General features: G+C 61.1%; 43 protein-coding genes, 2 tRNA genes and 1 riboswitch. Of the genes, 7 read left to right on the forward strand and 38 right to left on the reverse strand.

Annotation, left to right across the window (positions count from 1 at the left end):
* Positions 1 to 874: ACT domain-containing protein (locus tag Q0K07_RS04925; protein ID WP_294557230.1), on the forward strand; the 874-nt coding region annotated here is incomplete at its 5' end.
* A 64-nt stretch (positions 875 to 938) separates the two neighbouring features.
* Here the strand turns inward: Q0K07_RS04925 and Q0K07_RS04930 are convergent.
* From Q0K07_RS04930 to nifJ, 10 genes are all read right to left on the reverse strand, one after another.
* Positions 939 to 1,175: a hypothetical protein gene (locus tag Q0K07_RS04930; protein ID WP_294557233.1), complete on the reverse strand. Its 237-nt coding sequence runs from the start codon at positions 1,173 to 1,175 to the stop codon at positions 939 to 941.
* Between the two features lie 397 nt (positions 1,176 to 1,572).
* Complete coding sequence (locus Q0K07_RS04935; protein ID WP_294557235.1) at positions 1,573 to 2,829, reverse strand: DNA-processing protein DprA; 1,257 nt, start codon at positions 2,827 to 2,829, stop codon at positions 1,573 to 1,575.
* Positions 2,829 to 4,916, reverse strand: a complete 2,088-nt coding sequence (locus Q0K07_RS04940) for a RecQ family ATP-dependent DNA helicase (RefSeq protein ID WP_294557237.1) — start codon at positions 4,914 to 4,916, stop codon at positions 2,829 to 2,831. The genes Q0K07_RS04935 and Q0K07_RS04940 overlap by 1 nt, the downstream gene beginning before the upstream one ends.
* A gap of 773 nt (positions 4,917 to 5,689) precedes the next feature.
* Positions 5,690 to 6,817 (reverse strand): metallophosphoesterase, encoded by a 1,128-nt coding sequence (locus Q0K07_RS04945; protein WP_294557239.1) that lies wholly within the window; start codon positions 6,815 to 6,817, stop codon positions 5,690 to 5,692.
* A gap of 297 nt (positions 6,818 to 7,114) precedes the next feature.
* Positions 7,115 to 7,648, reverse strand: coding sequence for a flavodoxin family protein (locus Q0K07_RS04950; RefSeq protein ID WP_294557242.1), 534 nt, complete (start codon positions 7,646 to 7,648; stop codon positions 7,115 to 7,117).
* A gap of 370 nt (positions 7,649 to 8,018) precedes the next feature.
* Positions 8,019 to 9,215 (reverse strand): hypothetical protein, encoded by a 1,197-nt coding sequence (locus Q0K07_RS04955; RefSeq protein ID WP_294557244.1) that lies wholly within the window; start codon positions 9,213 to 9,215, stop codon positions 8,019 to 8,021.
* Between the two features lie 186 nt (positions 9,216 to 9,401).
* On the reverse strand, positions 9,402 to 10,157 hold the full coding sequence (locus Q0K07_RS04960; protein ID WP_294557246.1) for an alpha/beta hydrolase-fold protein: 756 nt from the start codon (positions 10,155 to 10,157) through the stop codon (positions 9,402 to 9,404).
* Between the two features lie 22 nt (positions 10,158 to 10,179).
* The gene (locus Q0K07_RS04965) at positions 10,180 to 10,950 is read right to left on the reverse strand and encodes an alpha/beta hydrolase-fold protein (protein ID WP_294557249.1); all 771 of its coding nucleotides are present in this window, start codon (positions 10,948 to 10,950) and stop codon (positions 10,180 to 10,182) included.
* Between the two features lie 194 nt (positions 10,951 to 11,144).
* Positions 11,145 to 11,231: transfer RNA gene (locus Q0K07_RS04970), tRNA-Leu, on the reverse strand.
* 68 nt (positions 11,232 to 11,299) lie between these two features.
* Entirely contained in the window at positions 11,300 to 14,815 is a 3,516-nt protein-coding gene (nifJ, locus tag Q0K07_RS04975) for a pyruvate:ferredoxin (flavodoxin) oxidoreductase (protein WP_294557252.1), read from the reverse strand.
* Positions 14,816 to 15,322: 507 nt separating this feature from the next.
* On the opposite strand from nifJ, the gene Q0K07_RS04980 reads away from it, so the two are divergent.
* Positions 15,323 to 16,444 (forward strand): metal-dependent phosphohydrolase, encoded by a 1,122-nt coding sequence (locus Q0K07_RS04980; RefSeq protein WP_294557254.1) that lies wholly within the window; start codon positions 15,323 to 15,325, stop codon positions 16,442 to 16,444.
* 41 nt (positions 16,445 to 16,485) lie between these two features.
* On the opposite strand, the gene gpt is transcribed toward Q0K07_RS04980, so the two are convergent.
* From gpt to Q0K07_RS05010, 6 genes are all read right to left on the reverse strand, one after another.
* Entirely contained in the window at positions 16,486 to 16,983 is a 498-nt protein-coding gene (gene gpt / locus Q0K07_RS04985) for a xanthine phosphoribosyltransferase (RefSeq protein WP_294557257.1), read from the reverse strand.
* A gap of 106 nt (positions 16,984 to 17,089) precedes the next feature.
* Positions 17,090 to 17,953, reverse strand: a complete 864-nt coding sequence (locus Q0K07_RS04990; protein ID WP_294557258.1) for a VacJ family lipoprotein — start codon at positions 17,951 to 17,953, stop codon at positions 17,090 to 17,092.
* The gene (locus tag Q0K07_RS04995) at positions 17,953 to 18,579 is read right to left on the reverse strand and encodes a phospholipid-binding protein MlaC (protein ID WP_294557260.1); all 627 of its coding nucleotides are present in this window, start codon (positions 18,577 to 18,579) and stop codon (positions 17,953 to 17,955) included. The genes Q0K07_RS04990 and Q0K07_RS04995 overlap by 1 nt, the downstream gene beginning before the upstream one ends.
* Before the next feature lie 3 nt (positions 18,580 to 18,582).
* Positions 18,583 to 19,026: an outer membrane lipid asymmetry maintenance protein MlaD gene (gene mlaD / locus Q0K07_RS05000; protein ID WP_294557262.1), complete on the reverse strand. Its 444-nt coding sequence runs from the start codon at positions 19,024 to 19,026 to the stop codon at positions 18,583 to 18,585.
* 10 nt (positions 19,027 to 19,036) lie between these two features.
* The gene (locus Q0K07_RS05005; protein ID WP_294557265.1) at positions 19,037 to 19,858 is read right to left on the reverse strand and encodes an ABC transporter ATP-binding protein; all 822 of its coding nucleotides are present in this window, start codon (positions 19,856 to 19,858) and stop codon (positions 19,037 to 19,039) included.
* A gap of 8 nt (positions 19,859 to 19,866) precedes the next feature.
* Positions 19,867 to 20,640 carry an ABC transporter permease gene (locus Q0K07_RS05010; RefSeq protein ID WP_294557268.1) on the reverse strand — a complete coding sequence of 258 codons (774 nt, stop codon included), beginning with the start codon at positions 20,638 to 20,640 and terminating at the stop codon, positions 19,867 to 19,869.
* Between the two features lie 166 nt (positions 20,641 to 20,806).
* Between Q0K07_RS05010 and Q0K07_RS05015 the strand changes: the two genes are divergently transcribed.
* Positions 20,807 to 21,067 carry a HypC/HybG/HupF family hydrogenase formation chaperone gene (locus tag Q0K07_RS05015; RefSeq protein WP_294557271.1) on the forward strand — a complete coding sequence of 87 codons (261 nt, stop codon included), beginning with the start codon at positions 20,807 to 20,809 and terminating at the stop codon, positions 21,065 to 21,067.
* Between the two features lie 202 nt (positions 21,068 to 21,269).
* Here Q0K07_RS05015 and Q0K07_RS05020 read toward each other — a convergent pair whose 3' ends face one another.
* Positions 21,270 to 24,548, reverse strand: a complete 3,279-nt coding sequence (locus Q0K07_RS05020; protein ID WP_294557274.1) for an AsmA-like C-terminal region-containing protein — start codon at positions 24,546 to 24,548, stop codon at positions 21,270 to 21,272.
* 144 nt (positions 24,549 to 24,692) lie between these two features.
* Here Q0K07_RS05020 and Q0K07_RS05025 point away from each other — a divergent pair, with 144 nt between their 5' ends.
* Positions 24,693 to 25,604 carry a hypothetical protein gene (locus Q0K07_RS05025; protein ID WP_294557277.1) on the forward strand — a complete coding sequence of 304 codons (912 nt, stop codon included), beginning with the start codon at positions 24,693 to 24,695 and terminating at the stop codon, positions 25,602 to 25,604.
* Positions 25,605 to 25,698: 94 nt separating this feature from the next.
* Here the strand turns inward: Q0K07_RS05025 and Q0K07_RS05030 are convergent, their stop codons facing one another.
* The 11 genes from Q0K07_RS05030 to Q0K07_RS05080 all read right to left on the reverse strand — a co-directional run bounded on the left by Q0K07_RS05030 (position 25,699) and on the right by Q0K07_RS05080 (position 40,063).
* Positions 25,699 to 26,955, reverse strand: coding sequence for a DVU_1551 family NTP transferase (locus Q0K07_RS05030; RefSeq protein WP_294557280.1), 1,257 nt, complete (start codon positions 26,953 to 26,955; stop codon positions 25,699 to 25,701).
* Positions 26,956 to 27,048: 93 nt separating this feature from the next.
* A complete protein-coding gene (locus Q0K07_RS05035; RefSeq protein ID WP_294557282.1) occupies positions 27,049 to 28,092 on the reverse strand; it encodes an XdhC family protein in 1,044 nt (347 codons plus the stop codon).
* Positions 28,061 to 29,167: a DVU_1553 family AMP-dependent CoA ligase gene (locus Q0K07_RS05040; protein ID WP_294557285.1), complete on the reverse strand. Its 1,107-nt coding sequence runs from the start codon at positions 29,165 to 29,167 to the stop codon at positions 28,061 to 28,063. Before Q0K07_RS05040 ends, Q0K07_RS05035 begins: the two co-directional genes overlap by 32 nt.
* Complete coding sequence (trsS, locus tag Q0K07_RS05045) at positions 29,164 to 30,537, reverse strand: radical SAM (seleno)protein TrsS (protein ID WP_294557288.1); 1,374 nt, start codon at positions 30,535 to 30,537, stop codon at positions 29,164 to 29,166. Before trsS ends, Q0K07_RS05040 begins: the two co-directional genes overlap by 4 nt.
* Positions 30,538 to 31,002, reverse strand: a complete 465-nt coding sequence (locus tag Q0K07_RS05050) for a DVU_1555 family C-GCAxxG-C-C protein (RefSeq protein ID WP_294557291.1) — start codon at positions 31,000 to 31,002, stop codon at positions 30,538 to 30,540. It abuts the gene before it with no gap.
* A gap of 107 nt (positions 31,003 to 31,109) precedes the next feature.
* Positions 31,110 to 31,835 carry a DVU_1556 family methyltransferase gene (gene trsM / locus Q0K07_RS05055; RefSeq protein WP_294557293.1) on the reverse strand — a complete coding sequence of 242 codons (726 nt, stop codon included), beginning with the start codon at positions 31,833 to 31,835 and terminating at the stop codon, positions 31,110 to 31,112.
* 1 nt (position 31,836) lies between these two features.
* Positions 31,837 to 32,052, reverse strand: a complete 216-nt coding sequence (locus tag Q0K07_RS05060; RefSeq protein ID WP_294557295.1) for a DVU_1557 family redox protein — start codon at positions 32,050 to 32,052, stop codon at positions 31,837 to 31,839.
* Positions 32,053 to 32,081: 29 nt separating this feature from the next.
* Positions 32,082 to 34,415, reverse strand: a complete 2,334-nt coding sequence (locus Q0K07_RS05065; RefSeq protein ID WP_294557297.1) for a pyridine nucleotide-disulfide oxidoreductase/dicluster-binding protein — start codon at positions 34,413 to 34,415, stop codon at positions 32,082 to 32,084.
* Positions 34,416 to 34,514: 99 nt separating this feature from the next.
* Positions 34,515 to 37,253, reverse strand: a complete 2,739-nt coding sequence (locus tag Q0K07_RS05070) for a molybdopterin-dependent aldehyde oxidoreductase (RefSeq protein WP_294557299.1) — start codon at positions 37,251 to 37,253, stop codon at positions 34,515 to 34,517.
* 80 nt (positions 37,254 to 37,333) lie between these two features.
* Entirely contained in the window at positions 37,334 to 38,350 is a 1,017-nt protein-coding gene (locus Q0K07_RS05075; RefSeq protein ID WP_367178867.1) for a molybdopterin-binding protein, read from the reverse strand.
* A gap of 100 nt (positions 38,351 to 38,450) precedes the next feature.
* Positions 38,451 to 38,595: riboswitch (molybdenum cofactor riboswitch) on the reverse strand.
* A gap of 880 nt (positions 38,596 to 39,475) precedes the next feature.
* Positions 39,476 to 40,063, reverse strand: a complete 588-nt coding sequence (locus Q0K07_RS05080; protein WP_294557303.1) for a histidine phosphatase family protein — start codon at positions 40,061 to 40,063, stop codon at positions 39,476 to 39,478.
* 420 nt (positions 40,064 to 40,483) lie between these two features.
* Between Q0K07_RS05080 and modA the strand changes: the two genes are divergently transcribed.
* Positions 40,484 to 41,230: a molybdate ABC transporter substrate-binding protein gene (modA, locus tag Q0K07_RS05085; protein WP_294557306.1), complete on the forward strand. Its 747-nt coding sequence runs from the start codon at positions 40,484 to 40,486 to the stop codon at positions 41,228 to 41,230.
* Positions 41,231 to 41,565: 335 nt separating this feature from the next.
* Here the strand turns inward: modA and Q0K07_RS05090 are convergent, their stop codons facing one another.
* From Q0K07_RS05090 to pth, 6 genes are all read right to left on the reverse strand, one after another.
* Complete coding sequence (locus Q0K07_RS05090) at positions 41,566 to 42,381, reverse strand: sulfate/molybdate ABC transporter ATP-binding protein (protein ID WP_294557308.1); 816 nt, start codon at positions 42,379 to 42,381, stop codon at positions 41,566 to 41,568.
* Positions 42,378 to 43,058, reverse strand: a complete 681-nt coding sequence (modB, locus tag Q0K07_RS05095) for a molybdate ABC transporter permease subunit (RefSeq protein ID WP_294557310.1) — start codon at positions 43,056 to 43,058, stop codon at positions 42,378 to 42,380. Before modB ends, Q0K07_RS05090 begins: the two co-directional genes overlap by 4 nt.
* Before the next feature lie 1,005 nt (positions 43,059 to 44,063).
* Positions 44,064 to 44,708: a hypothetical protein gene (locus Q0K07_RS05100; protein WP_294557312.1), complete on the reverse strand. Its 645-nt coding sequence runs from the start codon at positions 44,706 to 44,708 to the stop codon at positions 44,064 to 44,066.
* A 78-nt stretch (positions 44,709 to 44,786) separates the two neighbouring features.
* Positions 44,787 to 44,863: transfer RNA gene (locus Q0K07_RS05105), tRNA-Arg, on the reverse strand.
* Positions 44,864 to 44,937: 74 nt separating this feature from the next.
* Positions 44,938 to 46,263: a transcription termination factor Rho gene (rho, locus tag Q0K07_RS05110; protein WP_294557314.1), complete on the reverse strand. Its 1,326-nt coding sequence runs from the start codon at positions 46,261 to 46,263 to the stop codon at positions 44,938 to 44,940.
* Between the two features lie 156 nt (positions 46,264 to 46,419).
* On the reverse strand, positions 46,420 to 47,022 hold the full coding sequence (gene pth, locus Q0K07_RS05115; protein ID WP_294557316.1) for an aminoacyl-tRNA hydrolase: 603 nt from the start codon (positions 47,020 to 47,022) through the stop codon (positions 46,420 to 46,422).
* 185 nt (positions 47,023 to 47,207) lie between these two features.
* Between pth and Q0K07_RS05120 the strand changes: the two genes are divergently transcribed.
* Positions 47,208 to 48,110 carry a 50S ribosomal protein L11 methyltransferase gene (locus tag Q0K07_RS05120; RefSeq protein ID WP_294557318.1) on the forward strand — a complete coding sequence of 301 codons (903 nt, stop codon included), beginning with the start codon at positions 47,208 to 47,210 and terminating at the stop codon, positions 48,108 to 48,110.
* 318 nt (positions 48,111 to 48,428) lie between these two features.
* A complete protein-coding gene (locus tag Q0K07_RS05125) occupies positions 48,429 to 48,662 on the forward strand; it encodes a hypothetical protein (RefSeq protein ID WP_294557320.1) in 234 nt (77 codons plus the stop codon).
* Positions 48,663 to 49,009: 347 nt separating this feature from the next.
* On the opposite strand, the gene radA is transcribed toward Q0K07_RS05125, so the two are convergent.
* The 4 genes from radA to Q0K07_RS05145 form a co-directional block, all read right to left on the reverse strand.
* Positions 49,010 to 50,371: a DNA repair protein RadA gene (gene radA, locus Q0K07_RS05130; protein WP_294557322.1), complete on the reverse strand. Its 1,362-nt coding sequence runs from the start codon at positions 50,369 to 50,371 to the stop codon at positions 49,010 to 49,012.
* 6 nt (positions 50,372 to 50,377) lie between these two features.
* A complete protein-coding gene (gene rpiB, locus Q0K07_RS05135) occupies positions 50,378 to 50,809 on the reverse strand; it encodes a ribose 5-phosphate isomerase B (protein ID WP_294557324.1) in 432 nt (143 codons plus the stop codon).
* Positions 50,810 to 50,830: 21 nt separating this feature from the next.
* Positions 50,831 to 51,685, reverse strand: coding sequence for a hypothetical protein (locus Q0K07_RS05140; protein WP_294557326.1), 855 nt, complete (start codon positions 51,683 to 51,685; stop codon positions 50,831 to 50,833).
* The coding region (locus Q0K07_RS05145) for a tetratricopeptide repeat protein (RefSeq protein WP_294557328.1) at positions 51,685 to 53,101 on the reverse strand (1,417 nt) is incomplete at its 5' end. The genes Q0K07_RS05140 and Q0K07_RS05145, both read right to left, overlap by 1 nt.

The following is a 53,101-nucleotide window of genomic DNA, read 5'->3' on the forward strand; positions in this document are numbered from 1 at the left end:
ACCCTTCGCCACGCCGCTTAAAAACGGCGACATGGTGGAGATCATCACCGACAAGAACCGCCATCCTCACCGCGACTGGCTGAAAATCGTCAAGACGGCCAAGGCCAGAAGCCGCATTCAGCATTATCTGCGCACGGAAGAGCGCATGGCCGCCGTGGCCCTCGGCAAGGAACTTCTGGAAAAAGAGGGCCGCAAGATGGACTTCAACGTCACCAAGGCGGCCAAGGACGGCAGACTGCAGATTGTGGTGCCGGAATTTTCCCTGAATGCCCTGGACGATCTGTTCGCCTCCGTGGGCACGGGGCGGCTTACGCCGCGGAAGGTGCTCCAGAAGCTCATTTCCATCCTGAACCCCCGGCAGGAGACGGCGCTGGAGGAACCCGCGCCCGCACCCAAGCCCGACGGCACGCCCAAGAAGCCCGTGGACGGCATCACCATCAAGGGCATAGAGGACACGCTCATTCACTTTGCCAAGTGCTGCAAGCCCGTGCCCGGCGATCAGGTGGTGGGCTTCATCAGCCGCGGCCGCGGCGTCATCGTGCATACGGCAAACTGCCCCCATGTGCAGAACCTGGAATCGGAACGCCTCATTTCCGTGAACTGGAACAACGAGGAGAGCAAGCCCTTCCCGGCCGAAATTTCCATCATGGGCCTCAACGAAAAGGGCCTGCTGGCCAAGATCAGCCTTGTGTTCGTGCAGCAGGATGTGAACATCAACGCCCTTCAGATCAAGTCCACCGTGGACGGCCGTTCCCAGATGGATTTCACCGTGGAAGTGCGCGATGCCGTGCATCTTTATCAGACCATAGACAAGCTGCGCACCATAGAGCATGTGCTTGAGGTGCGGCGCGGTACGGCCGTGATGGAAATGTAACCCGGACACGCTCCGTTCCCGCACAAAAGCCCGTCCGCATTCTCTGCGCGGCGGGCTTTTGTGGTTAAAAGAAAAACAGCCTTGCTGATTCAGAAAATCCAGGGTCTTGAGTAAGAGAGAAAAAGTTTTTTGATGTGCTGAGAATGGGGTGCGGTCCGGCAACTGAGCCTTCAAGCATCGCAAAAGTCCATGGCAGGAGAAAAGGGGATGCCGTTTGCTGAAGGATGACAGGGGAGGATTTCGGCGGGGAAAAACGATAGTTAAGGGCAGGCGTTCCGGCTTCGTGGGATAAGGCAAACATGACCGGATATCTCATTCGGCAGGGAAGTTGCCGTATGTCCGCCGGTAAGAGCAATGCCGGGGGCAGAAGCGGAGGTCGGCGCGGTGGGTGAGAGGGCTTTGCAGACGCACAGAGTCCCATGACGCCTGAGACCGCGGAGAAGTACGGGGAGCGGACAGCGGGCTTTTTCCGTGTTGCGGATCCTCGGTGCTGACGGCGGTGCAAGGGAACCGCGGATATTGCAGGGAACTCTCACGGGAGGATTTTCCCTGAGCTGCAGGGCAGTTCTGGAAAGCGGAATCATGCGGTCGGAGCACATCGGTGTTTCCCGGCCTGCCCCTGAAACAGGAAGGTGTTCACAGGATATCGGCGGGAGCGGAACCGGGACAGCCGGTGAGGCATACCTCTGTGCCATGGGTTATTCCTGCCGGTTCTGCTCCGCCATGAGGGGGGAGGCAGCGGTATATCTGACCGGTCTGCAATGTTTGACCACGGCTTTTTCTTTTACAGCACGGTTCAACCAGGTTTCGAGCTGTTTCGGCAGGAGACCGAGTTCTTCTGCAAGGTGCGTCAACTCCTCTTTCGAGAAGGAAGCCCGGCCCATTTTTTTTAGGATAAGGGGCAGGCACAGGTCATAGGCCGTCTGTTCACAGGGGGCGGCCTCTGCAGGAGAATGTTCCGCAGGTCCCTTTTGAAGAGCATCTCCCATGTCGAGCAGGGAACCCTGCCTTATCTGCGGTATATGCTTTTCTCCTCCGGAAGCAACGGCTTCCGGCAGTTTTTCCGTGAGGCGCTCCGTTTCCTCCAGCGCAGGCCAGGGGATTGCGCCTTTATTGATGAGGTCTTTGTTTCCTTCGGGAACAGTGTTGTCCATACGAACAAAAACGGTACCTTTTCTTTTCAGTTCTTCCGTTGCCCCCGCCCAGGTGCCGCTTTTTTCCCCTATGCCGGAACTGACGACAAGCGCATAATCGGCAAGGGCATAGATGAGCTTGTTGCGCTGCATGGCCTGCCATGCCCTCCATGGGGTATCGGGAGCATAGGGGGACAGCAGCAGCAGATTGCCGTCGGCAAGAGCATCCCGGTAATCTTTTTTCAGACTTGCCTTGTGAAGCTGGTCGGCAAGCACCCCGATGACGTGGCCGTGAGCTTTTAATGCTGCGTTCATGGAAATGCTGTCGGTACCTTTTGCCCCCCCGGATATGACGGTGATGTGCTCCCGGGCACATCGGAGAGCAACGGATTCGGCAAAAAAGGCTCCTGTCTGGTCGATATTGCGGGAGCCGACCACGGCAAGGCCTCCATGATTCAGAAAGACCTTGTTTCCCGTGCCGAAGAGTATGGCCGGAGCATCTTTTGCCAGCAGCTTATACCGACGCGGATATTCGTTGTCGCTTCTGCAAAGAAACCAGATTCCCTGCCCGGCCCAGCGCTCCATGGCAAGCCCCAGTTGAACACCCCTGCCGAGCAGATAGGAAAAGCGCTCCGGCTCCATATATGCTGCAACAGCCTCCGGCTCCATAGAGAAAAGATCGCGGGGAGAGCGGCCGTTCCGGTGAAGCCAGACGGCAAGATGGTGATATTGCGTATCGGTCAGGGGCCTGTATGGCGTCTCTCTTTCCAGAGGAGCGCATAAGAGCAGGATGGCTTTTGCATCGTCGGAGAGGGTATTCATCAGTCGATCCTTAACGTATTGAGTGCCAGAGCGGCGGGAAAAACGTGGGAACATCCGTGCCTCCGCAGCAGGGCAGAGACGGCGGTCAGCGTCCAGCCGGAGTTGACAATATCATCCAGCAGCAGGCATGCGCCGGAGCATGGTGCAGAAATTTTATATATTTCCCTCAGATTATTAATCTGCTGTATTTCGTTTTCCATACTTTTCTGCGGTTTGTTTTCACATGTCTGGAGGATACAGGGCTTGAAGGGGAGATTCAATTTAAAAGCAACGCGCCGCGCAAAATCAGGCACAAGAACCGGGTGTCGCAACGAGGGGATGCAGGTCACCCATTCCGGCATGGGAGAGGGGGACCATTCCCGTATCATTTTTGCAAAGGCATGAACGACGGGTTCGGAAAAGAATCCCCTTTCGTATTTGTCGCGGGCAATGACGTCTCCCCATCCGCCGTCTCTCCACGCGCAAAGAGCCCGGCCTTCTTCAGAACGATACTGCTCGGGAATGGCTTTTTTTTGTTCATGGATGATCCAGAACAGTTTAGGCGGGATTTTCTGATAGTTATGAAACAGAAAGTTTCTGGCAGCCTTTTCCAGTCCCCGGTCATACGTTGCAGGCAGAGCGAGAGATGGATTGCAGTTCCGGCATTTTCCGCAGGGACGTACTATAGTGTCATTGAGAGCGTCCTGCAGGAAATTCATCAGACATTGGGGATAGGCGATGTAGTCGTTCATCTGGCGCTGTTCAGCCTTCCTGAGCTCTGTAATGGCCTCGACGGTTTCCCACCGGACCTTATAGCCCGAGGTATACTGATTGGCATAGTATTTCTTATTTTCCTGCGAAAGGGGAGACGGATATTCTATCGTAAGAAATTTGATGGTTTTTTCTAACTGGGATTTTGTTATATTGATTCGTGCAAGTATTTGATTTTTGGTCAGTCCGTCCTCTTCGTCGTTCAGAAGGTTCAGCAGCAGTTCGATATGCTTTTGAGCCGGAAAGGCGCTTTGTATGAAATAGTCGGTGATTTTTTCGTCTTCTTCTCCGCAGAGAAGAACGCCGTGGGCGTTGGGAATGGCACGCCCTGCGCGTCCTACCTGCTGGTAATAGTGTACCACGGAGGCGGGGCGCTGGAAGTGGATGACGAAGCCGAGATCCGGTTTATCGAAACCCATTCCGAGGGCAACCGTGGCGACAAGCACTTTAATTTCGTTTTTTATAAGCTGTTTTTCCAGCGTTTCCCTGACGGCATTGTCTTCGTCACTTTTGAGGGAACTGTAGTAGGCTTTGGCGTTGATGCCGTTTTGCTGAAGCCATTGAGATACCTTGACGGCATCTCTTACGGTCAGAGTATAGACAATGCCGCTTCCCTCCAGTCTGGGAATGGTTTGTGCCAGCCACGCCAGTCGGGCGGAAACGCCGGACAGAAAGATGTTCTGAAGGCGGAGGCTGCTGCGTACCAGCGAACCGCGCAGGATGACAAGTTCCTGCCCCAACTGGGAGCGGATATCGGTCATTACTCTGTTGTTAGCTGTTGCGGTTGTCGCAAGAACGGGAATATTGGGAGGAAGCATCTGCAATATTCTGATAATACGACGGTAGTCAGGGCGAAAGTCATGCCCCCAGTCGGAAATGCAATGAGCCTCGTCAATGACAAGAAGACCGATGTTATGGGTAAGCTTGGGAAGTATGCGCTTTCTGAAATCTTCGTTTGCCAGTCGTTCGGGTGAGATAAGTAAAACGTCAATGGAATTTTCCTCCAGTTCTCTTTCAATATCAGAAAATTCCCGAGGAGCATTGGTACTGTTGATGCTGCGAGCACACAGATGCAGCCTGCCTGCGGCGTCCATCTGGTTTCGCATTAAAGAAAGCAGGGGAGAAATCAGCAGAGTGGGCCCTTTGCCGTTATCACGCATAAGCCTGGTGGCAAGGAAATACACCATGCTTTTTCCCCAGCCTGTGCGTTCCACAACAAGAAGCTTTCTGTTGTTCAGAAGGTGTTCAATGCTTTCCCACTGCTGTTCGTGAAAAGAAGCCCGCGGAGAGTTCAGAGCCTTTTGAAGATACTGGAGAGCCCGTTCCTGCATAGTCATGGAAGTGTCCTGCGGTTGGCGAGATATAGTGTATTTCAGTATAGCTTGTTATATTTTTGAATGAAAGAGGCGCACGAGGAATATTAATTTTTCTGAAGTGCGACAGGCAGAGCCGCATGCCGGGTATCCCGGAGATGGGGAGAACCCGGGAGGGCACGGCGGGCAACGGAGACTGGCTGAACGTGTTCTTTCCGGAAAAGGCTGGGGCAGTATCGGAGGCGCGGAACTTTTTTCATCCTGTGGAGGGCATGACCGGCAGGATAGGGGACGCGGGAGGAGGGAAGAGCGCGGGCAGAGGCAGAAAAAGGGCGAAAGTCTGATCAGCGGCCGGGCCGCCGGGAAGACTTCGGCGTCCGCCAGGAGGAGAAAACGCGGGATTTCAGAGGGCAGTCGGGGAACTACTCCCCCTGGCCCTTGCGGCGGAAAGGAGAGGGCCTGCCGACGTTACGACCGTGCGGGAAGACGCCCGTTGCGGTAACACGCTGAAGGCAGACGTCTTGGGGATGGGAAATGGTGTTTTCCGGCAGTGACGTTGCTGCAAAGATGGTTCGCAGGAGAAGCGCAGGTTCTGAACGGGGGAGCCGCCTTTCGCGCCTGCGGGAGCTGGGGCGGCCTGTCAAGAAGTGCGGGACGCCTTTTCCTCTCCCTGCCTGAAAGGGCCGGGCGCTTCGCGGAGCGTATGTTTGTGCCGTGGGTATTCGACGGCATTCTGCGGTACAGGGGGGATGTCCGCAAAGGCTTTTGCCGCGGCCGGTGCCTGTGGAGTCGGGCGCTTACCCCTTTGGGGCCCGGAACACGAAGCGCGTGATTTCCGAAGGCACGCCCAGGCGGCAGGAGAATCCGTTCCACAGGCCCGTGCCCGGACTGACGTAGAGCAGATGTCCCTGCGGGGTGGTGTAAAGCCCGCGGACATAGCCGCCGTTGTAGTGGCCGATGAGCGGAGCGAGGAAGAAGAGAAGGCCGCCGTGGGTATGGCCGGAAAGCTGAAGATCCACGTCCGGAGCGGGAATGCCCTTGTCGTTGGGCTTGTGGGCAAGAAGCACGCGCGGCCCTTCCGGCGCTCCGGCAAAGGCGGCCTTCACATCCGTGCCCCGGCCGCCGAAGCGGGCGGCGGTATTGTCGGGCACGCCGCCGAGCACAAGTCCGCCGCCGAGCACACGGTGCTCGTTGTTCAGCATGTCCACACCGAGGGCGGTCAGTTCCCGTATCCAGCCGCGCGCGTCGTAGTAGTATTCGTGGTTGCCCGTGACGCCGAACACTCCGTATTTCGCCCGAAGATCGGCCAGAGGGGCCAGATCTTTTTTCAGGGCGCGGGGCAGGCCGTCTATCATGTCTCCGGTGATGACCACGGCGTCGGGGAAAAGGGCGTTCACCTTCCGCACCACTTCCGAGAGCCACGCCGCCTTCTGCACCGGGCCTATGTGCAGATCGCTGAGCTGGACAAGGGTGAAACCTTCAAGTTCTGCTGGAAGTTTCGGCAGGGCCACTTCCACCGTGCGCACGTCGGGCACGCGCACGGCCTGCCAGGTGCCCCAGATGCCGCTTCCCAGCGCCAGCACCATCAGCAGGGCGCAGCGCAGGCCCGGAGTGAAGGGCAGGTGCCACGGCGCCCCGAAGAGCCGGGCCGCACGCAGTCCGAGACCGGCCGCATCCTTGATCAGCGCAAGGAAGAAGAGCACCAGCAGGGAGGCATACAGGGCTTCGGCCGCAAGCATGACGGGAACGGGCAGAACCGGCCGGAAAAAGCCGCCGCCCACCACCTGATAGAACACATATTTGAGCCCGGCGGCCATGAGGGCGAGGCCCAGGAGAGCCTTGGGAACAAAGCCCGCCCTCAGCGGGAGGACAAGGCTGAAAAAGCAGTACAGTGCCACGATGACGGAGGGCAGAAGAAGTCGCATAGGCTGTGGGCACGCAGGTTGAGGGTTTGCAGGCGGCACGGGAAAAACGTGCCTCGGGCCGGGGTACCGGATGCAGGGCGCGTTCCGTGCCGTCACCGGGGGCCCGGAAACAGGCAGAACAGGGAGAACCGGAAGCCTGCCCGGTTTTGCCGGGAAAAGGACGGGCAGGGGGGGGCTGCTGCCTTCAGGCGGAGAAAGCGGCCTTTCTTATCACGAAAAAGCGTTTAACAGAGGCGGCAGGTTCCGGCACGGCGGCACGAAAGAGCGCCCGTCGGTCATGCCGCCGGGCGCTTATTTTCAGGCATTGCGGCCCATGGCAAAGGCCTGCTCCATGGCGGAGCCGCCCGCCACGTCGCCCTTTTTCCATACGCCGGAGGCAAGAAGCACACCCTTTTCCTGCGGCTTCTCCAGGCAGTCGGTAAAGCCGCGGAAGCCTTCGACGGTGCGTTCCAGCGCGGCGCGGTTGCTGTCGGCCGCCGTCACGATGAAGTAGAATTCCTTGCCGGAAATGCCGGTATAGCGCGGAAGCGTTCTGTCGATGAAGGTCTTCATCTGCGCGTTCATGGAGTAGAAATACACGGGCGTGGCCATGACCACCACATCGGCGGCCACAAGCTTGTCCAGAAGGGGCGCCATGTCGTCTTTCTGCACGCAGGCATGGGTGGTCTGGCAGGCCTCGCAGCCGTGGCAGGGATGAAGGTCGTATTCGCGCAGACGCACGATTTCGCCCTTGTGACCGGCTTCGAGAGCGCCTTTCAGAAACGCTTCGCACAGAAGTTCGGAATTGCCGCCCTGGCGCGGGCTTGCGGAAATGATGAGAATATTTTTCATGTTTCCCCTCCCTGAAGGGTTGCGCAGAAGCTTACCGGGGAGCCTGCGCCGTCCATGCCGGGCCGGAGGGGCGTTCTGCCCCGGCGCCTGCCCGGAAGAAAAAAGGCGCGGCGCGCCGTTCCCGGAAGAGGCGTGCCTTCTCCCCCCTCTGCGGAGGGGAGATGCCCCATATTTTTGGATATCCGCCCTTTTGTCCAGAGCGGATACTCTCTTGTTCTTGCCTGAAACTCTCACCCTGCGGAAAAACGCCGCTTTTCTGAGGAAAGGGGCGTTCTCTGCCTGCTTCCGCCCTGGAAGACGTATGCGGAATGCCCTGCATACGCGTGCCGCACAGGGGAGCGCCTGTACGACACGGCATGGTGCGGAAAGGTTATTCTGCGGGGGCGAGCACGTCGGCGTAGAAGCGCTTCATATCCTCCATGGTGGAGAAGTTGGCCATGTACATCTGATCGGCCATGGCCTCGGCCAGGGCCGAGGGAATGCGGCCCACCATCTTCATCTGCGAGGCGTAGCGCGCCATGATCTCTTCATGGGAGAGCTTGAACTTCTTGCCGTCGCGCCGTCCGGCAAAGGCGCAGTAGAAGTGTTCGCCCTCGGGCTGGGTGGAGCGGTCGAAGGCGATCATGTCGGCCCAGATCTTGTACACGTCGGTGCTGCAGGCAAAGTTCATCATGTCCGGGCTGTAGCCGCCGCAGGGGCGCATGTTCACCTCAAGGGCCACGATTTCGCCCTTTTTGCCCATCCCTTCCTGATCCTGCGTGAGGCGGAAGAACTCGAAGTGCACAAAACGGCTTTTCACACCGAAGCTCTTTGCCGTGGCGCGGCCTGCGGCGCGGGTGTCTTCCGGCAGTTCCTTGAGCAGGTAGTAGACGGCGTTGTCCGCGTCGTTCACCACGTCCATGAGCGAGAAGGGCGTCACGTTGCCCGTTTCAAAGATGGGTTCGCCCTTGGAATTGTAGATGGCGTCGTAGGAGTTGATCTCCGCATGGATGAATTCTTCCATGATGTACTGCACGCCGGGAGTCCTGTGAAAGAGAAAGTCATCGAGGTCCTTCTCGCTGGCGAGCTTGCGCGTGTCCGACGCGCCCACGCCGTTGTCGGGCTTGACCACCACGGGCCAGCCCACTTTGGCGATGAACTCCAGGCATTCTTCCCTGTTCTTCACCAGGCAGTAGGGCGCCGTGGCAATGCCCGCCTGCTGGTAGTACTTCTTCATGCCCGACTTGTAGCGGATGCGCGGCATGTCTTCCGTCTGAAAACCGCTCGTGATGTGGAAGTCGGTGCGGAGGGCGGCGTCGCGCTCCAGCCAGTATTCATTGTTGGATTCCAGCCAGTCGATGCGGCCGTACTTGTGTATGAAATAGCCCATGGCCCGGTAGACTTCATCGTAGTTTTCCAGGCTGCTCACCTTGTAGTATTCCTGAAGGCTGCTGCGAAGCTCCGGCAGAAGCTGGGCATAGGGCTGATCGCCTATGCCGAGCACGTTGATGCCGTCGGCCTTGAGGTGATGGCAGAATTTCCAGTAATTGACGGGGAAATTCGGCGAGATGAACACGAAGTTTTTCATGGGGCTTCTCCTCCTTATGGGCAATACCGCCTTGTCTTTTTTGGCATGTTGATTTATTGAGGCTGTTTTTATTTATTTTTTATCAATAATATCAACACTGTTTCCGGCGGTTCGCTCTTTTGCGACAGGCCCTTTTCGGGGAGGGGAAGGGCGGCCCCCGCGAAGCCTTCTTTCAAAGGCTTTCCGTTATTCCCCGAGCAGCCAGGGCATGAAGTATTCCACCTGGCGGTACCACCACGGCCAGTCGTGGTTCACGTCGTGGCCCCAGATGTCCACCCAGAGGTGTATGCCCTTGCGTTCAAACACTTCCTTCAGGTAGCGGGTGGTTTCCGGCATTTCCCATGCTCCCTGGCCCACGCAGATGGCCGCGCGCTGGCTGTTGTACAGGGAAACATAGGGGTGATCGGCGGGCATGTTGGTCATGTAGTCCACCGGAGAATTGCGGTACACGACCTCGTCCATGTAGTCGTCGAAACCGTAGCTTGCCGAATAGATGCCCGACAGCGCCAGAAGGCCGTTGAACAGATCGGGCCGGCGCAGGTACAGGTTCGCCGCATGCAGGGCGCCCAGGCTGCAGCCGAAGGCGATGATGCCGGGATTGCCCTCCCAGCCGTTGGCCGTGCGGGCCATGTGCTGGGTGAAGGGCGTGACCTCGTTGAAGATGTAGTTCATCCACGCTTCGTGCCTGCGGATGCGCCACCAGGAGTCGCCGCCCTTGTTGGACCAGGTTTCCTGATCAATGGTGTCGATGGCCACGACCATGAGCCTGCCGCTTTCGATCCACGGGGCCATGGTGTCGGACATGTGGAAGTCTTCAAAGGAGAAGAAGCGCCCGTCCTGACAGGGAACGAACAGAAGCGGTCTTCCGGCATGGCCGTAGACCTTGCATTCCATGTCACGACCGAGAGAAGGGCTGTACTGCTTGAAATACTGCGTCTGCATATCGTGTTCCTCCGTATTCGGTTCAGCCTTCCAGGCCGTACATCAAGGTGTCCAGGAAAAAGGGAATCTGCTTTTCCCAGCTCGCTTCGCTGTGTTCCCCCCACGGCACCACGCGTGCGGTGAGGTGCACGCCCTTGTCGAGCAGAATATCCGTCAGGCGGCGCAGGTCGCGCTTCATCTGCTGCTGTTCGCCGAATTCCTCCGAACCCCAGTCCATGTAGATGACGGTGTCGGGCGTGAGGGGCGTGGTGCGGATGAGCTGGAGCACGCGGTCTTTGTCGGCCCAGATGTGGGGCGAAAGCGCGGCCGCGCGGGAGAAGAGTTCGTTGTACTTCGTCACGGCATACAGGCTCATGAGTCCGCCCATGGAACTGCCTGCGACAAAGGTATATTCCCTCCACGGAATGGTGCGGTAGCGCCTGTCGATGAGCGGCTTGAAGGTATGGGTGAGCCATTTCATGGTGATTTCGCCGCGCCCGGTGACGGAGCCGAATTCGGGATCGGTGAAATCGAAGGGAGAGTATTCGGAAAGGCGGCCGTTGTCGGGATGATGATTGCATTCCACGGCGGCGACGATGAGAGGCACATCGAAGAAATCAAGGTATTCCCCGAGCCCCCAGCTCTTGCCGTGGGTGGCGTGGGAATCAAAAAAGACGTTGTGCCCGTCGAACATGTACAGAACAGGAAAACGACGGCGCGGCTGTGCCTTGTACATGGTAGGCAGGTAGACATAGGCACGGCGTCTTTCCCTGCCGGTAAGTTCAGGAATGGAAAGTTTCCATGTTTTTACCATAAGACGAAAATGCTTCCTTTCCTCCGCATTGTGGCAACCTGAGAGAGCGGAGCGTTGTTACCCGTCAAGCTTAACATAGCGTCGTGCGAAATTCAATTGCACGCGGCCCGGGGGAAAGAGGGAAACCATTCCGTTATGTGCCGGAAAAAGGAAAAGCCCGGAAGATACATATCTTCCGGGCTTTACTTCTTTACTGGTGCCGAAGAAGAGACTCGAACTCTTACTCCCGAACGGGAACTAGACCCTGAACCTAGCGTGTCTACCAATTTCACCACTTCGGCGCAGGAATGTTCTTAGTAGATTTGCCCTCCCTTGGCAAGCACTTTTTTTGGGTTTTCGGAATTTTTTTTTATTTTTCCTTTTCCGCACCCATCTGCGCCAGGGCGGCATAGAGGCGGAAGCGCTCCTGAGCCTTTTCCCGGGCAGCCCGCGCAAGGCTTTCGGCCCTTTCGGGGAAGGTGCGGCCGAGAGCCTCATAGCGCACCTCTCCCTTGAGGAATTCCTCATAGTCGAGGCTGGGCGCCGCGCTGTCCAGCATGAAGGAGGGCGTCCTTTCCGGGTGGCGGCGGTACAGCGGCCAGTAGCCCGAGGCCGTGGCGCGCTTCATTTCCTCCTGCACGCGGGCCATGCCCGCGCGTATGCCGTGGGCCGTGCACGGGGCGTAGGCAATGACCAGGGAGGGGCCGCGGTAGGCGGAAGCCTCCCGGAGGGCCGTCATGAGCTGCGCGGGGGAGGCGCCCATGTTCACCTGCGCGATATAGATGTTCCCGTAGGGGAGGAACATGGCCCCGAGATCCTTCTTGGCGCTCTGCTTGCCCGACGAGGAGAACTGGGCCACGGCCCCCATGGGCGTGGCTTTGGAGGCCTGCCCGCCGGTGTTGGAATACACTTCCGTATCCACCACGAGAACGTTGATGTCCTCCCCGGTGGCAAGCACATGGTCGAGGCCCCCGAAACCGATGTCGTAGGCCCAGCCGTCGCCCCCGAACATCCAGAAGCATTTCTTGGAAAGGTGATCCGCATGGTCGAGCACGGCGGACACGTCTTCCGAGGGGGGCAGAAGTTCAAGTTGTTCTTTAAGAATATCGGAATCCCGGCCGGAGGCGTCGAAATCGTCGAAGCTGTCCAGCCAGTGCAGGGCCGCCGTGCGGGCCGGCCCTTCCGGCAGGGTTTCCAGCAGGCGCTGCACGCGCGTTTTTTCCGCTTCGCGCTGGATGCGGTCGGAAAGGAACATGCCGAGGCAGAATTCCGCGTTGTTTTCAAACAGGGAATTGGACCATGCCGGTCCGCGGCCCCGGCTGTCGACGGCATAGGGAATGCCGGGCATGGCCGCGCCCCAGGCCTGGGAACAGCCCGTGGCGTTGGCCCAGTAGGCCCGCGGCCCGAAAAGCTGGGTGAGAAGTCTGGCGTAGGGCGTTTCGCCGCAGCCCGCACAGGCGGCGGAAAATTCCAGAAGCGGCCGCCGGAACTGGCTTCCCTTCACGCTGAAGGGGTCGAAGACATCGGCCTTTTCCGGCAGGCCCAGGGCGTACTGCCACGCCTCTGTGTTGTTTTTCGCCTGCGCGCGGGCCGTCATGGAAAGGGCCGCGCCCTTGCGGGGGCAGCTTTCCACACAGCTTCCGCAGCCGGTGCAGTCCATGACGCTGATCTGCAGCGTGTAGAAAAGCCCTTCGGCCTCCCTGCCCTTTGCCGGTACGGCGGCAAGGTCTGCGGGGGCGTTTTCCGCCTCCTTCGGCGTGAGAAGCGAGGGACGGATGACGGCATGGGGACAGACAAAGGAGCACATATTGCACTGCACGCACTTTGTGGCGTCCCATACAGGCACTCGCACGGCAATGTCGCGCTTTTCCCAGGCCGTGAGGCCCATGTCCATGCGGCCGTCCTCATATCCCAGAAAGGCGCTCACCGGGAGGCTGTCGCCTTTCTGCGCGTTGATGGGGTCGAGCAGGCGCGTCACCGCCTCGGGAGCGCCGCAGCGCCGCTGTTCTCCGCCCCGGGCCTGCGCCCAGGCGGCGGGCACGGGAACTTCAAACACATGTTCCATGCCCGCGCGTATGGCGGCCACATTGCGGGCCACCACGTCTTCGCCCTTGGAAAAATAGGTCTTTTTCACCGCTTCTTCCATGAGGCGTGCGCCTTCCTCCAGGGGAAGGATACCGGCAAGGCGGAAAAAGGCGGCCTGCAGGATGATGTTCACATGATGGCCGAGGCTGAGGTCATGCGCCAGCGCCGTGGCGTCGATGAGAAAGAGCCGGGCCTTCTTTTCCGCAAGGCTTCTCTTCAGCGCGGCGGGCAGGTGCTCTTCCAGCTCTTCCTTCCGCCAGGCGCAGTTGAGCAGGAAGGTGCCGCCCTCCCGGAGTTCTGCGGTCATGTCGTACATGTTCACATAGTTCTGACAGTGGCAGGCCACAAGGTCGGCCCTGTGCACCCCGTGGGAGGCGCGCACGGGGCCTCTGCCTATGCGCAGATGCGAACGGGTGAGGCCGTAGGACTTCTTGGCGTCGTATTCAAAATAGGCCTGGGCATAGAGAGGCGTTGCGGCGTTGATGATTTCCACCGTGTTCTTGTTCGCGCCCACCGTGCCGTCGGAACCCAGCCCCCAGAACTTGCAGCTCATGAGGATGTCGTTTTCCTCCATGTCCATGTTCTCCCCGGCAGGCAGGGAACGCATGGTCACATCGTCGGTGATGCCGATGGAGAAGTGATTCATGGGCTCGGGGCGGCGGAGATTGTCGAACACGTCGCGTATCTGCGAGGGGGTGGTGTCCTTGGAGGAAAGGCCGTAACGCCCGCCCGTCACCAGACAGGAACGGCCGGAATTGACGAGGGCGGCGCACACGTCGAGGTAGAGCGGTTCTCCCGCAGAGCCCATTTCCGCGCATCGGTCCAGCACGGCGATGCGCTTCACGGTGCCGGGCAGGGCGGCAAGCAGGCGTTCGCAGGAGAAGGGGCGGAACAGGTGCACCTGCACGAAACCCACCTTCCGGCCCGATGCTCTGAGCACGTCCACGGTTTCTTTAATGGTGCCGCTGACGGAACCCATGGCAATGATGACTTCTTCCGCCGCGCTGTCGCCGTAATACTGGAAGAGGTGGTATTCCCGCCCCGTGAGCGCGCCCACCTTCTGCAGGTAGTCTTCCACCACGGCGGGCAGGTCGTCGTAGAAGCGCCGCGAGGCCTCCCGGGCCTGGAAGAAAATGTCGCTGTTCTGCACCGTGCCGCGCACCGTGGGGTGTTCCGGGTTCTGCGCTCCGGCGCGGAAGGCGGCAAGGGCGTCTTTGTCCACCAGCGCGGTGAGGGCGTCAAGATCCGGCTCTTCCACCTTGCACAGCTCGTGGGAAGTGCGGAAACCGTCGAAGAAATGCAGGAAGGGCACCCGGGAGCGGATGGCGCACAGGTGGGCCACGCCCGCAAGATCCATGGCTTCCTGCACGCTCCCCGAAGAGAGCATGGCAAATCCCGTCTGTCGGCAGTTCATGACGTCGGAATGGTCGCCGAAAATGGACATGGCGTGGGTGCCCACGGTGCGCGAGGCCACATGAAGCACGCAGGGCAGCCTTTCCCCCGCAATGCGGTGCAGCACCGGGATCATGAGCAGCAGCCCCTGAGAGGAGGTGAAGGAGGTGGCGAGTGCCCCGGTCTGCAGGGCGCCGTGCACGGCGGCTATGGCCCCGGCTTCGGACTGCATTTCCACCAGAGTGACGGGACGCCCGAACATGTTGACACGCCCCCGGGCGGACCAGAGGTCGGTTTTCTCGGCCATGCCGGAGGAAGGGGTGATGGGATAGATGGCGGCGACTTCCGTAAATGCGTAGGCCACATGGGCGGCGGCCGTGTTGCCGTCCATGGTGACAAGCTTTTTCATGCTGGTGCGCTCTTGTTGTTGTGGCGGCGGGACGCCGGGAAAAGGATGTCTGTTGTCCGGCAGACGGGAGCATGGGAGCACAGAACCGGGGAACTGTCAAATCCTTCCCTGCCGGAAAGGGTGTTTTTACTGGAAAAAGCAGGGGGAAAGCGCATCCGCCCGCAGGGGGGAGGGGAACGCGTTTTTTCTGCATCAGGCGTGTTGATCCCCGGTGGCACGGGCCTGAAGGCCCCTGATGCAGGCGCCGTGTTCAGGCCTGTGCGGCCTTTTTGCCCCGGAAGAAGCCGGGCCGGAAGAGCCGCACAGGAAAAGGAGCATGAGAGAGCAGCAGGGACGGGCACGGGCGCTCCTGCGGGATGGCGCATGCGGCGGGCAGCGTGGCCTGTTCCATGCTGCATGGGCAAAAAGGTCTTCTCAGAAAATTCATGCGTTGTTCATGGCCGCGTTATTCATGTGGGATACCTCTTGCGGCATATGGTCATGAACATTGTTATGGAGGAAAAAGGTATGGCAGGCAGCAGACGTGATTTCATCTTCGGTTCTCTGGCGGCGGGGGCGATGTTCGCCGTGGGAGGCATGACTTCCCGAGCGTTCGCGGCCGCTCCCGGCGAGGTGAAGGTGATAAGCCTTGAAGAGTGCGTGTCCATGAACCCCCTGAGCATGGCGGAATCTTCCGCCAAGGTCATGGCAGCCTGGCGTTATATGAAGGATTCCGCCAACATGATCGGCAATGCCGGGCTGCGCAGCGCGGTGCTCGACATGCTGGAAACCCCCGCTCCCACCGTGGCGGAGAGCGATGAAAAGGCCCTTGTGGCCGAACTGAAAAAGGCAGACCTTCTGGATGAGAAGGCCGCGGGCATTTTCCCCGTCTGCGCAGATACCGGCAGGAGGCCCCAGCCTTCCTGGGCCGCGCCCGGCAGCGGCTGGGGAAGCCATCATGCCTACCCCGGCGGCCTCGTCACCCACGTTGCGCTCAATGTGGCGAGCGCCCGGGCCTTGTGCGACAACTACAAGGCGGTGTTCGACATGGATGTGGACAGGGACGTGGCCCTTGCCGCGCAGCTTCTGCACGACGTGCACAAACCGTGGGTGTTCCAGTGGAAGGACGACGCCTCCTGCCTGCCGGAAGCCACCATTGCCGGTACCGGCGCGCACCATATTCTGAGCATTGCCGAATCCATGAAGAGAGGACTGCCCGCAGAGGTATGCGTGGCACAGGCCTGCGCCCACGATCACCCCGGTACTCCCGCGCTGGAAGCTTCCGTGGTGAACTGGATCAGGGCGGCGGCCATCATTGCGGGCAGGGACGCCGTGGCGGACGGCTGTCTGGAGAAGGGCGGAAAGACGCTGCCCCTGCCCCGCAGGCCTGAGGGCTTCGTCACCCATCTTGCCGACCATGACTGGGTGCTCAGCGTGTCCGCGGCGCAGTGGCTTACCGTGGAACTGAAAAAAATTGCCGCGGAACGCTACCATATCCGGGGAAAGGATCTCGAAGGCAGGCCCTTCAACAGCTTCCGGAATTATGTGCTTTCCCAGAGAAGCGCCATGGAGCTTTATGCCGTCTACAGCAGAAACGGTGCCTCCCGGCTGGCCGGGGAAGTGGGCCGCGTGATCACGGCAAAGAGCTGACGGCAGAAAAAGGAAAAGGCCGGGTTGCCCCGGCCTTTCTGCTATGCTTCGTGCTTCAGATCAATGATGGGTCTGGCATACTGGATGTCCGAATCCCAGGGGAAGAGCACCCAGGTATCCTGACTCAGCTCCGTGACGAAGGTGTCCACCAGGCCGAGTCCTTCGGGCTTGGCGTAGAGTGTGGCGAAATGCGCCCTGGGGAGCGCCGCACGCAGAATCTGTGCCGTGTGCCCGGTATCCACGAGATCGTCGATGATGAGGGTGTCGGGTTCGTTGAAGGAAGGATCGGCGTTCTTGAGCACGGTTTCCGCGTCGCCTTCCTCGCGGTAGTTGTAGAGCATGATGCAGGCGGTGTCGATGTGCCGGATATTGAGTTCCCGGGCGATAATGCCTGCGGGAATGAGTCCGCCACGGGTGACGGCCACGATTCTGGTGAAGACGCCGCGTTCCAGAAGCCGCCAGGCGAGCGCCTTGGCGTCGCGGTGAAGCTGTTCCCAGGTGACGGGGAAGGTTTTATGATAGCGGTCTGCTTTTGCCACAATAAGTCTCCTGAAAAAAGCGTTTCACAACAGGCGGGCCGTGTTCCGCGTGTCCGCGTGCTGCCGGAAAAGGCGCAGGGGGCGGCGGCTCCCCGCGCCTTGTGCATTACTGTTCTTCCACCTCGGGCACCTTGTCCTGCGCAGTGGAGGAAAGGGTCATGTTGAGCATCTGATGCCTCCTCATGCTGAGGTAGGCATTCCTGAGGGCCACATAGGGTTCCAGCGCGGATTCGGTGATCTGGTCGTAGGCCTTGTACAGGGAATCGGCGTTGTTGAAGGAGAAGAACGTGCTGGCCGCCAGGCTCACTTCCCAGTCGAGGGCATAGTTCTGCGGCTTCATGAAGCCGTCGCCCGTTTCACCCACGGCGCCGCGCACGGTGGAGGGGCCGAGGAAGGGAATGATGAAGTACGGCCCGTCGGGCACGCCCCACACACCGAGAGTATAGTCGAAGTTCTCCGTTTCCGGATGATAGGCGTAGAGGGGCCGGCTCTGGCTCGCCACGTCGGCAAAGCCCAGGCTGACCATGAAGTTCACCAGAGAACGGTCGAACTCCACACCGGCCTGCGCAAACTCGCCCTGCAGCAGGCTGTTGGCCATGCGCACGGGGAAGGCCACGTTGTGGGCGAAATTGCTGATGCCGGAACGGATCTTTTCCGGCACGATGAAGGCATAGCCCTTGTGCAGGGGCTTGACCACATACTGCAGGAACCAGTCGTTCACATGGAACCAGAAGCGGTTCCAGCCTTCCAGCGGATCGTTCTGAAGTGCGGCGTCCTCTTCGTTGAAATCGTCGTAATCGTCGAGACCGCCGTAATCCTCCCCGTCGTCGACGGGAGCGGCGGAAGCGACCTGAGCGGCAGGGGCGGAAAGTTCCCCCTCCGCGGAAGCAGCTGCGTCCTTATGGGCGGAGCAGGCCGTGCCGCAGGCGAGCGCCAGGGCAAGAAGGGCGGCAAAAAACAGGCGTTGCATCACTTCTCTTCCTTTTTCTTGTTTTTCTGTTCCTCAGCCTTGACCTTCACGCGGTCGATGAGCTCCTGAGGATTGTTCTTGTTGAGGATGTCGCGGAACTGGTCGCGGTAGTTCTTGATCATGCTTATGCCTTCAATGAGCACGTCGTACACCACCCAGCGGTTGTTCTTTTCCAGCATGCGGAAGGCCACGGGGTAAACCTTCTGATCGGCCAGAAACTCCATCTGCACTTCCACGCGCTTGCCGTTGCCGCCGCTCACCTCGCCGGTGAAGCGCACCTTCTGGCCGTTGTATTCATCCAGCGTGTCGATGTAGGTGTTGCGCAGAAGATCGGTGAAGGCGGTTTTGAAATCCTCCTTCTGCTGCGGCGTGAACTGCCGCCAGGTGGGACCCACGGTGCGGGTGGAGAATTCTTCAAAATCAAAGAGATTGAGAAGTTCTTCCTCGACTTTCGCCCGGATGGCGGGCTTGCCCTCGGGGGTTTTGAAGGCGGGATCGCTGAGCAGGCCGAGAATGCGCTCGGCTCCGGCCTCCGCCGTCTGCCGGGCGGTCATGGGCGCGGCAAAGGCCGGCAGGGCCGCCAGGGAAAAGACGATGAGGGAAAGCAGGAATACTTTGATTTTCATGGATTATACGCCTCCGAAAACAACTTTTCCGATAAGGGCTTCAAGGTCGAGCGCAGGTTCGGTATCGGTGATGAGGCTGCCCGGAGCGAGCAGTTCTTCCGATCCGCCGGGGGTGATGGCGATGTACTTGTCGCCGATGAGGCCGCTCGTCTTCACCGAAGCCATGACATCTTCGGAAAGCGGCACGCCTTCATTGATGCGAAGGTCCACATGGGCGGTGTAATCCTTGGTGTCCAGGCGTATGGCCGACACGCGGCCTATGGACACCCCCGCGATTTCCACACTCGCGCCCGTTCTCAGACCGGCCACGGAGGAGAAGCGGGCCGTGACGGTGTAGCCGTTGTCCCCGAGTACTTCCATGCGGCCAAGCTTGATGGTGAGGTAGGTCACGCAGACAAGACCGATGACCACGAACACGCCGATGACGGTGTTTTTTGCAGCAGACATAGCTTCCTCGTTAGTCGTCCAGCCATTCGGCAAGGGCCCTGCGCACGGAGGTATCCAGAGGCGGGGCCGCCATGCGGCGGGATTCTTCAAATTTACGGTCAAGGAAGCGGCGCAGGTACGCATCCTGCGACGCCTTCAGTTCTTCCTTTGTGCCTGCAAAGGCCGTTCTGCCGTCCTTGAGCACCAGCACATGTTCGGCAATGTGGTCCACACTGCCGAGGTCGTGGGTGACCACCACGGTGGTCATGGCGGGGTAGCAGGCCTTCATGTCCAGAAGGAGCTGATCCATCTGGGCGGCGGTGATGGGATCAAGCCCGGAGGTGGGCTCGTCGCAGAAGAGCACCGGCGGTTCCGTGACGATGGCGCGGGCAAGGCCTGCGCGCTTGCGCATGCCGCCGGAAAGCTCTCCGGGGTAATAATCGGCAAAGTCCTTCAGCCCCACAAGTTCGAGGGTGCGCAGGGCCGCTTCCCGCAGCAGCTTGCGGGGCAGGGTGGTGTGCTCCACCAGGGGCAGGGCCACGTTTTCCGCAAGGGTGAGGGAACTGATGAGCGCGCCGTCCTGAAAGAGCACCCCGAAGCGGCGGCGCAGTTTGCGGAACTGCCGCTCCGACATGTTGCAGATGTCGCGCCCGCCGATGAGGATGCGCCCGCCTGCCGGGCGGTTCAGCCCCAGAAGCAGGCGCAGCAGCGTGGTTTTGCCGCAGCCGGATTCGCCGAGTATGGTGGTGATGGTTCCGGCGGGCAGTACGGCGGAAAAATCCTGAAGGACGAGACGGCCCTCATAGCCGCCGTCCAGATGTTCTATGCTGATATCCCAGGCCTGCTGGTTCATGCGTGCCTCTAAAGAAGGAAGGAGGTGAGGACATAGTCGGCCATGAGGATGAGCACGCAGCTCATGACCACGGCGGAGGTGGTGGCGTTGCCCACGGCCTCGGCTCCCTTGCCGTCGCTTCTTCTGTGGGCGTTGTAGCCCTGGAAGCAGCAGACGGTGATGACGATGACGGCAAACACCGCCGCCTTGAGAAAGCAGCCGTTCACGTCATGGAGCGTGACGCTGGATTCTATGCCCGAGAAATAGCGGCCTTCGTTGAGCCCGAGCAGCACGCAGGCGGAAAGATAGCCGCCGAAGATGCCCACCACCGTGAAAATGGAGGTGAGCAGCGGGAAGGTGATGACGGAGGCCAGAAGGCGCGGCGTGACCATGTAGCCTGTGGGATTGATGTCCATGACCTCAAGGGCGTCCACCTGATCGGAGATGCGCATGACGCCTATTTCCGCCGTCATGGCGGAACCGGCGCGCGCCGTGATCATGACGGCCGTGAGCACGGGGGCCATTTCGCGGATGAGGGTGAGCGCAAGCAGGGAGCCGAGCATGCCCTGCGCGCCGAACATGGACATGGCATAGAAGGCCTGAAGTCCCAGCACCAGCCCGGTGAAAAGGCCGATGAGCAGAATGACGAACATGGACTTCGCGCCGATGACGTATACCTGCTGAAGTACCTTGCCGAACAGGCGGCGGGAATGCCATGTCTGTCTGACGGCGTCAAACAGAAACAGCGCCATTTCGCCGAGGCGGTTCACAAGATTCAGCACGGGTGCGCAGATTTCATTCATACTGATACCTTAACCTCAGGGGTAATTTTTGGACGTTAGCCGATTTCGCATGACATTGCAATGCACTGTTTCGCCCTGCGGCCCGCGGCCCTTGCATGATCGGCGCGCCCGGAGTATGAGGAAAAGACGGAATATTCCGACCGAACGTTTTTTCAGGAGAATGCCTATGTGTCTTGCCGTTCCCGTATGCGTGGTGGACGTGCCGGAAGAGGGGAAGGCCCGCGTGCGTGTGGGCAGAGGGGAAACCTATATGGATATCTCCACCCTGCTTCTGCCCGAAGCTCCCCGCCCGGGGGACTATGTCATCGTGCATGCGGGCTTTGCCCTGCGGAGCCTCGACGCCGCCGAAGCCGAGGAATCCCTCAGAATATTCCGCCAGATCGCCGAACTTGGCGTGAACGAAGGCCTTTCGCCGGAAGCCTTGTAGCTTTTTCCGGGGAAAAAGCGCCTGCGCAGGGCTGACCCTTTGCGGCGCAGAAGCCGCCATGTTTTTCCTCTTCCGCCCGGTCATGGGAAATTCCCGTGGCCGGGCTTTTCATGCGTTTTTTTGGGGCGCAGGTTCCTTTCCTGCACCGTCTGAATGGTTTTTCCGCGCTTTTGGGGCATGTGCGGAAAAGGACGGCCTTTTTTTACTGGAAGAGGCGGAAGGGCGCGGTGAGCACGCCGCCCACCACGTCGAGGAAGGTGGAGCCGATGTTGCTCACCGTTCCCGTAACCGCGCCTATGAGCTTGTAGGTGACTTTCGGCTTGAAGAGGTTGCCGGTGATGGTGAGGGGCATTTCCGGGATGCCCGCAAGGGTGACGGTGGCCCTTGCGTCGATGCTTTCCCGGGCAAGGTTCACCGTGCCCGAGGCCGTCACCGTGGTCAGGGAACTTCTGATGAGAAAATCCCGGCAGGTGGCCACGCCGTTGACGACGCCCGCCGACATGGACATGGTCCTGAATTCGGTTTCCGAGCTCTTGCCGCGGGCTTCCTGCGGGGGCGAGATGATGGCCCCGTCCTTCACCAGGAAGGAGAACTTGCCGTTCAGGGCGTTTTTCCAGTCCTGCCAGTTCTTCTGGCGGGAGTGCAGGTCGGCTTCCGCGCTTCCCGTGCCGCTGATGAGGGTTTTCTGCCCTCTGTCGCGGCTGAGGGTGAGCATGTTCACCTCGCGGCAGTGCACGTTCAGCCCGATGTCGGCATGGTTTCCGTCCGGGGTGAGCGCAGCCTGAAACGAACCGGAAACGCTTCCCCCTCCGGGGAAGGAGGCCTTGAGGGGTACGGAGAGCACGCCGTTTTTCTGGGAAACGGGCAGGTCGATGCGGGAAAGGGTGGTGGCAAAGGCCCGGAATCTGTCCAGAGAAAGCCTGAGGTCCACATCCCTTTTCTTCAGCAGGTCGAGGGGCAGGGGGGTGCGCGTTTCGTCGGATTTTTTTCCCTCTCCCTCCTTTGCCCGGTACTCGTCCAGATCAAACGACGGAACGCGGAGTTCTCCGCTGAGAAGGGGCCTGTCGGAGAAGGTCTGCTGAAGGCGGCCGCTGAATGCTGCGCCGTCCACCGAACCGGAAAGATTCTGCAGCGTCACCTGATCGGCATTGAAGGTCACGTCAGCGGAAGCTTCCGCCCGCTGCAGCGTCTTTTTGCCGGAAAGGGGAGGAAGGGAAAGGCCGAAGGCGGCGGCGCAGTCTCTGATGGATGCGGTGGAGAAGCTGAGCCTGCCTTTCGCCGTGGGGGCTGTCGCGATATCGGCAAGGGCAAGGTTGCCCTTCAGGGTGAAGGCCGGATGCCGGAGTGTGGCCCCTTCCACGGAAACGGTGTTCTTGTCGATGTTGAAACCGCCCTTGCCGGAAAGGGTGAAGCTCATGTCCTGTCCGAGCAGGGAGGAAAAGGCGCGGTTCAGCGTGGCCTGAAGGGTGACGGGCTGTCCGCTCATGGACACCGGCAGGCCGAAGGACGTGCTGAAGGCCAGAGAGGCCTGAGAGGAATCCGCCGTGACGGACCATGTTTTTGTGGTAAGTCTGACGTTCCATTTGCCGCGAAAATCCATGGTCCGGGGCATGGAAGTAGCTTTTTTGTCCGGCACAGCCTTTGCCTGGGCGTTGATGTCCAAGCTCTGCCAGGGCAGGGAACTGCCGTTTCTGAGGGTGAAGCGTCCCTGCTCCAGCGTGCCTTTGACGCTGCCGCCGAGGCTGCTCAGCATGGTGAGGCCGGAACCGGGATGGAAGGTGAGGTCCACCGCGCCTTTTCTGAGCACGCCGCCCACGGCGGAAAAGCCCGCAAGATCCCTGGTGAGCTTTTCCATGGCCACGCCGGAGAGATCGGCCGTGACGCGGATGTCGTCCTGCAGATAGACGTTGGAGGAACCCTTGCCGCCGTAGACGTTTCCGACCTTGATGACCAGCATGGTGCCGTGCCCGGGAGCGGGAACCACATGCACGTCGGCGTCGCCCGTGCGGAGGTTGAGAATGGAGGCGTCATCCGCGCTTATGTGGATGTCGTAGCCGACATGGATGCCGGAGGAGGGCGTTTCTTCAGGTTCCGCCTCATGGTGGGGCAGTACCGGCGGGGGCAGGTGCGACATGTCCGGGACATGGCCCGAAAGTTCCGGGAAGATGCGGTTCAGATCGGCCTGTTTTGCATGGGCGCTGATGAGAATGTCGGGCTTGAGAAATTCCCGGCAGCTTCCTTCGCCTTCCAGGGGGATGCCCTGCACCACGGCCCTGAGGCGGGGCACGATGATGCCCCCGGGGCTGAGTTCCATGCCTTCAAAGGAGCCGGTGATACTGTCCAGCGCGTACTGAAGACCGGGATCCATGAGCCGCCCGAAGCCGAACCAGCGGGTAAGGCTGAAATGGTGGATGTCGGCGCGGCCCTTGAACAGGGGGGCGCCTTCGGTGAGGCCGGTGATGTTGCCGTACAGCGTGACATGGTCGTCGCCCATGCGGGCGTCGGCTTCCTCTATGGTCACGGGGGTGGAAAGGTCGGGCATGCGGAAGCGCACGGCAAGGGATATGGGCACGGGGTGGCCGTTCATGGTGAGCGTGGCCGTTGCATCGGCGTTGCCCTGTGCGCTGTAGCTTCCCGTTTCGGGGGCGGCGGTGAATTCGGCGCCGACATGGAGGCGGAGCGGTTCCGTCATGGGAAAATAGCGGTAGGGCGCGGAAATTTCCCGGCCCAGAACCGCGTCCAGCGCGCCGAGCTGCATTTCGGAGGAAAAGTCCACGCTGCCGCTCCATACGTCGTGCAGGCCCCGGTGCAGGGAGGCGAGGGAGAGGCGGGAATGCTTTGCGGAAAATTCAAGCCCGGAGGACAGAGAGCCGTGGAGATTGTCCACTCCGAGATTGAGATGCCCCGGCAGAAAGCCCGGAAGGCGGGAATCGACCTGTATGCCGGAGAGCACGAGACTGCTTTTGCCGTCCGCCCCGATGACGCGGCAGGTGCCGTTTTCCATGCGTATGCGCACGCCGATGACGCTCCGGGGAAGCCTCGGCAGGGTGAAGGAGGCAAAGGGTTCCCCGGCATTGCCGGAAGATTGCCCGGAATCTGCGTTTTTTTCCTCCGTCTGTTCCAGAAGTCTTGCCGAAATGTCGACGGTGGGGTTTTCCAGCGTGAGGGAGCGGATCACGGGCTTCAGGCGGAGCAGGGAAAAATAGCTTATCTGGATATGGGCGCGCCGGATATGCGCCTCCATGCTGTCCACACTGCCGCGCTGCAGGCTGAGATCGTTCACATGGAGCGTGGGCAGGGGGAACAGGGAAAGGGATATCTCCCCTATGTTGCACTGGACGTTGAGCTTCGATTCCAGTATCTGGGAAACAGTGGAGGCCAGACGCGATGGCTGAAGCCATGCGAGATAGCCGTAGACCATGGAGGAGAGAAAAATCCCCCACAGAATCAGAAGTACTGTTCCAAGACGCGGTTTCCGCATATTCCCTCTTGACGTGCCGCGGTACTTTTCGTACCGATTTTTCAGGCCGGACCGTGTGTGCATAGTAGAAAAGTTGACGTCGGTGCACAAGGAAAAATCGCCCGTGGCGGCGGCCTTCAACGCCGGAAGGCGACAGGAGTATCCATGACCTTTTATACCTGCGCGGCTCTGGCCGTGCTTCTTTTCATCGGTTTTGCCGGGGCTGTTCTGCCCTTTGTCTCCGTATGGGATCACAGGCTTGCCGTTGCGCGCCGCCGTTCCCTCTATGATAAGAGCGCCGGGCAGACGGAACACCTTACGGCCGCCCTGCATACTGTTTTCGCTCTGGGCCTTGCCGCCGATTTTCTGGCCGACGGCTTCATCAACCGCCTCATGGCCGGCCCCTGGGTCTTCGTGTGGGAGGGGCTGGTGCTTTCCGCCGCTCTGGCGACGCTCTGTTCCGTGGCCGCCCTCCTGGTCGGAAAAAAGGGCAGAATGGTGTTCAGCGTCCTGAGCGGCCTTGTGGCCATGTTCTCGGCAAGCCTTCTCTGCGTGCTCGGCTGGGCCTTCTGCCTCGGTGCGCTCACGGGCGGCGGCGCAGATCCGGAAGAGGCCATGCAGGCCTTCATGGTGCTTCTGGCCGGTCTGCACAGCGTGGGCTTTGCCCTGTTCGTGGTCTTCGCCCTGTGCCTTGCCCTTGCCGCCGCCTACGGCCTTGCCCTCTGCTGGCATATTCTCCGCCGCAATGCCGATGACTTCGGCCGGGATTACTACACCTTCACGCTGGCCATGCGTTCCCGTCAGGCCATGTCCGCCGGTCTTCTGCTCACGCTGTCGGCGGCATCCATGTTCTGGATGTATCCCGCCGTGGACGGCGCGCAGAGTCTGGCGCTTCTGCCCTTTGCCGGAGCCTTTGCCCCGCAGGCGCTCACCGCAGGCATGTTCTGCCTGCCTGCTGCGGCGCTTCTGTGGTACGGCATGAGCCGCGCGGCCCTGCCCATGCAGCGCCGTTCTCTGGCGTTTCTGGCCCTGCCTCTGCTTCTCATCGGGGTGTACGCCGTGCTCGGCCGCATCTGATGACAGACAGATATCGGAAAGCCCGCTTCAGACTCAGGCCTGAAGCGGGCTTCGTTATTTAATATGTCCGGGATTCCGGAGGCGTTTCATGCGCTTACGCGCTCAGGGCCTGCCGGGCAAGCGCTTCAGGGTCGCTTTCGCATTCGCGCGCAAAGCGCTCCGCCAGGGCAAGGGCCCTGCCCATGCGCCCGGCAATGGCGGCGCAGGCTTCGGCATCGTCTGCAAAGCGCTCCATCTTGCTTTGAAAGCGTTCGCGCAGAGGAACAGGGGAGGAGCCGCGCACATATTTATCCGCAAGAAAGACAAGTTCCCTTTCGGAAAGGGGGGAGTCGTCGGGCAGGGTGAGGTCGCGGTGATCCTCCACAAGGCGCGCCATGCGTTCCATGCCCAGAGAGCGGAACAGCCTTCCCGCCGCCGCTTCATGGTGTTCCTGCCCCTTGCACACATCGTGCACGATGCCGCCGGCCAGCGCCAGGGAGGGGGAAAGGGGCGTTTCCCGGCGCAGGGCGCGGGCGCGGTTCAGGGCAAGGGCAAAGGCTTCGGCCACGGCCCCCACGGCAAGACAGTGCAGTCTGCCTCTTTCCCGCACCCGGCGCACGGCAAGAAATTCCTTTGCCTCCTCCGGGGAAAGGATGTCCTGCGAAGGGGCGAGGGTGCAGAGGGCGGCGTATTCCTCCGGGGTGTCCATGTCCTGCACAATGAAGGAATCCGCCACGGGCACGAGGCGGGGACAGGCGCCCTGCAGCAGGTCGCGCAGGCAGCCTTCATCCTCTGCGTCGCGCAGGGAAGGCAGCATGGCTGCGGGGAAAAGAGGCGGGTGCCCCGTACTGCCGCGCCATGCGGGAATGAGCGGCACATCCGGCGAGTGCTCCGCCTCCGCAAGCAGGGCGCGCACGCTCATGCGGCGCACCAGCGGAATATCCACGGGATGCACGAAAAAGTGCGTGCAGTCTCCGGGGAGGGCGGCGCTTCCCGCTCGGATGCTGGAAAACATGCCTTTTTCAGGGTGAGGGTTCAGGGCGAAGGCGGCGTTGCAGGCTTCGGCCGCCCTTTTCGTGTCTTCCGCCCTGTTGCCGCCCACGACAACGGGGTGCACGCCTTCGGACTGGTACAGGGCGCAGAGCCCGGCAAGGGCGGAAAGATGTCCCTCCGGCAGAGGCAGGGGCAGAAGCGGCTTGAAGTGCGGCTGCATGCGGGAGGAAAAGCCGGCGGCGAGAATGAGGGCGTATGCGTTCATGAAAAAAAGAAGCGGACGGAGCCGGTAGAGGGGAAGGCGGAGTGCGGAGACGGCAAGGCCTTCGGGAAAGGGCGCAGCCGTGCGGAACAGGGCGCGCTGCGGCACAGGGAGCATGCCCGTGCCCTTTGGGGAAACATGTTCCTGCAGGGACGGATCAGGCTTTTTGTCTTGTTCCCCCCGGGGAAGGTGTTCCCCGGGGAGAGAGAGTTATTTTTTTCTCCACGCCACGGGGGCGGGGGCGTTCCGGCGCACGGCAATGCACTCGGCAAGGATGCTGACTGCAATTTCCTCCGGCGTTTCCGCGCCGATGTCGAGCCCTATGGGCGCATGGATGCGGGCGAGATCGTCTTCGGTGAAGCCGTTTTCCCTGAGGCCGGCGTAGATCTGCTGTTTCTTGCGCGTGCTGCCTATCATGCCTATGTAGCGGGCAGGAGTTTTCAGGGCCTGCGCCACGGTGACGCCGTCGAACAGATGGCCCCGGGTGACGATGACGATATAGTCGCGGCCTGTGACGTGCAGATCGTCGAAGCAGCGGGCGTATTCCGGCGTGACGTGCACGACGGCGTTGGGGAAGCGGCCGGTGTTCGCATATTCCGGTCTGTCGTCCAGCACATGCACGGCAAAGCCGGTAAGGCCGGCGATGGCGGCCGTGGGTCTGGAAACATGACCGCCGCCCACGATGATCATGCGTTCGGGCGGGCGGCAGGATTCGCAGAAATACATGGTGTCGCCGCAGGGAAGGAGGGCGGCCTCATCAAGGGGCGCGGCAAGGAGCGTTTCCCGGGCCTCGGCGGGGATGTCGTCGCCAGAGGTGCTTCCGTTTTCAAAAAGCAGCGTCCAGGCGGTGTGCGTGGGCGGGTAGGGCCGCGCAATGCGGCAGCCTTCGTCTTCTGCGGCATGAAGGGCCTGCGCGGCAAGGGTGGTCAGGGAAGCATCTTCGGGAAGGAAAGGCTCGATGAGCACGCGCACCTGTCCGCCGCAGATCATTTCGGAGCGGGCGGCCAGGGTACCGTCCATGGCGATGTCGAGCACGCGGGCCTTGTGGTCCTTGCAGGCTTCAGCACAGGCGGCAATGACGCGGGCCTCGGCAAGGCCCCCGCCCGTGGTGCCGCCCAGGAGGCCGTTTTCTCCGGCAAGCAGGCGGGAACCTGCGCCGCGCGGCGCGGAACCGGCCTGAAAGACCACGGTGGCCAGTGCGGCGGGGCGGCCCGCCGCAAGTTCAGAACACAGAAGACGGAGCAGTTCTTGCATAAAAGCCTCCTTTACGGACAAGGCGCAGGGCGGGCACGCCGTTTTCATCAACATAGCGGCCGCGCAGGGGAGAAAGTCGGCGCAGGGGACTGCCGCAGGGGCAGGGACCGGGGAGCCACGCGGCGGCGTCGCCGGTGCGGTAGCGGATGAGGGGCATGGCTTCCCGGTTCAGCGTGGTGAGCACGATTTCTCCGGTTTCTCCGTCGGGCACGGGCAGGCCCGTGACGGGATCGAGAATTTCCAGAAAAAGATCCAGCTCCCGCAGATGGTACCCGTTTTTTGCAAGGCACTGAACCCCGCCGCCGAAACAGGTTTCCGTCATACCGTAATGATCGAGAACAAGGCAGTCCAGCGTTTTTTCCAGCCCGTCGCGCACGAAGGCGTCGAGAATGTCGCCGCTCGACTGTATGCCTTCCACGCACCGGGCGAGGCTGCGGAAGGCATCGTCGCGCTCCGTTTCCGCAAAAAGCACGGCCAGCTGATGCGGGGCCGCCACCAGGCATTGCGGCCTGTGGAGGGAAAAATCCCTTCTCAGGCTTTCGGGCGTGGCCTCGGGCGAGCCCGGCACCACGTTCACCCCCGCAGGAGAGAGCGCCTTGCGCAGCAGGTCGGTCACGCCGTCGGGGCACTGGGCTCCGGGCAGAAGCACCATGAGCGTCTGCCCGGCATGGACGAGCTGGGACATGCCCGTGGCAAAGAACGAGGCCGTGCGGGCAAGGTCGTTTTCCGAAAAGGCCAGCCTCTTGGGCGCGTCGGTGGAACCTGAGGTCTGAAGGGTGACGATGCGCTGCACGTCCCCCTGCGGAATGCAGAGAAATTCGCGGTAGTCGCGCAGATCATGCGGCGTGGTGAAGGGCAGCAGGCGCAGCTCTTCCATGTTCTGCACATCGAGGTTGCAGCCTTTGAGGGTGCGGCCGTACCAGCGGCTCTGTGCGCGGGCGCGGTGCAGCGTTTCGCGCAGGGCGGAAAAACGGGCCTCCTCCAGCCTTTCGGGGAGGGATCGCCCGTCGGCCGGGCCGCACTGTGCCTCAAGCCAGGCGTCCAGGCATGAGGGGGAAAGAGGGGGGAGCTTCATGACAGGTTGCCTTTCTTCTGATCCGTTCCCCGGTAGAGGGGAATATTGTCGAAGGATGTGAGGTTGTGCAGGCAGAATGGGATGAGCCTGCCGTCGTGGGAAACCACATGGATGCAGCAGCCCCGCACGCGTTCGATATCCACGCTGAGGGCGTCCTGAAAGGCCATGGCGGAAAGGGTGAAGCGCATCTGCGCTCCGGAACGGGCGAGAAAGCGGGAAAAATCGTCGTTCAGCGCAGTGTTCTCCGCCCGGGGGGAACTCCAGTGTGCGGCCGTGAAGGCCCGGGAAACGCGGGAGGTTTCGGCGTTGTCCAGAACGTTCCCGGCAAGGCCGGTTCCGCCGGAGCAGCAGGCGGCGCCCACGGGACCTTCCAGCGTGCCGCCCTTTCGTGCGTACACGGCGCTGAAGGAACAGAGCGGATGCTCGCAGGAGGGCGCATGGAAGTGCGAGGCGCGCACCATACCTTCGCTCTGCGCTTCCAGAGCGCACATGAGCTCGGGCAGGGTGATGCGGGGAGCCTCCTGCATGTCCCAGGGAAAGCGCCCGAAGGAGGAAACCGGCTGAAAGTGCAGTCCGCGCACATGTTCGCCCTGCGAAAGCGCAAAGCGCAGAAGCGCCCCCGCCTCATGATCGTTGACGCCGCGCGCAAGGGTGCAGACGAGCACCACGCCGAGTCCGGCTTCTCTGCACGCATCCAGAGCCGCCTTTTTTTCCCAAAGGCAGGGGCGGCCCCGGAGGGTGCGGAACACCGTGTCATCCACCCCGTCGAACTGCAGATACACGGAATCCAGCCCCGCGGCCTTCAGGGCGGCGGCATAGCCCGGTTCCGTGCCGAGGCGAAGGCCGTTGGTGTTGACCTGCACCAGAGAGAAGCCCTTTTCCCGGGCCATGCGGATGATGTCGGGCAGATCGTCCCTTTCCGTGGGTTCTCCGCCGGAAAGCTGGACATTGCAGGGGCCGGAGGCGCGGAAGAGCGTGTCCATCTGCCTGCGGATATGCTCAGGGGAAGGGTCATCTTCTCTGCCGCCCGCTCTGGCGTAGCACACGGGACAGCCCAGAGAGCAGCGCATGGTCACTTCGATGAGTCCGGTGCAGGTGTGCTGCGCGTGTTCAGGGCAGAGTCCGCAGTCGTAGGGACAGCCGTTTTTCAGGGGCGTGGCCGGTTCCCGGGGCCGGGCGGGAATGCGCGGGCTGTTCTTCCATGTGAGAAATTCCGGCGCACCTTCGCCTTCCTTCCATGCCGGAACCTGAAAATCGCCGTGTTCCGGGCACTGTTTGCGCAGGTACACCATGCCTCCATCCTTAATATAGGAGGCGTCCACAAGGCGGAGACATACGGGGCAGAGGCTCTGAGTCTGGGAAAGCAGCATTTACGACCTCACGCTTTCCAGACCGTAGGCATCGTAGATGTCGAGAATCTTCCCCCAGCAGTCCGCCAGCAGATCGCCGCAGAGCTCCATGGGAGGCATGCCCCCTTCGGGCAGAGGCTGCCCGGCAAGGGCGGCCAGCCCGCGCGAGACGTTTTCACAGCCGTATCCGCCGCAGGAGGCGACGCGCTCCATGAACCAGGAGGCGTATTCGCCCGTCATGGCGTCCAGCATGGGGTGAGGTTCTTCGGCGCTGCTTCCGGAAAGCCAGGCCAGAATCGCCGCGCCGCCGGTGAGCAGACCGCACGGCCCGCCCGACTGCCCTATGCCGTGACAGAGGCCGCGCATGGCCCGCATGAGGCCGGGTTCTTCCGTCCCGGCCAGCTGTTCGGCCAGGGCGAGAAGCAGCTGCGAACAGCAGCAGCCCTGCCGTACATAGGGAAGAAGATCCAGCAGAACGGGATTCATGAAAGCCTCCTTGGAAAAGTGTTCATGGGCATGTCCCTCGGAGGCGGGCACGTCCCCGCGCCCCGGCAGGGGAAAACGTAGGCGGCGTTTCTGCCGCCGCAGAGGGGCTAACGCCCGCCGGAAGCATCCGGCACGGACTGCGCCTTTTCTCCGGGGAGCGCCGCCTTCGGGCAGGCGGCTATCCAGAGCCCGTAGCCCCGGCGCACCCTTCCTTCGGAGGAACAGGCGCAGGCCCCCGGGCGGAGCTGCGCGCAGAGCGTTTCATCACCGTACCAGAGGAGCTTTGCCGCAAGCTCTCTGAGTGCGGCGCTGTGGTCTTCAAAAACAAGCAGAGAAAAGCCCGCGCGGGCAAGCATGTCCTCCACGGCGGAACGTGTGCGCGCCCCGGCCGCGCATCCCGTACCCCGGCCGGAGGAAAGGGCGTCCCCGGGCAGATACAGGTCGGAAAGAAGCAGCTTTCCCCCCGGGCGGAGAATGGCGGTAAAACGCCTGAGCGCCTGTTCCGGGTCCGGCAGGAGGGAAAGCACGCATTCGCAGAGTATGCCGTCGAAGGTGTCGTCGTCAAAGGGCGGATTTGCGGCATCCGCCTGCACAAAGGGGAAGGGTTCGGAAAGACTGCATTCCCTGTCGAGTCCTGTGCCGTGCAGGCCGAGGGAGGAAAGCACCCTGAGGCTTGCTCCGGCCCCGCATCCGACATCGAGGATGTGCGCCCCCCCGGCAAAGGAGCACAGCGCAAGGCCGTGCCGGGTGAGCTCCTCCCCGCCGGGGCGCCATGCGCCGCCGGCAATGCGCTGAAACAGCGCGGAGGCATACAGGGGAGAGGAGTCCGCCATATTATTTGTCTTCAAGCAGAGCTTCCACTTCCGCCATCTTGCCTTCGGCAAGGGTGCGGGGGATGAGCGTCAGCCCGCAGGAGGGGCAGCGGGGAAGGAACACGTCGAAGGCGCTGTGCATGTAAAGGGCCTGCACCTTGATCTGTTCCAGGGGAACATTGCAGCGGGCGCATACCCAGTCGCCGCCGTCTGTCGTGAAATTGGGTTCCAGGCTCATGATGAATCACCTCGCAGGGTTGGGGAAGCTCAGGCGTGCACGCGCTCTTCCATGATGACTTTCGTTGCCGGCTGTATGGCCCCTGGCACCACCATGCGGTGGCACCAGGCGTTCACCAGGGTGAAGCCTCCGTCGTCGTCGACGGTGTATTCCACCCAGAAGGTCACGTTGCGCGGCCGCCAGGAACCGAGGAAATGGCCGTTTTCCCTGTTGAGGAACTTTGCGCCGCTTTCCTCTATGCCTGCAATGGCCGTGACCACGTCCTGCCTGAGAATGTAGCGCTTTTCCATGTTCTGCCGCACCTCATCGGGGATGCGCAGAAGGATGGGTTCCTCGTCGTGCCGGTGTTCGGGCCGTATGCCGAGAAACTCCTCAAGCGCGGCTTCCTTCAGGGCCATGCGCCCGGCGCGCCGGGCGGACAGCCCCGGAGGTGTGGAGGTAACGGCTTTTCCCGCCGTGGGGGGCAGAATGTCGAAAAGGTGCAGGCTTTCGCTTTTTTCGGCAAAGCGGTCGTGACACATGATGCAGGAGGTGAGCACGGGGTGGGAGAATTCCCCGGCTCTTTTTTCCGCCATGGCATCCGCCACATCGGGCTGGGCGTTCCATACCAGGCCGCCGTAGCCGCAGCAGGCGCTTTCCTCGCCGGTGCGCCGTGCTTCCTCCACGCGTATGCCCGCCTTGGCGGCAAGGGAACGCACGGCGTTCCGCCATGCTTCATTGTGGCGCGCCCCGCAGGGATCCTGTACGTTCATGACATCGGGCGCGCTGCAGGAGATGGGGCCGGTCAGCATGTTGTCGAGCTTTTCCCACAGGGAAACAACGGAAGCTTCGGGCAGGGCCAGGGAAAGGGCCGTCATGCAGGAAGAGCAGGCGGTGAGAATCTCCGGCCTTCCCGCCTGTTCCCATACGGTGCGGAGCGTTTCGGCATGAGAGGCGAAAAGCGCCTCGCGGCCCGCCCAGTGCGCGGGAATGCCGCAGCAGCTGCTGTGCAGGGACACGCCCCCGGGAAGCTTTTCCCGCAGGAAGCGGTACATGGCAAGCACCTGTTCCCCGCGCGAGGCCGCAAGCTGACAGCCGGGGAAGAACATGGTCGCGCCGTGCCCGCCCTGAGCGGCAAGGGCCGGATCTTCCACAAAGAAGGAGGCTTCCGGGCCGGAAGCCTGGGCCATGTCCTCCAGCGCGAATTCATGGGCGGAAACGGGCATGACATCCCTTTCCACCGCATCCCTGCGGGAATGCAGGCAGAGGTCGGCCATGGAAAAGTGTTCGGGGCAGATGGCTTCGCACTGGCCGCACAGCGCGCAGCCGTTCATGATGACGTTGGCCGTGCGCGTGCCGCGTACCACCGAGGCGTTGTTGTAGAGCTTGCGTGCGTAGACGCGGGGAAATTCCTTGTATTTCTGCAGGAAGGGGCATTCCTTCACGCACTGCATGCAGGCGCAGCGGATGCAGCGGGAAGCCTCCCTGCGGGCTTCTTCCGCCGTATAGGATTCCCCGGCAGGCAGCACGCGGGCTTCGGGCTGCACGCCGTCGAGGGGTGTGTGCAGCCTGTCCTTGCGTTCTTCCCCCTCGCGCGAGGCCACGAGGGATACCCCCGTCATGATGCGCTGCAGGGTGATGCCCGCCTTGCGGCCTTCCCCGGCCTGGGCGGAGGCGGAGGCGAAATGCGCGCCCGTGGGCGTGAGGCTTTCCCACCCGCCGCAGCAGATGTTGCCGCGCCAGAGCAGGGTGGCGCTCTCCGTTTCCTCCCGCGAGGGAGCAAAGGCGCAGCAGGAGGCGTCCACGAAAACGGCGGAATATTCCTCCGTGCAGCGTTCAAGAAGCGCCTCATCCAGAGAGGCGGAAACAAAGCTCACATGAAATTTTTCCAGAGCCTTCAGCTCGGCTTCCGGAAGGGCCCTGTCCAGCGAAGGAAAGGCTGCAAGCAGCGCGTCCTCCCGGGTGTTTTCATGGAAGAGAGTGACGGCAAAGCCCTTGTGGGAAATGTCGAAGGCGGCCGTGAGCCCGGCAAGGCCTGCGCCGAGTACCGCGAGCTTCTGTCCCTTGGGCGGGCGGATGAGCGGGCGCGACTGTTCCGGCACGGCCTTCATGCAGTATCTTTCCAGCGCCGATACGGCGAGGCTTCCCCCGAGGTCGCGCCTGAGGCATGCGTTTTCGCAGGGATGGTCGCATACGGCCGTGAGCACGGCGGGCAGCGGCAGGTGCCGCTCCAGAAGCTTGCGCCCCTCGCGGGGCCTGTCTGCGGCAAGATGTTCGAGAAAAGCGCGGACATCCATGTCCAGAGGGCAGGAGGTGCGGCAGCGGGGCGCGGCCTCCTGGGTGCAGCGCGCTTCAATGGCATGCAGTTGGCTTTGTTCCAGCAAGGCGACACCTCGGAAATGAAGACTGCCCGAAACGGATTCGGGCAGAAGGAAGGGGGGCCGGAGAGATGCGGGATCTCTCCGGCCGGAAGGGGAGAATGCCTACTTGGCGGCCTTTTCCTTCAGACCTGCCAGCACCTTTTCAGGATAGGCGGGCAGATGCGTGATACGGACGCCGCAGGCGTTGTAGATGGCGTTGATGATGGCAGGGTGCGGGCCGCAGAGCGGGATTTCGCCCGTGCCGGAAGCGCCGAACGGACCGTCGGGACGCTTGCTTTCCACATAGATGATTTCCATGTTGTCCGGGATGTCCTTGGGATAGGGGATACCGGCGCCGAGCATGGTGCTGTGCTTCTTGATGTCCTCGTAGTCTTCGGAGAGCGCAAGGCCGATGCCCTGGGCAAGGCCGCCCCAGATCTGACCGTCGGTGATGAGCTTGTTCACCACGGTGCCGATGTCGGCCACCATGGTCATCTTCTCAACCTTGGTCTTGCCGGTGGCCACGTCCACCGCCACTTCCGCCATGAACAGGCCGTACATGTAGCAGGCGAAGGGATCGCCCTGGCAGTTTTCACCGCAGCCCTGCACGGGAGCGGTCCACTTGCCGTCCTGATGCACGTCGCGGCCTTCGGCCTTCATTTCCTCATAGGTGTAGAAGCCGCCTTCGGGCTTGCGCATGGCTTCGATGAGCTGTTCGCAGGCCACGCGGATGGCGTTGCCCGTCATCACCTGAGAGCGGGAACCGCCGGCGGGGCCGGAGTTCGGGGTCTTGCTCGTGTCGTTCAGAACGAGGTGGATGTCGTCCACATGGATGCCCAGCGGGCGCAGGGCTTCATGAGCCGTGCACTGAGCGCCGGAATCCGCGCCCTGGCCGTGATCTTCCCAGCTGCAGCCGATGGTCACGGTGCCGTCGGGGTTGAGTTCCGCCCAGGCTTCGGAGGAGTCGGGGCCGTCGAGACCGGCGCCGTACACGGCAAGGGCGAGGCCCACGCCGCGCTTCACTTCGTCGGTGGATTCTTCCTTCACGCGCTTCTTGGCAGCATCGTACAGCGGACGGAGCTTGGCGAACATTTCGGGCAGGCTCATCACTTCGGGCTTCTGGCCGGTGGGAGTGGTGTCGCCTTCACGGTAGCAGTTGGCAAGGCGCAGATCGAAGGGATCCATGCCCAGCTTTTCCGCGAGTTCGTCCATGAGCACTTCGGAGGGGAATTCCGATTCGGGGCCGCCGTAGCCGCGGAAGGCAGCGCCCCAGGCGTGGTTGGTAGCCACGGTACGGCCGTTGCCGCGGATGTTCGGGATGCCGTAGCCTGCGCCGATGAACTGGGCGCCACGCAGGGTCAGAAGGTCGCCGAATTCCGAGTAGGGGCCGTGGTCGCAGGTCCAGTCGGTTTCCATGGCCTTGATCTTGCCGGTCTTCTTGTCGGCGGCCATGCGCACGGTGGTCCAGAAGGGCGAACGCTTGCCGGTGTACTGCTGCTGCTGTTCATAGTTGTAACGCAGGTGGCAGGGACGTCCGGTAGCCATGACGGCCACGCCGATGAGCGCTTCCATGGTGGGGCTGAACTTGTAGCCGAAGGTGCCGCCGGTGGTGTTCTGCACCATGACGAGATCCTTGGGGAATTCCAGCCCGAGGCCGGGGGCGATCATGAGCGCATGCAGATGCAGGCCGATGGACTTGGAGTGGATGACCACCTGACCCTTGTCGTTGATGTAACCGTAGCCCACGTCGGGTTCGATGTTGAGGTGAGGCTGACGCTGCGTGTAGAAGCTGTCTTCCACGACGACGTTTTCAGGATCGGCGAAGAAGGACGCGGTGTCTTCACCCTTTTCGATGTGGGGTTCATAGTAGATGTTGGGGGTGCCGGGGTGAATTTCGATGGCGTCCGGAGCCATGGCGGAGGGAGCGTCCATGTACTCGGGCAGAAGTTCCAGATCGAATTTCACCTTTTCCGCAGCGGCGCGGGCATGGCATTCGGTGTCGGCGCAGACGATGGCCAGCGCGTCGCCGTACTGGAAGATCTTGGTGTCGTTCAGGATGGGACGGTCCCAGCCGTCACCCTTGTTGTCCGGGAAGGTGATGAGACCGGTGATGCGGTTCTTGCCCTTCACGTCCTTGTGGGTGAGCACGCGGAAGACGCCGGGCATCTTTTCCGCTTCGGAAGTGTCGATGCCCTTGATGTTGGCGTGGGAGACCTTGGCCTGGGCGAGCGCCAGGTGCAGGGTGTTGGCAGGCATGTGCACGGCGGCGTCGGCGCCGAATTCGGCGGTGCCCGTCACCTTGGCCACGGCGCTGGGACGCGGCTTGGTGGAACCGAGATGATGCCCTTCGGCAGGTTCCTTGTAGCGGATTTCCTCGATGTCCTTTTCACCGCGCATGACGGCGGCGGCATCCATGACGGCGTTGATGATCGGGATGTAGCCCGTGCAGCGGCAGACGTTGCGGTTCTTCTGGAACCATTCGCGCACTTCTTCTCTGGTGGGGGAAGGATTCTGCTGCAGCAGGGCGTAGGCCGCGATGATGAAGCCGGGCGTGCAGAAGCCGCACTGGGCCGCACCATGGAATATCCACGCTTCCTGCAGAGGATGCAGATGGTCGGGCGTGCCGATGCCTTCCAGCGTGATGATGGAGGCGTCGTCGGGGACGCGCTTCATCTTCAGCACGCAGGTGCGGGTCAGCTTGCCGTCCAGAATGACGCTGCAGGCGCCGCAGTGACCCTTTTCGCAGCCCAGCTTCACGCTGGTAAGCTGCAGCTGGTCGCGCAGGACGTTGGCAAGCGAATCATCCGCATTGACAAGCACCTGGCGGCGGACGCCGTTGACAAGAAGGGATTTGATGAACATGGGCAGCTCCTTGTAAGAGGAATCCAGAGAAGGGGGCGGGCGCTTTGGCGCACGCCCGAATTCGGGCCGATGCGGGAAGATCAGTTTTTGCCGAAGGCGCAGCTCGGGTAACGGCATTCACCGCAGCCCGCGCAGAAACCGCCGTGGCCGAGGGCCACGATATCTTCCCGGGTGACCGGGACACCCGCCAGAATGCGCGGCACCACAAGGTCGAATATGCTCGCCCTGTAGTACATCACGCAGCCGGGAAGCCCCAGTACCGGAATATTGTTGATATAGGCCAGGAGGAACATGGCTCCCGGGAAGGTCGGCGCTCCGTAGGTGACCACCTCGCCGCCTGCCGCACGGATGGCGGCGGGGGTGCGGTCGTCCGGGTCCACGGACATGCCGCCCGTGCAGACCACCATTTCCGCGCCCCGGGCAATGAAGTCCCGGATGGCGCTCACGGTCATGTCGATGGAGTCGTCGGAAAAGGCCTGCCCGAGAATAGTGCTTCCCAGAGCCTCAAATTTCTTTTTCAGCACAGGGCCGAAAGCATCCTTGATGCGCCCGCTGTAGACCTCGTTGCCGGTGGTGACGATGCCCACCCTGAGGGGACGGAAGGGCAGAACCTCCAGCACGGGCGCCTTGACCAGCGCTTCCAGCCGGGTGATCTTCTCTTCGTCGATGAGCAGCGGAATGACGCGCGTGCCGCCTACCGCCTGCCCCTTCTGCACTTCCTGCATGGTGTGCAGCGTGGCAAGAACGATTTCGTCGCAGGAGTTGACGGCGCACAGCCCGGGCACATCCACCCGGAGAAGCCCGTGCACGGAGGAAAGGAAGTTGATGCGGCCTTCCTTGATGTCGGAGAAGGTGAGATTCTGCCCGGCCACGGCGTTGCCGATGCGTGTTGCGGCTTCATTTTCATGAAGCTGCCCGGGCTGGGGAGTGTAGACATAGAGGTTTTCCTTCCCCACGCTGAGAAGGACAGGGATGTCTTCTTCCCTGACGATGTGCCCCTTGCGGAACACGGGGCCCTTCCGCCCGCCCGGTTCGATACGGGTGATGTCGTGACAGAGCACCGTACCGACGGCCTGGCCGACAGGAATGGTCTGCATGGAAATCTTGGACATAGAAAAAGCTCACAGCTAAAGAGAAACATACTGTCGCAGGAAGACGGAGAAAGACCGGTTGCGGCCGCAAGGACCGCAACAGGGCGTATTCCTGCAAAGGTTTTCTTTCCATGCCGGAGCATTTAATGGAGGCAGAGCCGTTTCCTGCGCTACCCTGTGAACCACGAAGGTTCAGGTCAGCCCGCATGGCATACGCTTTAGCAGGGACTGACTCGAAAACTTTATTTAACCATATTGAAATAGTTTTTTTTCGTCAAGATATTCGGCGGAAATTAATGATACTTTTTTTATGAAGGAAAAAAAACGGCTTGAAATTTAAATCACAATGCAGAGAGGTTTCATATTTACTGTTGAATAAAGATATATTTTATTTTTGTAATAGAAAAGATATAAGAAAAAGGCTTTTTATTGTAAAACTGCTTTGATTCGGTGAAGCAATGACAGATTAAAATGAAAGACAGGGGTATTTTTTATTTTGAAATATGGCTGTGCGGACGATGTGCCCGGCCCGTGCATCCTGCCGGAAGGGAGGCTGGCGGGCGGCTCTGCGTGTGTGCATGCCGGTGTGACGGACACAGAAGACGGAAGAAAAGCGCAGATTCCCCCTTGTTGCAGACGGAAAGTCTCCAGAAGCCGGCAGCCGGGATTTCTGGCGTACAGGAAAATGTGGTGCAGGCTGCATAAGGCCGGGGCAGGGTAAAGAAGTCTCCGGGGCCGCGGACAGAATACTGCATGAGCATCACGCGGTTGCCCCCCGCATGGGCTGCAGGCAGGGCCTCGGCGTCGGGCGGCAGGGCAAGGAGGCGGCGCCGCAGGGCAGGAAGCACGGGCCGGCATGGTGAAGGATGCTCCCCCGGAGGCGTTCCACAGATCCCGGCCGCGTTCGTCAAAGGCTCCGGGATAGCGGGCCTCATCCTTACCGAGTCCTCCCGGCTTCCCGGAGAGGGTCCCGGAAGGCGGGCTCACGGCAGGAGGGCGGCTCTGCGGATCAGCAGCAACGAGTTTTCCCGCGGGGATGGAGGGTGCGCGGCGGGAGGGGCCTGCGCGCATGCCGGATGACGGGGAGGATGGGAAAACGCCCTTGTCGCAGACGGAAAAGCTCTGGAGGCGTCAGGCGGGGAGCCGGGACAGGTCTTCGGGGCTGTAGGAGAGTGTGGTGCAGGCCGCATAGGGCTGGGGCAGGGCAAAGAAGTCTCCGGGGCCGAGGGCAAGATACTGCATGAGAATCACGCGGTTGACCCCCGCATGGGCCACAAGCAGGGCCTCGGCATCGGGCGGAAGGGCAAGGAGGCGGCGCCGCAGGGCAGGAAGCACGCGGCGGGCCAGCATGGCGAAGGATTCTCCCCCTGAGGGAACATAATTCCACAGATCCCGGCCGCGTTCGTCAAAGGCTCCGGGAAAGCGGGCCTCCACCTCCTGTTTGCAGAGTCCTTCCCAGCTTCCCAGAGAGATTTCCCGGAAGGCGGGCTCCGGAGTTACGGCAAGAGGGCGGTCCTGTACGATGAGGGCGGCTGTTTCCCGGCAGCGGGGCAGGTCGGAACTCCAGATTTCCCGGAAGGGCACGCAGGCAAGTTCCTTCTTCCAGAACAGGGCCTGCCTCACCCCCTCTTCACAGAGGGGAATGTCGCGACGGCCGATAAAGCGGCGTTCGGGGTTGGGAAGAAGCTTTCCGTGGCGGAGCAGGTGAAGAACAGGCATGGTTTCCTCGCGGCGAATCGTTGCAGGGGCGTTTTTCCCGTCATCCTATAAAAACGGGAAAAAGGGAAGGCCGGGTATGCCACAGGGGCGCTTGCGGCAGGGGAAGGTTCTGCATGTCCGGGCCGGAAGATGGTTCCGGGCTGGAAAGACGGCTCCCCGGCATGGAAGAGAAGCACATGTTTTTTCCCGGAACAGACCGGAAAAGGGGCGTATGCGGAGTGGAGAAAGGGGGATGAAGGCTTTGTGAAAACAGGGGCAGATACACTTCCCGCCCTGCCATTGACGGCAAAGAAGCGATGCCTGAAAAATAACACCTTGATATTGCATATATTTTTATTTTTCCCGAAATACGGTTAAACCAATTGAAAAAATCAGCAAATCGTGTATGTTAGAACAAACTTTTGAAATGAGGAGGAACTCATGAAAAAACTCGGACTCGCCGCGCTGCTTCTCGCCTTCTGCCTGTATGCCCCCTCGGCCATGGGTGCGGAGCTCACGGTTTCCGCCGCCGCCAGCCTTTCGGAATCCTTCACTCAGATTGCCCGGGAATTTACCAGAGATACGGGTGTGAAGGTCAATCTGAACTTCGCCTCCTCCAATAATCTGCTCCGTCAGATGGAGCAGGGGGCGCCTGTGGACGTGTTCGCCTCCGCCGATCAGGAAACCATGGATACGGCCGCGAAGAAGAACCTTGTGGATACGGCCACCCGCCGGGATTTTGCGTTGAACGACCTTGTGCTCATCACGCCTGCGGGCAGCACGCTTGCCGGGCCTGATGCCCTTTCCGGCACGGATGTGAAGCATATTGCCATAGGACAGCCCGAAAGCGTGCCCGCCGGCCGCTACGCCCGCGAGGCGCTCACCAGCGCCGGCCTCTGGGAGACGCTGCAGAGCAGGTTTGTGTTCGGCAACAATGTCCGTCAGGTGCTGAGCTACATTCAGCGCGGCGAGGCCGATGCCGGTTTCGTCTACCGCACCGACGCACTGGCCGGTGGCAAGGATGTGCGCATAGTAACCGCCATGACCGGCCACAAGCCTGTGTGCTATCCCATTGCCGTGGCCGGAGAAAGCGCGGACAAGGACGCGGCGCAGAAGTTCGTGAACTTTGTGCTGTCCCCGAGAGGGCTGGAAATTCTGGCGCATTACGGCTTCAGCCCGGTGAAGTAATGGTCTCTTGAATCTGTTCCGCCGCCCTGTCCCCGCAGGGCGGCTTGTTTTTCCTGCCTGCCTTGCCGAAGCGGGAAAAGGCAACCGGCGGCGCAACGCCGCGGGGCGGAAAAGCCCGGTGCAGCATGCGCGGCGCTTTTCGGACAGAGCGCCGGAAAAGCCGGAAAGGTGCGGAAGCATGGCGACCGGAAGAGCTTTTTTCCGGCAGGGAGCCGTTCCGGAAGAGGGGCAGCTTCGGCCGGAAGAGGCAGGTCCTGCCGGAGGCGTCCCCCGTTACCGGTATGAAAAAGCCTCCCGCTTTTCAGGGGGAGGCTTCTGCAGGAGGGAGCGCCGGATCATACGTCGTCGAAGCCGTGGGGCCTGTCGGCATGACCGCCCCGGTTCAGAATATCCGTGAGGTAGGAGAGGGAATCCTGCGCAAACAGGGTGCGCCCCCGGAAATCCTCCTCCATGGCGAGAATGCCGCCGTTGGCGTACACGGCAAGATCGTCGGCAAAGGCGTCCACATCCTCCGGGTCGTGGGTGATCATGATGAGGGGCACGCCGCAGTCGCTGAGAATGCGGGAAACTTCCTTACGCATGCGGATGCGGAGGAGCGGATCCAGCGCGGCGAAAGGCTCATCGAGCAGAAGCACGCGCGGGGCAATGAGCAGGACCCGGGCCAGGGCCACGCGCTGTTTCTGCCCGCCCGATATCTGGGAAGGCCTGCGGTCCGCAAGGTGAGTGATTTCCAGAAGTTCCAGCATGCGTCGTATGCTTTCGCCGTCTTTTTCCTCAAGCCGCGCGGGCAGAAAGGAAAAGAATCCGGTATGGGCGGCATGGTTTTCCTTGTGGCGGCGCAGGGCGAAGGCAAGGTTCTGCCATACCGTCATGTGCGGGAACAGGGCGTAATCCTGAAAAACATAGCCCACCCGGCGGAGGCGTGTGGGCATGTCGATGCCCTTTTCGGAATCGAAAAACACGGTGTCGCCCACCACGATGCGCCCGCGCCGGGGATGGATGAGCCCGGCGATCATCTGCAGGGTGAGGGTTTTGCCCGAACCCGAAGGCCCGAACAGCACGAGGCGGTCGGCGGAACTTTGCAGATGGATATCAAGGGAAAAGGAACCCTGCTTCCCCTTCAGCGTGGTCTGAACGGTGAGATCAATCAACGGGAACCTCCCAGCAGATAATCGGCAGTGATGAGAATGACGGCGCAGATTCCCGAGGTAAGGATGACCAGACACGCGGCCAGGGCATCGTTTCCCGCCTGAAAGGCGTCGTAGATGGCGAGGGCCAGGGTCTGCGTCTTGCCCGGGATATTGCCCGCGAGCATGAGTGTTGCGCCGAATTCCCCCATACCCCGGGCAAAGGCCAGCATGGCCCCGGAGAGAATGCCCCGCGCGGCGAGGGGGAGGCTGATGGAAAAGAACACGGTGAGTTCCGAAGCGCCCAGCGTGCGGGCCGCCTTTTCCACATTGGCATCCACCTGTTCAAGGGCCGTTTTGGCCGATTTGTAAATGAGGGGGAAGACCACCACCGTGGCCGCCACCACGGCCCCCTGCCACGAGAACATGAACTGCAGGCCCAGTTCCCTCAGCGCGGGGCCGAACACGCCGTTCCGCCCCAGAAGAAGGATGAGATAATAGCCCAGCACCGTGGGCGGGAGCACCATGGGCAGGGTGCACAGGGAATCGATCACCGCAGCGCATACGGAACGGCGGCGCGCCAGAAGACGGGCTGCAAACGTGCCGAGAATCAGGGAGGCAAGGGTAGATAAACCGGCGACCTTCAGCGAGAGAATGATGGGAAACAGGGAAAACTGATACCCGAAAAGAGAAAATTCCATGCTGGCCCACTCCTTTGCAACACAGAATACAGCAAAAAATGCTGTGGAGCAAGCGGCATTTTCGTAGAGATGCCGTATTCCGGCAAAGATATCGTTGCATAATTCACAAAAGAGAGGGCATACGGCATTTCTTATACGGGAATCATCTCCCCTTATGCTGTTTTTTTATTGGCACTTTCCGGAAGAAGTGCAGAAGTAAAGGAATATTTCTGGAGAAAAGGCGTCTTCGACGTGTTTTCCGGTCTTCTCTGCTGCTTTTTTATGAAGAGGGCAGAAAAAACAGGCAAGATGCTGCGGTCGTTTTCTGGAGAGTCTCCCGGAAATTTTTCGGGAAGGCCCGGCGCAGAAAAGAGGCATGCCGAGGGCAGACCGGACCGGATGCGGAGGCATGGAAACGCGCACAGCCGCGCAGGTCTGCTGCACCGGAACCGGATACTGCAATCATTAAAGTGATACTTGAAAAAACGGAAGCTCTGCGGAACAGAACCTGCAACGGGGGAGCCTGAAGGCTTGTTCCGCGGGCTTTCCGGCAAACGTATCTGCGGAATGTTGTTTTTTTTTCAGGGGCGGGGGGGGCTTTTCCGGCAGAGGCTGTGCAGGAGCGGCGTTTCTGCGCTTACCGGCGGCATGGGCGGAAAGTGCCGGGGCTTCGGTGCATTCGGGAGCCCTGGGCATGGCCGGGAGTCGGAATGTGCGAAAGGGGAAGGCCGTTACCTGCCGAAGGCTGGTGAATATCCGGTATGGGGGCAGCCGGCGTGCCGGAAAAGCCGGGAACCGGCGGCATGAAAAAAGCGTTTTCCCTCACAGAAGAGGGCAGGCGGCGCGGCCCGGCAGTCTGGTTGCGGCGTCTTCCCCTGAACATCCGGCAGGGAAAGGCGCTTTTTAGTGCAGAAAAAATCCCTTCCGGCGAACCGGAAGGGAGGAAAAATACAGCAGGGTGGGAAGACTTCATGGGGCGGAAGGGGCATGTACCGGCATGTTCAGCCCCTGAAGGCAGGGCGCGGGTCAGAAGAGGCTGTCGTTCTGCAGGTCCGTGACCTCTATTTCTCCCTCGCTGCCGAGAAACACGTCATAGCGCCTGAGGCCGTGGCTGCGGGTGCCTATGACGCGGGGCAGAACCTGCAGCATGCTGAAGAACAGGGTATGGAAGTCTTCGTCGGGAGCGGTGCAGCGCAGGGCCGTGCGCCATATCTGGCGGCCCTCCCTGCCGTCCTTGTCCAGCTCATAGGCTTCTATGAGCAGGTTGGCGGAATAGAGGGTGGTGCTGGTGACCACGGGTTCATCAACAAAGATATAATCCACATAGCTGTGTCTGCCGTAGCCCACCACCACGGGATGGGCGCGGGTGACGGTGCTCGTGTCGAGGTAGACGCGGGGGTCTTCCATCCACCAGCTGATGACGGCCTTGTTCTGCGCGTCGGAGTCCACCACCGTATAGCCCTTGGATTGGAAGGCCGGGGTGAGCTGGCGGGCGATGTCGCGGAACTGCAGGTCGGTGGGCTTCATCCCTTCATTGCCCGGCACAAGCACATAGCTTGAACCGGAAGGGGGGCGGTCGTCGATGAGAGAATCCACCGCGACATGATAGTGAGAGCCGCATCCGGCAAGCAGCAGAAAACAGAAAAGCAGCAGAAGGCGCGCAAAGGGCATGGCATCCTCGCAAACGGGTAAGTGATGGTGCGGGAATAAAAAAAGGGTTACCGGAATCCGGTAACCCTGCCATTCAAATGGTGCGCCCGGCGCGAGTCGAACGCGCGACCTACAGCTCCGGAGGCTGTCGCTCTATCCAGCTGAGCCACGGGCGCAAAGGGAAAAAGCCCTCATACGGAAGGCACTATGCCCTGCAACAGGCAGATTGTCAACGCTTTTTTCCGCCTTGTCAGCGGCCCATGCCGTTGAGGAAATCCTTGTTGCTCTTGGTGCCCTTCATCTTGTCCAGCAGAAATTCCATGCTGTCGATGGGAGACATGGGCGCGAGAATCTTGCGCAGTATCCATACCCGGTTGAGCACGTCTTCGCCGAGCAGCAGATCTTCCTTGCGGGTGCCGGTGCGGTTGATGTCGATGGCGGGGAACACGCGCTTGTCGGAAAGATGGCGGTCGAGGTAGATTTCGCAGTTGCCGGTGCCCTTGAACTCTTCAAAAATGACTTCGTCCATGCGGGAGCCGGTGTCGATGAGCGCCGTGGCAATGATGGTCAGCGAGCCGCCGCCTTCAATGTTGCGGGCCGCGCCGAAGAAGCGCTTGGGCCGCTGCAGGGCGTTGGCGTCGAGGCCGCCGGAAAGCACGCGGCCGCTGGAGGGGGTAACGGTGTTGTAGGCGCGGCCCAGGCGGGTGATGGAGTCGAGCAGAATGACCACGTCGCGCTTGCGTTCCACCAGGCGCTTGGCCTTTTCCAGCACCATTTCACAGACCTGCACATGGCGCTGCGGCGGTTCGTCGAAGGTGGAGCTCACCACTTCCGCATTCTTCACCGTGCGTTCCATGTCGGTCACTTCCTCGGGGCGTTCGTCCACGAGAAGAATGATGAGGTACACATCGGGATAATTGGCGTTGATGGCGTTGGCGATGGTCTGCAGAAGGATGGTCTTGCCCGTGCGGGGCGGGGCCACGATGAGCGCGCGCTGCCCGCGGCCTATGGGCGACATGAGGTCGATGATGCGCGACGACATGTTCTTGGAATCCGTTTCCATGCAGAACTGCTGATCGGGATACACCGGGGTGAGGTTGTCGAACAGCACCAGATGGCGGGCGTTTTCCGGGGGCTCGAAGCCTATTTCATTGACGCGCACCAGAGCGAAATAGCGTTCCCCTTCCTTGGGAGGGCGGATCTGGCCGGAAACGCAGTCGCCTTTGCGCAGATGGTAGCGGCGTATCTGCGAGGGGGAGACATAGACATCGTCCGGGCCGGGCATGTAGCTGCACAGCGGAGAACGAAGGAAGCCGTACCCGTCCGGCAGAATTTCCAGTACGCCGTCGCTGTGGATGACGCCGTTCTGGGAGGCGCAGGCCTGAAGCAGGGCGAAGATAAGCTCCTGCTTGCGCATGGAACTGGCGTTTTCCAGCTGATACTTTTCCGCCAGATCCATGAGATCCTGCATTTTGCGCGTCTTCAGTTCCGTAAGGTTGAGGACGCTTTCATCAAGAAGGGAAGGAGATTCTGCAGTTTCGGGCTCGACAGGAGCTTTACGTTTCCGTATGGGCATAGAGATACCACCGGGAATGAAGGGAAGGAAAAGACATATCGCACCGAACGGTGCGAACACAGAAAGGAAAGAAGAGTGGGGAACCCCCGCAGAAGTGCGGGCGTGGAAAAACTATAGATGTTTTTTCCGTCATTGGCAAGCCCCGGAGGGCATGCGCTATTTTCTGCGGGTGTTGGCCACGTTGATGGCGCGTTCCGGCCCGTCGATGGTAAAGCGCAGTATGGCGTCGACTACATGGGGGAAGGTCTGTTCCATGATTTCCTGTTCCGGCCCGAAAAAGCGGCCGAGCACCCAGGAAATGACCTGCTCTTTGTCCTGCGGCTTGCCGATGCCCACGCGCAGGCGGTAGAAATCGGGCGTGCCGAGGCGCTGCTGTATGGACTTGATGCCGTTGTGGCCTGCCGCGCTTCCCCCTTTCTTGAGCTTCATCCGGCCCGGTTCGAGGTCGAGTTCGTCGTGCACCACGAGCAGCTGCTCGGGCTTGAGCTTGTACCATGCCATAAGCGGCTGCACGGCGTCGCCGCTCAGGTTCATGAAGGTCTGCGGTTCGGCCACAAGCCAGACGCCGCCGTGCGGAATCTGGATGCGCCAGAGCAGCGCGTTGAACCTGGAGCCGGAAAGCTGTTCCGGCGCGCGGCCGTTGCCGCGTTCCACTTCTTCCAGAAGCGCCTGTGCCGCCATGAAGCCGATGTTGTGGCGCGTGCCTCTGTACTGAGGCCCCGGGTTGCCGAGGCCGACGATGAGTCCGTTGAGATCCATGTGCGTTCCGATGGGTAAGGGCCCATTCCGATAAGGAAAAAAACAGAAGAAAGGTATGTCGGGGAGGAAGGGCCGTGTCGTGCCGAATGTGCGGCAGAGCACGCCCGCTGTCAAGCCCTTCTTGGCAAGCGTTCCCTCTGGTGATAAAGCAGAATCTTCACCCAAGAAAAACGCGGGAGTTTGTCATGCCGCAGTTGTACCGTTTGAATATTGTTGTTTCCGAAGACGATTTCCCCCTGGCGCAGGCCCTGGCCTCCCAGAGCGCCGAAGCAGGCTGGGAGGAGGAATCCCTGCCTTCCGGGGAAATGCTGCTGCGCGTCACCTCCGAAAAGGAAGAAGACTGCGCAGACCTTGCCGAAAAACTGGCCGCCTATGTGCCGGAAGCTTCCCTGAGCAGGGAAGTGCTCCCCGACAGAGACTGGAACGCGGGCTGGCGCAGTTATTTCACGCCGGTGGAAGCCGGAGATTTTCTCATTCTTCCGCCGTGGATGAAGGATGAGGACGCCGGGAGCCGCATTCCCGTCATCATCGAACCGAAATCCGCCTTCGGCACCGGGCATCACCCCACAACCACCATGTGCCTTGAGGCCATGAGCCGCCTGCATGATGCAGGAGCGCTGAAGGCCGGGCAGAACTTCCTTGATATGGGCACGGGTACGGGCATTCTCGGCATAGGCTGTGTGAAGATGGGCCTTTCCGGTTTCGGCGCCGACATCGACCCTCTTTCCATCGACAATGCCCGGGAAAACTGTGCCATGAACGGCATTCATGAAGGCTTCGAGATCCGCGAAGGGAGTGTGGAGCTGGTGCAGGGGCAGAGCTTTGACGTGGTCATCGCCAATATTCTCGCCGGACCGCTCCGGGAAATGGCCCCCGCCCTGATTCCGCTGGTGAAGCCCGGCGGCTGCCTCATCCTTTCCGGTTTTCTGGCGGTGCAGGTGCCCGGCATGCTGGAGGCCTACGCCTCCATGGGCGAACCGGAGCAGCTTCGCATGCCTTCTCCCGCCACGGATCCCACGCGTTCCGCCCATGCCGGAGACCCGGAGGCCGACGACTGGGTGTGCTTCTTCTGGCCGCGCGTGAAGTAGTTTTTTCATCCGCCTCTGAGCCGTCCGGTGTGTGCCGGGCGGCTTTTTTGTTTTTAAATCCGGGAAGTTGCCATGAAGGAAGGCCCGCAGGAGATGCTGCAACAAATTCGATGGCCGCGCCGTGCAGAATACAGGCAGTTTCTCTGAAAACGTACTCTGCAAAATGTGAGGTATATATTAAAACATGCGGATGATATTAAAATATATATGACATGTACAAATCGCTTTTAATAAGTATATCAATGCGTTTTCATAAAGATTTTTCCTGGCTTTCAACAGGCTTTTCCTCATGGAACAGGAAAAATAAAAAGCTGTACCATGAAGAAGGCGTTTGAGGAATATCTGATAAAGAACGGATACCGTCAGGTGACCGGAAGCGGCAATCCCGGTACCGTGTATGATGACTGCCGCAGAGTGGACAGGGTGGCGAAGAAGGAAAATCTCACCTGGGGAGAACTGGCGGAGAAGATTGATGACATGCTGCCATGCCATGATGAGGGGGTAAGCAGGAGACGGGAAGAAAATCCCATGGGGCCGTCATCAACGCCCTGAGAAGAGGTTCAGCGTGCGCGGAACATGCGGCATGGCGTCCCGCGGGGCGTGATGTCCCGTTTCAGGGTGCGCCCGGAACGGTCGCATAAGAGTTTTCCGGCAGTTCCGGCTATGCCGGCAGAGGGGCAGAATATCCGGCATGCTATATGGGGTACGGGGGACGCCGCGCCGTCGGATGTCGTGAGGAAAAAGGAGTCGTTCCGCGCCGCAGAGCGTTCCGGGTGTGGGAAAAAGGCATGATCCGGCTTTCGGGGGCATGCAACGATGCGGGCCGCCGCAGGTGGGCGTAAGGAGAGCGGCCGATGCGCTTTTGGTGAGGCGCGCACGAAGGACGAGGCGCGGGGGACTCAGCTGTTTTTTGCGTCCTTGCGGAAAAGGATGCGCTGCAGATCGGCCACGGTGGCGATACCCCGGCTTTTGGTGTTTTCCGGGCAGAGTATGGGGGAGTAGCCGAGGCGCAGGGCCTGCTTCATGCGGATATCCTGACCGGAAACGGGGCGCACCTGACCGTTGAGGTCCACTTCACCCCAGAGCACGCAGCGTTCGGGAAGGGGAATGTCGTAAAAGGAGGAGAGCAGGGCGGCCACCAGCGCAAGGTCCAGCCCCGGTTCCTGCAGGCGCATGCCGCCGCCCACCTTGGCATAGATGTCCACCTGACCGAAGTTGAGGTGCAGGCGCTTTTCCAGCACGGCAAGCAGAAGATGAAGGCGGTTGACATCGAAGCCGAGACCCGTGCGGCGCGGGATGGAAAGATAGCTTCTGGCGGCAAGCGCCTGTATTTCCACGGCAAAGGGGCGCTGTCCGTCCACGGCCATGACCACGGCAGTGCCGCTCAGCGAGGTGTCGCGCGCACCGAGAAAGAAGGTGGAGGGGTCTTCCACAAGTTCCAGTCCCTTGCGGACCATACGGAAGATGAGAAGTTCCTGATTGGGGCCGAAACGGTTTTTCAGCACCCTCAGCATGCGGAACATTTCCCGGCGGTCGCCTTCCAGAGAAATGACGGTATCCACCAGATGTTCCAGAAGTCGCGGCCCGGCCAGAGTGCCGTCCTTGGTGACATGCCCCACCAGAACCAGCGTGGTGTCGGCCCTGCGGCAGCGTTCCACCAGTTCCGTAGCCACGGCCCGCACCTGGCTCACGTTGCCGGGCAGTCCTTCGGCATTGTCGGAAGCAAGAGTCTGCACGGAGTCCACGATAAGCAGCGCGGGCGCGCTTCCCGGGGTATCGAGCACGGGAAAAAGGTCTTCCACCCGGCTGGTGGCCAGGGCAAGCAGAGAATCGTGCAGCACGCCGAGGCGTTCGGCCCGGCTTCGTATCTGCGGAAGCGATTCTTCCCCGCTGGCGTAAAGAACGGTTTTTCCCTCCCGGGCCACGGCGCCGGCAAGCTGCAGCAGCAGCGTGGATTTGCCTATGCCCGGTTCCCCGCCCACCAGAATGGCGGCTCCGGGAACAAAGCCGCGCCCCAGAATGCGGTCGAGGGCTTCAAGACCCGTGCCGAAGGCCGCATGATCGCTGCCTTCGACATGGGCAAGGGGCTGTATGCGCCCCGCCGCGCGGCCCTCCGCAGGCAGGGGCCTGCCTGCGGAAGACGGCGCAAGGCGCGTAAGTTCAAGAGTGTTCCACTCCTGGCACTTCGGGCACTGGCCCCGCCACTGGGCGCTCTGCGCGCCGCAGGCCCGGCAGATGTAGACTTCCCGAAGTTTCGCCATGGAAGATTACTTGTTGAAGAGGTTGATGCGGCGCAGGTGGCGGCCGCCTTCAAAAGGCGTGCTGAGGAAGACATCCACCATGCTGGCGGCGATGCCCTGACCGGAAACACGCTCGCCGAGGCAGATGACGTTGGCGTTGTTGTGGGCGCGGGCGAAGGTGGCGTGGAATTCGCTGGTGCACAGCGCCGCCCGTATGCCGGGGACGCGGTTGGCGGCCATGCTCATGCCTATGCCCGTTCCGCATACCAGAACGCCGAAGGCGCTTTCATCCTTGAGAACGGCATCCGTGACGGCCTGGGCCTTCAGCGGATAATCGCAGCTCGCGGGATCGGAGGGGCCGAGATCGTGCACGTCGTGCCCCTGATCCTTCAGGTGACGCACAAGAAAGGTTTTAAGGTTGAAGCCCCCGTGATCGGACGCGATGTAAATGGTGCTCATGACTTTCTCCAGTGACGCTTGTTATTGGTCCAGCGAGTACACGGCAACATTCTGCGGCACGTCGAGCTTCATGCTCAGATCGGGAAGCGTGTCGGCATTCCGCCGTTCCTTGACAAGGAGCACCATGCGCAGGGTTTCTTCGCCGTTGTCCATGGTTCCGTCCAGCTTGTGGGGCAGGCCGTCGTCGCCGTAGGCGATGTTCAGCGTCCAGCGACCATCCATGCTCCAGCGGACGGGAAGGGCTTCGGCGTTCAGCTCCAGCTCACAGGTGCGGCCTTCGCTCAGGTAGCGGTAGACGATGTTGCCGTCGTTCCCGCTGAGGTATCGCTCCGGAGCCGGAACGTCAAGAGCGGACATGTAGCGTCCCGCGAGAAAGTCGTTGAGTCTGTTCATGGAAAAAGGCAGGGGCAGGCCCATGAGGCGGCGCAGATTTTCCGTGGATTCCATGCCGGTATAGGCCTTCTGATCGCGGGGAAGCACCACGAGCATGCGCCCGTTGTCGAAAAGGGCCTTGGCCACGGTGGCGCCCACCCCGGCATTGACCTCAAGGAGTATGGCTCTGGTGTCGCCCGGCATGTCCGGGTCGAAATCCGCCGCATCCAGTCCCGCCGGGCCGTGGCCGTCCTTCATGCCGGAATCGTCGGCATCACTGCGGGACCAGAGCAGATAGGTGACGCGCCGGGTGTCGTTTTCCGGGCCGAAGCGCAGGCTCCCGGAAAGCACCTTGTATTCCGCAGGCTGCGAGGAGCGCTGCACAAAGCTCTGCCAGAGGTTGCCGGCATCGCTTTCCGAGGAGAGCATCTGCCCTTTGGGGGCACAGGCGCCGAGAAGGGCCGAGAGAACGAGACAGGCAAGGGGAAGAAGAATTTTTTTCATCAGTGTTTTTCCAGTTTGAGCCGCACGCGGGCGGCGTCTTCGGGGAAGTCCATGCTCTGGAACAGTTCAAGGGCCTTCTGCCAGCCGTGCCGGGCGGATTCCCTGTCGCCCCGGGCTGAGGCTATGTCGCCGTAGTGTTCAAACATGGCGGGATCGCCGGGGCCGTCCTTGTCGGACGCGTCCAGCGCCTTCTGAATCTGTTCCCAGGCCTCGTCCAGTTCTCCCCGGCGGAAATGCACCCATGCCAGGGAATCGAGGATGAAGTCGGCATCCGGCTCCAGTTCCACGGCGCGCTGAAGAAGCTTGTAGGCCCTGTCCAGTTCCCGGTTGCCGTCGGCCAGATTGTAGCCCACATAGTTGAGGGCGAGGGCGTTGTCGGGGAATTTTTCAATGACCTTTTCCATGAGCGCCATGGCCCGGGACCTGTGGCCCATGACCTCCTGCAGGTACGCCTGCTGGAAGGCCGCGCTTTCATTGTCCGGCTGGAGGCGCAGGGCTTCGACAAGATCCTTGTCCGCCGCCTTGAAGTTCCGCTGCAGGGTATGCAGTTCCGCCATGAGCAGCAGAGGCTCCACATCCGAGGGATGCAGGCGGCGCAGTTCTTCAAGAACGGAGAGCGCTTCGGAAAAGCGCTTCTGCTCATAAAGAATGCGTATGTTCATGCGCAGGGCCTTGTCGTATTCCGGGCTGTTGGAGGAAACCCTGCCCAGAAGGGCAAGGGCCCGTTCCTGATCGGCGCCCGTCTCATAAAGCAGCGCCGCATGATAAAAATAGATGCCTTCGGGCATGTCGGGCTGCTTTTCCAGCCGGAGAAAGAGCTTTTCCGCCTGATCGGCAAGCTTTTCATCCATGAGCATGGCCGCCGCGGCTACGCAGAAATGCAGCGGATCGTGGGATTCGGTCACCGTGGCGACCACGGCGTCCATATTGTTTTCCTGAAGCTGAAGACGCAGAAGGAAGAGCCGCGCGCTGCGGTTGTCCGGATCGGAATCCAGGAGATTTCTGTAGATCTTCTTAGCTTCCGCCTTGTTGCCGAGTTCTTCCAGCGTAAGGGCCAGAAGCTGCCAGGCTTCGGAATATTCCGGGTCTTCCTTCACGGCCGCGTCAAGCTGCACCCGGGCTTCGCCGAAGCGGCCCGACACGTTGAGCGCCTGGGCATAGGCAAAGCGTATCTGCGGCGTGAGCTGCTTTTCGGGAATGCGCCGGAATACCTTCATGGCGTCTTCCGTGCGGCCGCTGCGCAAAAGCGCAAGGGCGAGTTCCGCCTGCGCCTGCCCGTCTGCAGGATGCTTTCCGGCAAAGGTGCGCAGAAGCTCGATGGCCTCTTCCCGCGAGTTGCGCTGGATGAGCAGATCGGCCTGAAGGGATACCAGCGCAAGATCGTCGGGCATCTGGGCGGAAGCCTTCCTGATGAGC

Source organism: uncultured Mailhella sp., from assembly GCF_944324615.1.
GTDB lineage: Bacteria > Desulfobacterota > Desulfovibrionia > Desulfovibrionales > Desulfovibrionaceae > Mailhella.

What these genes read in the sequence shown, in the direction of transcription:
- Q0K07_RS04930 (WP_294557233.1), bottom strand. Translation starts at nt 1,175, where the DNA reads ATGTTTGCCTTATCCCACGAAGCCGGAACGCCTGCCCTTAACTATCGT.
- Q0K07_RS04935 (WP_294557235.1), bottom strand. Translation starts at nt 2,829, where the DNA reads ATGAATACCCTCTCCGACGATGCAAAAGCCATCCTGCTCTTATGCGCT.
- Q0K07_RS04940 (WP_294557237.1), bottom strand. Translation starts at nt 4,916, where the DNA reads ATGACTATGCAGGAACGGGCTCTCCAGTATCTTCAAAAGGCTCTGAAC.
- Q0K07_RS04945 (WP_294557239.1), bottom strand. Translation starts at nt 6,817, where the DNA reads ATGCGACTTCTTCTGCCCTCCGTCATCGTGGCACTGTACTGCTTTTTC.
- Q0K07_RS04950 (WP_294557242.1), bottom strand. Translation starts at nt 7,648, where the DNA reads ATGAAAAATATTCTCATCATTTCCGCAAGCCCGCGCCAGGGCGGCAAT.
- Q0K07_RS04955 (WP_294557244.1), bottom strand. Translation starts at nt 9,215, where the DNA reads ATGAAAAACTTCGTGTTCATCTCGCCGAATTTCCCCGTCAATTACTGG.
- Q0K07_RS04960 (WP_294557246.1), bottom strand. Translation starts at nt 10,157, where the DNA reads ATGCAGACGCAGTATTTCAAGCAGTACAGCCCTTCTCTCGGTCGTGAC.
- Q0K07_RS04965 (WP_294557249.1), bottom strand. Translation starts at nt 10,950, where the DNA reads ATGGTAAAAACATGGAAACTTTCCATTCCTGAACTTACCGGCAGGGAA.
- nifJ (WP_294557252.1), bottom strand. Translation starts at nt 14,815, where the DNA reads ATGAAAAAGCTTGTCACCATGGACGGCAACACGGCCGCCGCCCATGTG.
- Q0K07_RS04980 (WP_294557254.1), top strand. Translation starts at nt 15,323, where the DNA reads ATGGCAGGCAGCAGACGTGATTTCATCTTCGGTTCTCTGGCGGCGGGG.
- Q0K07_RS04990 (WP_294557258.1), bottom strand. Translation starts at nt 17,953, where the DNA reads ATGCAACGCCTGTTTTTTGCCGCCCTTCTTGCCCTGGCGCTCGCCTGC.
- Q0K07_RS04995 (WP_294557260.1), bottom strand. Translation starts at nt 18,579, where the DNA reads ATGAAAATCAAAGTATTCCTGCTTTCCCTCATCGTCTTTTCCCTGGCG.
- mlaD (WP_294557262.1), bottom strand. Translation starts at nt 19,026, where the DNA reads ATGTCTGCTGCAAAAAACACCGTCATCGGCGTGTTCGTGGTCATCGGT.
- Q0K07_RS05005 (WP_294557265.1), bottom strand. Translation starts at nt 19,858, where the DNA reads ATGAACCAGCAGGCCTGGGATATCAGCATAGAACATCTGGACGGCGGC.
- Q0K07_RS05010 (WP_294557268.1), bottom strand. Translation starts at nt 20,640, where the DNA reads ATGAATGAAATCTGCGCACCCGTGCTGAATCTTGTGAACCGCCTCGGC.
- Q0K07_RS05015 (WP_294557271.1), top strand. Translation starts at nt 20,807, where the DNA reads ATGTGTCTTGCCGTTCCCGTATGCGTGGTGGACGTGCCGGAAGAGGGG.
- Q0K07_RS05020 (WP_294557274.1), bottom strand. Translation starts at nt 24,548, where the DNA reads ATGCGGAAACCGCGTCTTGGAACAGTACTTCTGATTCTGTGGGGGATT.
- Q0K07_RS05025 (WP_294557277.1), top strand. Translation starts at nt 24,693, where the DNA reads ATGACCTTTTATACCTGCGCGGCTCTGGCCGTGCTTCTTTTCATCGGT.
- Q0K07_RS05030 (WP_294557280.1), bottom strand. Translation starts at nt 26,955, where the DNA reads ATGCTCCCTGTGCCGCAGCGCGCCCTGTTCCGCACGGCTGCGCCCTTT.
- Q0K07_RS05035 (WP_294557282.1), bottom strand. Translation starts at nt 28,092, where the DNA reads ATGCAAGAACTGCTCCGTCTTCTGTGTTCTGAACTTGCGGCGGGCCGC.
- Q0K07_RS05040 (WP_294557285.1), bottom strand. Translation starts at nt 29,167, where the DNA reads ATGAAGCTCCCCCCTCTTTCCCCCTCATGCCTGGACGCCTGGCTTGAG.
- trsS (WP_294557288.1), bottom strand. Translation starts at nt 30,537, where the DNA reads ATGCTGCTTTCCCAGACTCAGAGCCTCTGCCCCGTATGTCTCCGCCTT.
- Q0K07_RS05050 (WP_294557291.1), bottom strand. Translation starts at nt 31,002, where the DNA reads ATGAATCCCGTTCTGCTGGATCTTCTTCCCTATGTACGGCAGGGCTGC.
- trsM (WP_294557293.1), bottom strand. Translation starts at nt 31,835, where the DNA reads ATGGCGGACTCCTCTCCCCTGTATGCCTCCGCGCTGTTTCAGCGCATT.
- Q0K07_RS05060 (WP_294557295.1), bottom strand. Translation starts at nt 32,052, where the DNA reads ATGAGCCTGGAACCCAATTTCACGACAGACGGCGGCGACTGGGTATGC.
- Q0K07_RS05070 (WP_294557299.1), bottom strand. Translation starts at nt 37,253, where the DNA reads ATGTTCATCAAATCCCTTCTTGTCAACGGCGTCCGCCGCCAGGTGCTT.
- Q0K07_RS05075 (WP_367178867.1), bottom strand. Translation starts at nt 38,350, where the DNA reads ATGCAGACCATTCCTGTCGGCCAGGCCGTCGGTACGGTGCTCTGTCAC.
- Q0K07_RS05080 (WP_294557303.1), bottom strand. Translation starts at nt 40,063, where the DNA reads ATGCCTGTTCTTCACCTGCTCCGCCACGGAAAGCTTCTTCCCAACCCC.
- modA (WP_294557306.1), top strand. Translation starts at nt 40,484, where the DNA reads ATGAAAAAACTCGGACTCGCCGCGCTGCTTCTCGCCTTCTGCCTGTAT.
- modB (WP_294557310.1), bottom strand. Translation starts at nt 43,058, where the DNA reads ATGGAATTTTCTCTTTTCGGGTATCAGTTTTCCCTGTTTCCCATCATT.
- Q0K07_RS05100 (WP_294557312.1), bottom strand. Translation starts at nt 44,708, where the DNA reads ATGCCCTTTGCGCGCCTTCTGCTGCTTTTCTGTTTTCTGCTGCTTGCC.
- rho (WP_294557314.1), bottom strand. Translation starts at nt 46,263, where the DNA reads ATGCCCATACGGAAACGTAAAGCTCCTGTCGAGCCCGAAACTGCAGAA.
- pth (WP_294557316.1), bottom strand. Translation starts at nt 47,022, where the DNA reads ATGGATCTCAACGGACTCATCGTCGGCCTCGGCAACCCGGGGCCTCAG.
- Q0K07_RS05120 (WP_294557318.1), top strand. Translation starts at nt 47,208, where the DNA reads ATGCCGCAGTTGTACCGTTTGAATATTGTTGTTTCCGAAGACGATTTC.
- Q0K07_RS05125 (WP_294557320.1), top strand. Translation starts at nt 48,429, where the DNA reads ATGAAGAAGGCGTTTGAGGAATATCTGATAAAGAACGGATACCGTCAG.
- radA (WP_294557322.1), bottom strand. Translation starts at nt 50,371, where the DNA reads ATGGCGAAACTTCGGGAAGTCTACATCTGCCGGGCCTGCGGCGCGCAG.
- rpiB (WP_294557324.1), bottom strand. Translation starts at nt 50,809, where the DNA reads ATGAGCACCATTTACATCGCGTCCGATCACGGGGGCTTCAACCTTAAA.
- Q0K07_RS05140 (WP_294557326.1), bottom strand. Translation starts at nt 51,685, where the DNA reads ATGAAAAAAATTCTTCTTCCCCTTGCCTGTCTCGTTCTCTCGGCCCTT.